43 protein-coding genes, 1 tRNA gene and 1 pseudogene (2 of these 45 running past the window's edge) are annotated in these 57671 nt (G+C 38.4%); 23 read left to right on the top strand and 22 right to left on the bottom strand.

Annotated features, from left to right (window positions below; translation table 11 throughout):
* From LQ201_RS15590 to ade, 10 genes are all read left to right on the top strand, one after another.
* A protein-coding gene (locus LQ201_RS15590) for a beta-ketoacyl-ACP synthase III (protein WP_230144386.1) crosses the window boundary here: on the top strand, positions 1-855 show its 3' portion. The gene continues 144 nt to the left of window position 1, outside the view; 855 of the gene's 999 nt are visible here — the last part of the coding sequence; its start codon lies off the left edge, out of view; the stop codon is at positions 853-855.
* Positions 856-1027: 172 nt separating this feature from the next.
* Positions 1028-1504, top strand: a complete 477-nt coding sequence (gene accB / locus LQ201_RS15585; RefSeq protein WP_230144385.1) for an acetyl-CoA carboxylase biotin carboxyl carrier protein — start codon at positions 1028-1030, stop codon at positions 1502-1504.
* 98 nt (positions 1505-1602) lie between these two features.
* Positions 1603-2943 carry an acetyl-CoA carboxylase biotin carboxylase subunit gene (accC, locus tag LQ201_RS15580; RefSeq protein ID WP_029274147.1) on the top strand — a complete coding sequence of 447 codons (1341 nt, stop codon included), beginning with the start codon at positions 1603-1605 and terminating at the stop codon, positions 2941-2943.
* A gap of 169 nt (positions 2944-3112) precedes the next feature.
* Positions 3113-4300: an LVIVD repeat-containing protein gene (locus LQ201_RS15575; RefSeq protein ID WP_230144384.1), complete on the top strand. Its 1188-nt coding sequence runs from the start codon at positions 3113-3115 to the stop codon at positions 4298-4300.
* Positions 4301-4420: 120 nt separating this feature from the next.
* Positions 4421-5302: a twin-arginine translocase subunit TatC gene (tatC, locus tag LQ201_RS15570; RefSeq protein ID WP_057931792.1), complete on the top strand. Its 882-nt coding sequence runs from the start codon at positions 4421-4423 to the stop codon at positions 5300-5302.
* Positions 5303-5347: 45 nt separating this feature from the next.
* Entirely contained in the window at positions 5348-5785 is a 438-nt protein-coding gene (gene rpiB, locus LQ201_RS15565; RefSeq protein ID WP_230144383.1) for a ribose 5-phosphate isomerase B, read from the top strand.
* 26 nt (positions 5786-5811) lie between these two features.
* The gene (locus LQ201_RS15560) at positions 5812-7446 is read left to right on the top strand and encodes a M28 family peptidase (protein ID WP_230144382.1); all 1635 of its coding nucleotides are present in this window, start codon (positions 5812-5814) and stop codon (positions 7444-7446) included.
* Positions 7447-7599: 153 nt separating this feature from the next.
* Entirely contained in the window at positions 7600-8985 is a 1386-nt protein-coding gene (locus LQ201_RS15555; RefSeq protein ID WP_371823051.1) for a LutB/LldF family L-lactate oxidation iron-sulfur protein, read from the top strand.
* 30 nt (positions 8986-9015) lie between these two features.
* A complete protein-coding gene (locus tag LQ201_RS15550) occupies positions 9016-10992 on the top strand; it encodes a thiamine pyrophosphate-dependent enzyme (protein ID WP_230144380.1) in 1977 nt (658 codons plus the stop codon).
* 93 nt (positions 10993-11085) lie between these two features.
* Positions 11086-12723 (top strand): adenine deaminase, encoded by a 1638-nt coding sequence (gene ade / locus LQ201_RS15545; RefSeq protein WP_230144379.1) that lies wholly within the window; start codon positions 11086-11088, stop codon positions 12721-12723.
* Positions 12724-12873: 150 nt separating this feature from the next.
* Here the strand turns inward: ade and LQ201_RS15540 are convergent, their stop codons facing one another.
* From LQ201_RS15540 to LQ201_RS25685, 3 genes are all read right to left on the bottom strand, one after another.
* Entirely contained in the window at positions 12874-13482 is a 609-nt protein-coding gene (locus tag LQ201_RS15540) for a SprT-like domain-containing protein (protein WP_230144378.1), read from the bottom strand.
* Positions 13483-13585: 103 nt separating this feature from the next.
* Positions 13586-13963, bottom strand: a complete 378-nt coding sequence (locus LQ201_RS15535; RefSeq protein WP_230144377.1) for a GxxExxY protein — start codon at positions 13961-13963, stop codon at positions 13586-13588.
* Between the two features lie 53 nt (positions 13964-14016).
* Positions 14017-16284 carry a helix-turn-helix domain-containing protein gene (locus LQ201_RS25685; protein WP_305800049.1) on the bottom strand — a complete coding sequence of 756 codons (2268 nt, stop codon included), beginning with the start codon at positions 16282-16284 and terminating at the stop codon, positions 14017-14019.
* A gap of 448 nt (positions 16285-16732) precedes the next feature.
* On the opposite strand from LQ201_RS25685, the gene LQ201_RS15515 reads away from it, so the two are divergent.
* The gene (locus LQ201_RS15515; RefSeq protein ID WP_029274134.1) at positions 16733-18316 is read left to right on the top strand and encodes a peptide chain release factor 3; all 1584 of its coding nucleotides are present in this window, start codon (positions 16733-16735) and stop codon (positions 18314-18316) included.
* A 69-nt stretch (positions 18317-18385) separates the two neighbouring features.
* Here LQ201_RS15515 and LQ201_RS15510 read toward each other — a convergent pair whose 3' ends face one another.
* On the bottom strand, positions 18386-19423 hold the full coding sequence (locus tag LQ201_RS15510; protein WP_230144376.1) for a YafY family protein: 1038 nt from the start codon (positions 19421-19423) through the stop codon (positions 18386-18388).
* A 561-nt stretch (positions 19424-19984) separates the two neighbouring features.
* Between LQ201_RS15510 and LQ201_RS15505 the strand changes: the two genes are divergently transcribed.
* From LQ201_RS15505 to LQ201_RS15485, 5 genes are all read left to right on the top strand, one after another.
* Positions 19985-20045 (top strand) — tRNA-OTHER (locus LQ201_RS15505).
* Between the two features lie 359 nt (positions 20046-20404).
* A complete protein-coding gene (locus LQ201_RS15500) occupies positions 20405-21502 on the top strand; it encodes a slipin family protein (protein WP_230144375.1) in 1098 nt (365 codons plus the stop codon).
* A 63-nt stretch (positions 21503-21565) separates the two neighbouring features.
* Positions 21566-22327 carry a nucleotidyltransferase domain-containing protein gene (locus tag LQ201_RS15495; protein WP_230144374.1) on the top strand — a complete coding sequence of 254 codons (762 nt, stop codon included), beginning with the start codon at positions 21566-21568 and terminating at the stop codon, positions 22325-22327.
* The gene (locus tag LQ201_RS15490) at positions 22317-23378 is read left to right on the top strand and encodes a DNA polymerase beta superfamily protein (RefSeq protein ID WP_230144373.1); all 1062 of its coding nucleotides are present in this window, start codon (positions 22317-22319) and stop codon (positions 23376-23378) included. Before LQ201_RS15495 ends, LQ201_RS15490 begins: the two co-directional genes overlap by 11 nt.
* A gap of 11 nt (positions 23379-23389) precedes the next feature.
* Positions 23390-24814 carry an RtcB family protein gene (locus LQ201_RS15485; protein ID WP_230144372.1) on the top strand — a complete coding sequence of 475 codons (1425 nt, stop codon included), beginning with the start codon at positions 23390-23392 and terminating at the stop codon, positions 24812-24814.
* 218 nt (positions 24815-25032) lie between these two features.
* Here the strand turns inward: LQ201_RS15485 and LQ201_RS15480 are convergent, their stop codons facing one another.
* The 11 genes and pseudogenes from LQ201_RS15480 to LQ201_RS15430 form a co-directional block, all read right to left on the bottom strand.
* Entirely contained in the window at positions 25033-26286 is a 1254-nt protein-coding gene (locus LQ201_RS15480) for a pyridoxal phosphate-dependent aminotransferase (protein WP_230144371.1), read from the bottom strand.
* Positions 26287-26314: 28 nt separating this feature from the next.
* Positions 26315-27646: an argininosuccinate lyase gene (argH, locus tag LQ201_RS15475; RefSeq protein ID WP_230144370.1), complete on the bottom strand. Its 1332-nt coding sequence runs from the start codon at positions 27644-27646 to the stop codon at positions 26315-26317.
* Between the two features lie 165 nt (positions 27647-27811).
* Positions 27812-28879: a M20 family metallo-hydrolase gene (locus tag LQ201_RS15470; protein WP_230144369.1), complete on the bottom strand. Its 1068-nt coding sequence runs from the start codon at positions 28877-28879 to the stop codon at positions 27812-27814.
* A gap of 111 nt (positions 28880-28990) precedes the next feature.
* Positions 28991-29803, bottom strand: coding sequence for a pyrroline-5-carboxylate reductase (gene proC, locus LQ201_RS15465; protein WP_230144368.1), 813 nt, complete (start codon positions 29801-29803; stop codon positions 28991-28993).
* 286 nt (positions 29804-30089) lie between these two features.
* Entirely contained in the window at positions 30090-30920 is an 831-nt protein-coding gene (argB, locus tag LQ201_RS15460) for an acetylglutamate kinase (protein ID WP_230144367.1), read from the bottom strand.
* Positions 30921-31024: 104 nt separating this feature from the next.
* Positions 31025-31996 (bottom strand): acetylornithine carbamoyltransferase, encoded by a 972-nt coding sequence (locus tag LQ201_RS15455; protein WP_230144366.1) that lies wholly within the window; start codon positions 31994-31996, stop codon positions 31025-31027.
* A gap of 197 nt (positions 31997-32193) precedes the next feature.
* Positions 32194-33324: an aspartate aminotransferase family protein gene (locus LQ201_RS15450; protein WP_230144365.1), complete on the bottom strand. Its 1131-nt coding sequence runs from the start codon at positions 33322-33324 to the stop codon at positions 32194-32196.
* Positions 33325-33419: 95 nt separating this feature from the next.
* Positions 33420-33776: pseudogene (locus LQ201_RS25680) on the bottom strand (four helix bundle protein).
* Between the two features lie 70 nt (positions 33777-33846).
* Positions 33847-34827, bottom strand: a complete 981-nt coding sequence (gene argC / locus LQ201_RS15440; protein ID WP_230144363.1) for an N-acetyl-gamma-glutamyl-phosphate reductase — start codon at positions 34825-34827, stop codon at positions 33847-33849.
* 93 nt (positions 34828-34920) lie between these two features.
* Complete coding sequence (argG, locus tag LQ201_RS15435; RefSeq protein WP_230144362.1) at positions 34921-36108, bottom strand: argininosuccinate synthase; 1188 nt, start codon at positions 36106-36108, stop codon at positions 34921-34923.
* Between the two features lies 1 nt (position 36109).
* Entirely contained in the window at positions 36110-36808 is a 699-nt protein-coding gene (locus tag LQ201_RS15430; protein ID WP_230144361.1) for a GNAT family N-acetyltransferase, read from the bottom strand.
* Positions 36809-37317: 509 nt separating this feature from the next.
* Here LQ201_RS15430 and LQ201_RS15425 point away from each other — a divergent pair.
* Entirely contained in the window at positions 37318-38091 is a 774-nt protein-coding gene (locus LQ201_RS15425) for a DUF4397 domain-containing protein (protein WP_230144360.1), read from the top strand.
* Positions 38092-38207: 116 nt separating this feature from the next.
* Here the strand turns inward: LQ201_RS15425 and LQ201_RS15420 are convergent, their stop codons facing one another.
* Genes LQ201_RS15420 through LQ201_RS15405 form a run of 4 tightly spaced genes read right to left on the bottom strand, consistent with a single transcriptional unit; the run spans position 38208 to position 44628 of the window.
* On the bottom strand, positions 38208-39191 hold the full coding sequence (locus LQ201_RS15420; RefSeq protein ID WP_230144359.1) for a DUF5007 domain-containing protein: 984 nt from the start codon (positions 39189-39191) through the stop codon (positions 38208-38210).
* An 18-nt stretch (positions 39192-39209) separates the two neighbouring features.
* Positions 39210-39896: a hypothetical protein gene (locus LQ201_RS15415; RefSeq protein ID WP_230144358.1), complete on the bottom strand. Its 687-nt coding sequence runs from the start codon at positions 39894-39896 to the stop codon at positions 39210-39212.
* A 27-nt stretch (positions 39897-39923) separates the two neighbouring features.
* Entirely contained in the window at positions 39924-41438 is a 1515-nt protein-coding gene (locus LQ201_RS15410; protein WP_230144357.1) for a RagB/SusD family nutrient uptake outer membrane protein, read from the bottom strand.
* 10 nt (positions 41439-41448) lie between these two features.
* Positions 41449-44628, bottom strand: coding sequence for a SusC/RagA family TonB-linked outer membrane protein (locus LQ201_RS15405; protein ID WP_230144356.1), 3180 nt, complete (start codon positions 44626-44628; stop codon positions 41449-41451).
* A 457-nt stretch (positions 44629-45085) separates the two neighbouring features.
* On the opposite strand from LQ201_RS15405, the gene LQ201_RS15400 reads away from it, so the two are divergent.
* The 6 genes from LQ201_RS15400 to LQ201_RS15375 all read left to right on the top strand — a co-directional run bounded on the left by LQ201_RS15400 (position 45086) and on the right by LQ201_RS15375 (position 55169).
* Entirely contained in the window at positions 45086-47524 is a 2439-nt protein-coding gene (locus LQ201_RS15400; protein WP_230144355.1) for a TonB-dependent receptor, read from the top strand.
* A 66-nt stretch (positions 47525-47590) separates the two neighbouring features.
* Positions 47591-48301 (top strand): DUF4198 domain-containing protein, encoded by a 711-nt coding sequence (locus LQ201_RS15395; protein WP_230144354.1) that lies wholly within the window; start codon positions 47591-47593, stop codon positions 48299-48301.
* A 77-nt stretch (positions 48302-48378) separates the two neighbouring features.
* Positions 48379-49584: a PepSY domain-containing protein gene (locus LQ201_RS15390; protein WP_230144353.1), complete on the top strand. Its 1206-nt coding sequence runs from the start codon at positions 48379-48381 to the stop codon at positions 49582-49584.
* 23 nt (positions 49585-49607) lie between these two features.
* A complete protein-coding gene (locus LQ201_RS15385) occupies positions 49608-50546 on the top strand; it encodes a DUF6607 family protein (RefSeq protein WP_230144352.1) in 939 nt (312 codons plus the stop codon).
* 388 nt (positions 50547-50934) lie between these two features.
* A complete protein-coding gene (locus LQ201_RS15380) occupies positions 50935-52074 on the top strand; it encodes a M28 family metallopeptidase (protein WP_230144351.1) in 1140 nt (379 codons plus the stop codon).
* A gap of 320 nt (positions 52075-52394) precedes the next feature.
* Positions 52395-55169 carry an outer membrane beta-barrel protein gene (locus LQ201_RS15375; protein ID WP_230144350.1) on the top strand — a complete coding sequence of 925 codons (2775 nt, stop codon included), beginning with the start codon at positions 52395-52397 and terminating at the stop codon, positions 55167-55169.
* A gap of 98 nt (positions 55170-55267) precedes the next feature.
* Here the strand turns inward: LQ201_RS15375 and LQ201_RS15370 are convergent, their stop codons facing one another.
* The 3 genes from LQ201_RS15370 to LQ201_RS15360 all read right to left on the bottom strand — a co-directional run.
* Positions 55268-56272: an LLM class flavin-dependent oxidoreductase gene (locus LQ201_RS15370; protein ID WP_230144349.1), complete on the bottom strand. Its 1005-nt coding sequence runs from the start codon at positions 56270-56272 to the stop codon at positions 55268-55270.
* 70 nt (positions 56273-56342) lie between these two features.
* Positions 56343-57029: a class I SAM-dependent methyltransferase gene (locus LQ201_RS15365; protein ID WP_230144348.1), complete on the bottom strand. Its 687-nt coding sequence runs from the start codon at positions 57027-57029 to the stop codon at positions 56343-56345.
* A gap of 123 nt (positions 57030-57152) precedes the next feature.
* Positions 57153-57671, bottom strand: the final stretch of a protein-coding gene (locus LQ201_RS15360; RefSeq protein ID WP_230144347.1) for an MBL fold metallo-hydrolase RNA specificity domain-containing protein. 882 nt of this gene lie beyond the right edge of the window; only the last 519 of its 1401 coding nucleotides appear in the window; the start codon falls outside the window, past its right edge — the gene reads right to left on this strand; the stop codon is at positions 57153-57155.

Here is a 57671-nt window from a genome sequence, read left to right as displayed (position 1 = left end):
AAGGGAGAAGGTTTAGGTACTTCCGATATGGCTGTTCATGCCGTAAATGGTTTACTTAAAAAGAGGGGAATTGATGCAAAAGAAATTGAACTGATTATCTTTTGCACCACTACTCCAGATTTCACTTTCCCTGCAACAGCAAACGTTTTAGCTGATAAAATCGGTGCTACAAATGCCTGGGGTTACGATTTACAGGCCGCTTGTTCTGGCTTTCTTTTCGGGCTTTCTACCGGTGCATCATTTATCGAGTCAGGAAGACACAAAAAAGTTTTAGTTGTTGGCGGCGATAAAATGTCATCAATCATCAACTACGAAGACCGTACAACCTGTATCATTTTTGGTGATGGTTGCGGTTGTGCTTTATTAGAGCCAAATGAAGAAGGTTTCGGTATTCAGGATTCCATCCTGAGAACAGATGGTTCGGGAAGAGATTTCCTGGGCATGAAAGCAGGTGGTTCGGTTATGCCGGCAACACACGAAACTGTTGACGCAAGACTACATTTTGCACACCAGGAAGGCCCAACAGTATTCAAATTTGCAGTAACCAATATGGCCGATGTTGCTGCCGAAATTATGGAACGCAACAGCTTAACCGCTGATGATGTTGCATGGTTAGTACCTCATCAGGCCAACAAACGCATTATCGATGCCACTGCAAACCGTATGGGTGTTACTACCGATAAAGTAATGATCAACATTGAACGTTACGGAAATACAACCAACGGAACAATTCCTTTATGTTTATGGGAATGGGAAAGCAGACTGAAAAAAGGCGATAACATCGTTTTAGCTGCATTTGGTGGTGGTTTTACCTGGGGTTCGGTATACCTTAAATGGGCTTACGACTCTGAGTAATTGAGTTGGGAGCTTGGAGCTCGGAGTTAATCAGCTGCTTAATTAAGCACATCACCATTAACGATGAGCCATTAAACCATCAACCTTAAGCGGTTGCAAAGAAAAATAAAACAAAAAAAGTATAACTTAGTTAATTCAATAAACACTATTTTTTACATAACTAGCCTAAAAAATGGATATCAAACAAATACAGGAACTGATTAAATTTGTTTCTCGTTCTGGAGTAAATGAAGTTGCTATTGAGCAGGAAAACTTCAAAATCACGATCAAAACAAACCAAGCACCAACAGTTGTGCATGCTACCGTACCACAGGCTCCGATTGTTCAGGCTGCTGCCCCTGTTGCTACAGCTCCTACTGCTCCAAATGCAGCAACACCTGCTGTACCGGCTGCAGAAGACACCTCAAAATACATTACGATTAAATCGCCAATGATCGGTACGTTCTACCGTTCAGCTAGTCCAGACAAGCCAATGTTTGTTAATGTTGGCGATGAAATCAGCACGGGTAAAGTAGTTTGTATTATTGAGGCAATGAAACTTTTCAACGAGATTGAAAGCGAAGTTTCTGGCCGTATCGTTAAAATCCTGGTTGATAATGCATCACCGGTAGAATACGATCAACCGTTATTTTTAGTAGAACCTATTTAGAAGCCGATTTCACAGATTAATTTGATTTCACAGATTTGTGATGATACCGACCAAATCGGTGTAATCCTTAAAATCAGTGCAATCCTAAATTAAAAATTATGTTTAAAAAAATACTAATTGCCAACAGGGGTGAAATCGCTTTGCGTATTATCCGTACCTGTAAGGAAATGGGCATCAAAACGGTTGCTGTTTACTCTACCGCAGATCGCGAAAGTTTACACGTACGTTTTGCTGATGAGGCTGTTTGTATTGGCCCCCCTCCTAGTAAAGATTCATATTTAAATATTCCAAATATTATCTCGGCAGCAGAATTAACCAATGCCGATGCCATACACCCAGGTTATGGTTTCTTATCAGAAAATGCTAAGTTTTCTAACATCTGCCGCGAGTACAACATCAAATTTATTGGTGCAACTCCAGAGCAGATCAATGGCATGGGCGATAAAGCCTCTGCAAAAGAAACCATGAAAATTGCCGGTGTACCAACCATTCCAGGGTCTGAAGGTTTGCTTACCAGCGTTAAAGAAGGTATTGCAATTGCGAATGAAATGGGCTACCCTGTTATTCTAAAAGCAACCGCCGGTGGTGGTGGCCGTGGTATGCGGGTAGTTTGGAAAGATGAAGATTTCGAAAATGCATGGGATAGTGCCCGTCAGGAATCTGGTGCAGCTTTTGGTAACGATGGTTTATATTTAGAAAAATATATCGAAGATCCACGTCACATCGAGATCCAGATTATCGGAGATCAGTTTGGCAAAGCCTGTCACTTATCAGAACGCGATTGTTCTATTCAACGCCGTCACCAGAAATTGGTAGAGGAATCTCCCTCTCCTTTTATGACAGATGAACTCCGTGTAAGAATGGGCGAAGCAGCTATTAAAGGTGCAATGGCCGTAAATTACGAAGGAGCAGGAACAATTGAATTCCTGGTTGATAAACACCGTAACTTCTACTTTATGGAAATGAACACCCGTATCCAGGTAGAGCATCCGGTTACGGAAGAAGTAATCAATTTCGATTTAATCAAAGAACAGATTAAAGTTGCTGCCGGAATTCCAATTTCGGGTAAAAACTACTTCCCTGATATGCACGCAATCGAGTGCCGTATCAATGCAGAAGATCCAGCAAATAACTTCCGTCCATCACCAGGGCGGATCACCAATTTCCACTCTCCGGGTGGCCATGGTGTTCGCGTTGATACGCACGTTTATGCAGGATATTCAATTCCTTCTAACTACGATTCGATGATCGCTAAATTAATCTGTGTGGCACAAACACGCGAAGAGGCAATCTGTACCATGGAGCGGGCTTTAGGCGAATTTGTAATTGAAGGTGTAAAAACAACTATTCCATTCCATCTTCAGTTGATGAAAGATCCAAACTTTAGGGCAGGAAATTTCACTACGAAATTTATGGAAACGTTCGAGTTTTCTGAATAATAAAGCATTTCTATACTTAATATACGAAGAGGCTATTCAAATAATTTGGATAGCCTTTTTTATTGTTTTAGATTTCAGTTACTGTGAGATAAACACCTGACAATTAATATTTACCGAATGGTATAGCGTTTAATTAACCTCATACGTTTAATATTAAAACACTCCAATTATGAAAAAAAGTCTAATTAACGCACTACTCTTCCTACTTGTTTTCGCTGCATTTACAGGATGCAAAAAAGACGAGTATGAAATGATAAAGATTGTAAAAATGATTTCGGTTCAGCAAATGAGGGCTTTACCTGTAGGTATGACAAAAGCTATTCCTGCCAAAAAAACCGGAAAAATATACATTTATAACGATTATCTTTTCATTAATGAACCAAATGAAGGTATTCATATCTACAACAATGCTAATCCGGGTGCTCCCATAAACGTGGGTTTTCTGCAAATTCCGGGAAACGTAGATTTAGCGATCCACAATAATATCCTTTACGCCGACAATTTTATTGATTTGCTGGCTTTTGATATCTCAAACATGAACAACATCAAACAGGTAAAAAGAGTAACCGATGTTTTCAATCAGTTCTATTTGCCAGGTGCGCAAAAGTATCTTTACACCTATAAAGATACCCTGGTAAAGAAACAAACTTACAAAGGGGTAATTAATGATCTCGCTTATTCGAACAACTCTTCTTCTGGGCAAGGTGGCTCGATGGCCAGATTTACCTTAATGAACGACTATTTATATACTGTTGGCACGAATAATTTAAGTCTGTTTGACGTTAAAACTGCATCGAACCCAACTTTTTTAAAGGCTATTCCTTTAGGTTGGGGTGTCGAAACCATCTTTCCATACGAGAATAAATTATTTATAGGTACCAATAGAGGTATGCACATTTTTAGTGCTACCGATCCGGCTAATCCCGTACAACTATCTACTTACAGCCATATTTTTGCCTGCGACCCTGTTGTTGTACAAGGCAAATATGCTTACGTTACCTTACGCACAGGCAATATGTGCATGCAAGCAAGCAATCAGTTGGAAGTTGTAGATATAGAAGATCCCACCAAACCGAAACAGATTGCAGTTTATGCTATGCAAAATCCACACGGTCTAAGCACCAGTGGCGATAATCTGTTTCTCTGTGAAGGCAATTATGGAATAAAGAGCTTCAATATTACCGATAAAACCAAAATAGGCAACAACATGTTGCAGCATTTGAATAATATTAAAAGCTTTGATGTTATTGCAGGCCCTAAATCTTTAATCGTTACAGGAGACGATGGGGTATATCAATTTAATTATAACAACGCCGCAAATTTAAAGCAACTGAGTATAATTAAAGGGCAACGTTAAAAGCTCCTTTTGTAGCATCTTTCTATTTTTGCAGTCATTTCTCATAATAATATAAACTATTTCTATATTTAACACGTAAATACCATTCTATTCAAATAGAATGGTATTTTTGTTTTCAACATGAGCGACACTAAAAAAACTTCACTAACAAAAGCTATCGGACAAAAGAGCACCACATTAGAGGCAGAAATGTCTTTTTTTGATCATCTGGACGTTCTCCGTAAACATTTAATCAGGGCCGTAATTGCCATTGCCGTTTTTACCGGTATTGCTTTTTACTTCAACGAATTCATTTTAGATAAAATCATATTTGGTCCAAAAAAGCCAGATTTCTGGACTTACAGGATGATGTGCAAACTGGTAGAAAAATTCCCTTCACTTGGTGCAGATATGTGCATCACCAAAATTAATGGAGAGATTATCAACACCGAAATGGCCGGTCAGTTTAACCTGCAATTAAATGTTTGTGTAATGTGCGGTATTGTAGTTGGTTTTCCTTATTTATTATGGGAAATCTGGCGTTTTATTAAACCGGCATTACACGAAAATGAGCGTAAATCGGCAAGTGGCTTCGTTTTCTTCGCTTCTGTACTTTTCATTATTGGTATATTTTTTGGCTACTTTGTGGTATGCCCATTATCGGTTAACTTTTTAACAGGTTACACCGTTAGTGCCGAAATTAAAAATACATTCACAGTTGATTCGTATCTATCATCTGTAGCAACTTTAACTTTAGGCACAGGGATTATCTTCGAACTTCCGGTTATTATTTTCGTACTGTCGAAACTTGGATTGATGACACCAAAGCTGATGAGATCGAGCAGAAGGTATGCCGCGGTTATTATCCTAATTATTGCAGCTATTGTTACCCCAACACCTGATATTATGACGATGCTAATTGTAGCCACGCCATTGTTCTTGCTTTATGAGCTCAGCATTTTTGTTTCGGCTTACATAGAAAAAAAGAAGAAAAAGGCTGATGCTGCTTTCTACGCTAACTAACAAAAACATTACGAATAGATTTTATAATTCTCTATAAATTTGACAATGTCTGATACAAAAATTAAAATTGCTATTGGAGCGGATCACGCTGGGTTTGAATACAAAGAAATACTAAAAGGTTTTTTACAGGATTACGAAGTAAAAGATTTTGGTACTTACTCAGAAAATTCTGTTGATTATCCAGATTTCGCCCATCCGGTTGCTGCTGCTGTAGAAAATGGAGAATTTACTTATGGGATTTTACTTTGTGGATCGGCAAATGGTGTAGCCATCACCGCGAACAAACATCAGCACATCAGAGCAGGTTTATGCTGGGAGAATGAAGTTGCTTCTTTAGTCCGCAAACACAATAACGCAAACGTTTTGTGTATACCTGCCAGATTTGTTTCGGAAGAACTGGCTAAAGAGATTACCACAACCTTTTTAACAACTGAATTTGAGGGCGGGCGTCACCAAAACAGGGTTGAAAAGATTTCGTGCTAACAAGAAAATAACTAACTATTATCATAATGAACAAAAAGTTTTTAACCCTTGGTTTAGTATCACTTGTTACCGCAAGTTGCTTTAGCCAGGTAAGGCCCCTTATACCGAATAAGGATGCAATAAAATTCAGCAAGGCCATTAATCCTGAAAATGCCTACAAACACCTTTCTGTATTGGCTTCAGATGAATACGAAGGCCGCGAAACAGGTACAAAAGGCGCTTGGATGGCCGCTGATTATATCCGCGATTATTTCAAATCTTTAGGCTTAAAAGCTCCTGTAAATGGCAGCTATTTCCAAAAAATCGATTTGGTTAACGTTACCTTAAAAGAAAGCCATTTAACGGTTAATGGTCAACCTAAAGAATATCAGAAAGATTATTTAGTATCTCCTAGCTTAATCAGCGATCAAGGTTTTACATTCTCAGCCAACGAACTTGTATTTATTGGTTATGGCTTAAAGAAAGACAACTATAACGATTTTACAGGTACCGATATCAAAGGAAAAGTGGTTATCATGTTTAATGGTGGAGATCCGACCGTAAAACCGGGTACAAGAATTGATAGAGCAGCTTATCGTGCTACGCTTGAAGCGAGGGCAAAGTATTTTGCAGAAAATAATGTGAAAGCGATTATCCTGATCGACCCAGCGGTTGATAGAATAACTGAAAACACCAAGGAAACCCTTAAAAATGGCAAGGTAATGGTGAAAACCAATGCTGCTGTCGAAGCTCAAAAGCAAAACGATATTCCACGTATCTCAATATCTGTTGCTTTGGCAAACGATCTGTTAAAGACCTCGAACACTACTGTGGCTGATCTGCAAAAGAAAATAGTAGATAGTCAGGCTCCAGCCTCGCAGGTATTAAATGTGCCTTTTTCTGCAAGTGCTGCAAAAACAGAAACACCAGTTAGATGCGAGAACGTTCTGGGTTATTTAGAAGGTTCTGATCCGGTACTTAAAAAAGAAGTTTTAATTCTTACAGGTCATTATGACCATATTGGATTGGAAACAGATCCAAATGCAAAAGATAAAGTGAACAATGGAGCAGATGATGACGGATCGGGAACTACGGGCGTTTTATTAATGGCAAAAGCATTTACTGATGCTAAAAAAGCCGGAAAAGGCGCTAAGCGTAGCATCCTTTTCATGACTGTTGTTGGTGAGGAAAAAGGACTTTGGGGTTCTGAATGGTACTCGGAGCATCCTGTTTTCCCTGTCGAAAATACCATTGCTGATCTAAATACCGATATGATTGGCCGTACTGGCGAAGAATATTTAGGTAAAGCAGATTCGGCAAATTACATTTACTCTGTAGGTTCGAGAATGTTGAGTAGTGATTTGGCTAACTTAAGTGAGCGAGTTAACGCAACCTATACCAAAATGAAACTGGATTATAAATATGATGATCCAAAAGATCCTGAGCAGATTTATTACCGTTCAGATCATTATAACTTTGCTAAATTGGGTATTCCGATCATCTTCTATTATGACGGCATGTTACAACAAGACTACCATAAACCTGGTGATGAAGTAAGCAAAATTAACTTCCCACTTTTGGCCAAAAGAGCAAAATTAACCTACTTTACCGCATGGGAATTGGCCAACAGCGCAAAACGCCCGGCAGTAGATATGGATGGAAAAGGAAATCCAAAGAAATAATCATTCAAAATGCTTAGCCTCGACAAAATGTCGGGGCTTTTTTATGCACAATACCTTTTCGCACCTGCATAAATTCCTATCTTTGATGTTATAACGAAGTAGCTAAAAACTAAAATCAGTTAATATTCGTTACCTATTACAAAATAACTATTGATGAATATTGCCGAGGAATTTTTAGAGAAATCTGACGAGAAAGCTTTCGATCTACCGCATCGTAAAACCATAAATTATAATATTGGGAAATACAATGCAGCTGTTGAACGGGGCTTATCAAAATTCGAAAATTTAGAGGCATCCAAAAAAAAGGCACACGTAATCAAATGGCGTGTGATGGAAAACCTTGATAAATTCTTGCCAGAATTCGAATCAAATTTCCAACGCCGCGGCGGTAAGGTAATTTGGGCCAATGATACTGAAGAAGCCCAACAGGAAATCCTCAATATCATTAAAAGAAACAACGGCAAAACGGTTATCAAATCAAAATCGATGACCACCGAGGAAATCCACTTAAACGACTTCCTGGAAAAGAACAACATCGAATCTTTAGAAAGTGATCTGGGCGAATATATTGTTCAGTTGCTTGGGCAGGCTCCGTATCATATTGTTACACCGGCCATGCACCTAAGTGCAACAGATATAGCGCAGTTATTTCACGATAAATTTGGCACACCTATAGATGCCACTCCCCCGCAGCTGGTACAAAAAGCAAGAGAATTACTCCGCGACAAGTACCTAAATGCTGATATTGGCATCAGTGGTGGCAATTTTTTAATTGCCGATACAGGAAGTATTGCCCTAACGGAGAATGAAGGCAATGCACGTTTAAGCACCACTTTCCCTAAAATCCACATTGCCATAGTAGGTATCGAAAAGGTAATTCCCTCTATGGCAGATCTTGATCTGTTCTGGCCTTTACTGGCTTCGCACGGAACGGGACAAAACTTAACGGTTTATAATACCATTTTAAGTGGTCCACGCCAAGCCAATGAAACAGATGGGCCAGAGGAAATGTATGTGATTTTGCTGGACAATGGCCGCACCAATTTATTGGCACAAAAAGACCAGAGACAGGGCTTGTACTGCATCCGTTGTGGTGCATGTTTAAATGCTTGCCCGGTTTATAAAAATATTGGTGGACATACTTATAATACAACCTATAGTGGCCCAATCGGCTCGGTAATCACTCCTCACTTAAAGGGCATGGAAGAGTTTAAACACCTAAGCTATGCTTCCAGTCTTTGCGGCAAATGTTCAGAAGTATGCCCGGTAAAAATCGATATCCATAAAATGCTCTTGCTTAACCGTAGAGATGCCGCCGCAGGGCATGAAAACGGCAAAAAAGAGGAAATTGGCTGGAGCATGTTTAGCAGAATGATGCAAAAGCGCAAATGGATGGATTTTTTTGGCGGAAAGTTTAAAAACTTTATGCTCAAAAGATTTTTCAAAAAGAGCTGGGGCAAATATCGGGAGATGCCTAAAGTTGCCGATAAATCTTTTGCTAAACAATGGGAAGAATTGAAAAAAAATAAGGAGTCTTAAATCAGGACTCATTAGTCAAAATAACCAGATATGCAATTTAACAGAGGTGATAAAGACGACGAGTTCTTACTGAACTTATACAAAAGATTGCTTTACCCTCGGATGGTTGAAGACAAAATGCTCAAACTGTTGCGTCAGGGTAGAATTGGCAAATGGTTCTCGGGCATTGGCCAGGAAGCAATAGCTGTTGGCAGCACCTTAGCCATGCAAAGCGATGAGTACATTTTACCCATGCACCGTAATTTAGGTGTTTTTACCGCTCGCGATATTCCTTTAAAAAAATTAATGGCCCAATGGCAGGGCAAAATTACCGGCTTCACCAAAGGCCGTGATCGCTCTTTCCATTTCGGCACACAAGAATATAAAATAATTGGGATGATATCCCACCTTGGCCCACAAATGGCTCTAGCCGATGGTATTGCTCTGGCCGATGTTTTAGCTAATAAACCGCACGCCACATTAGTTTACACCGGAGAAGGGGCAACCAGTGAAGGCGATTTCCACGAAGCAGTAAATGTTGCTGCAGTTTGGAACCTTCCTGTTATTTTCCTGATCGAAAATAATGGATATGGACTTTCCACCCCAAAATCGGAGCAGTTCAGGTGCAAAAACCTGGTTGATAAGGCCATTGGTTATGGCGTTGAGGGTATTCAGATAGATGGGAACAATATTTTAGAAGTTTATGATACCATCAATCAACTGGCTATGGAAATCCGAAAAGATCCAAGACCGGTTTTGGTAGAATGCCTTACTTTCAGAATGCGTGGACATGAAGAAGCATCAGGTACTAAATACGTTCCGCAAGAATTGTTGGATGAGTGGGGAAAGAAAGATCCTTTGAGTAATTACGAAGCGTATTTAATTGAGCAGGGTGTTTTAACCTCAGATTCAATTATCGACATCAAAATCCAGGTTAAAAGAGATTTAGAGCTGGAAGTTGAAGAAGCTTTTAATGAAGATGAGCCTATCGCTAATGCCGATCAGGAAGAGGCTGATATGTATTTTCCTTACCAGCAAGATGTTGTCCAACCTAGTCAAATTTCTACAGAAAAAAGATATTTAGATGCAATAACCGACGGATTAGACTTGGCCATGCAAAAATACCCCAACCTGGTTTTAATGGGCCAGGATATTGCCGATTATGGTGGGGCTTTTAAAATTACAGATGGTTTTACTGCTAAATATGGCAAAAACAGAGTCCGCAATACCCCTATATGCGAATCGGCCATTGTGGGGGCAGGTTTAGGCTTGTCCATAAATGGCCATAAAGCTGTTGTAGAAATGCAATTTGCAGATTTTGTAACCGTTGGCTTTAATCAGATCGTGAATAACCTGGCCAAAACGCATTACCGTTGGGGCGAAAAGGCCGATGTGGTAGTGCGCATGCCCACGGGTGCCGGAACAGGGGCTGGACCATTCCATTCACAAAGTAATGAAGCATGGTTTACCAAAACACCGGGTTTAAAAATTGTTTATCCAGCTTTCCCTGAAGATGCGAAAGGTTTGCTATTGGCAGCGATTGAAGATCCAAACCCAGTGCTTTATTTCGAACATAAATACCTCTACAGGAGTTTAAGTGCTCGTGTTCCTGATGGCTATTATACTACAGAGATTGGTAAAGCAGTTAGGCTTGTGGAAGGAAGTAAATTCACGATCATTACTTATGGATTGGGTGTGCACTGGGCGTTAGATTACCTGAAGCAATATCCGCAAAGCCATGCCACATTAATCGATCTGCGCACGCTTCAGCCCTGGGATAAAGAAACAGTAAGGGCAGCGGTTAAAGCAACAGGAAGGGTTTTAATTTTGCATGAGGATACCTTAACCAATGGCTTTGGCGCCGAACTATCTGCCTGGATTGGAGAGCACTGTTTCTCTGATCTCGATGCACCTGTAATGCGCTGTGCAAGCTTAGATACGGCAATTCCAATGAGTAAGGTATTGGAGGAAGATTTCTTGGCCAAAGCAAGATTAGCAGAAATGATTGATAAATTATTGAAATATTAAATAGTTTTGCCACGGAGACACAGCAATCACGGAGAACATTAACTATTAATTCCGTGCCAATCCGTGTTTCCGTGGCTAATTTATATAAACAGCATGGGCAATTTTAAAGTCGAAGGAAATATCATCAACATCACAAAGCGGAATATTTTCTTTGGCGAAGTAGCCGTTGAGGGTGGAAAAATAAAATCAATCTCTAAAATTTCTGAACAGAAAGAAGGAGCACATTTTATCTCACCAGGCTTTATCGATAGCCATGTGCATATCGAAAGCAGCATGTTAATTCCAAGTGAATTTGCACGATTGGCGGTTGTTCATGGAACGGTATCAACCATTAGCGATCCACACGAGATTGCCAACGTTTGTGGTATGGAAGGTGTAGAATTTATGATTGAAAATGGCAATACCGTGCCTTTTAAATTCAATTTTGGTGCCCCAAGCTGTGTTCCAGCTACCATTTTTGAGACGGCCGGAGCTGAATTGGATCATGATGACGTAAAATCACTTTTAGAACGTCCTGAAATAAAATACCTCAGCGAAATGATGAATTTCCCAGGCGTACTTTATAAAGATGAAGAGGTTTTAAAAAAGATTTCTGCTGCGCACCATTTGGGTAAACCTGTTGATGGGCATGCCCCGGGCTTACGTGGCGATGCTGTTCAACAATACATCAATGCAGGAATTTCTACCGATCACGAATGTTTTACCGCCGAAGAAGCATTAGATAAATTACAGCGCGGTATGAAAATCCTTATCCGTGAAGGAAGCGCAGCCAAAAATTTTGAGGCACTGATCGATCTATTGAACGATTGGCCGGAAATGATGATGTTCTGCAGCGACGATAAACATCCTGATAGTTTAGTCGAAAACCATATTAATCAGCTCTGTGCAAGGGCAGTAGAAAAAGGGATCAATATATTCAATATACTGCGGGCAGCATGCATCAATCCTATTCTTCACTATAAATTAGATGTTGGCTCACTTCAGATCAATGATGATGCAGATTTTATCGTGCTTGAAGATTTAAAAACATTCAAGGTTAAACAAACCTATATAGATGGGATATTGCTTGCCGAAAATGGAAAAATAGTGGGTAATTGGGTAAAACATGTCGAAGATCGAGAATCGGTAAACCATTTCGATTGCAGTTTGAAAAAGGAAGAAGATTTTATTTATCCATTCACCGGACAAAAAGAAATTCCAGTTATTGAAGCATTGGATGGACAATTGATTACGAATAGAATATCCGCAAAACCGAAAGTTTTAAATCAAAATATCATTAGTGATCCGGAAAACGATGTTTTAAAAATGGTGGTGGTAAACCGTTATCATGATGCCCCTATTGCAATATCCTTCGTTAAAAACTTTGGCTTAAAAGAAGGCGCCATTGCATCAAGTGTTGCACATGATAGTCATAACATTATTGCTGTCGGCGTAGACGATAAAAGTATCTGTGAAGCCGTAAATCTGGTGATTAATGAAACCGGTGGCGTAGTGGCATTGGGAAATGGGGAAAAAGAAGTTTTAGCTTTACCGGTAGCAGGCTTAATGAGTAACCATAACGGTTATCAGGTTGCAGAAAGTTATACTTCAATAGATCAATTTGCGAAAGATTTAGGCTCTACTTTGCTTGCCCCTTTCATGACGCTTTCTTTTATGGCTTTATTGGTAATTCCACACTTAAAACTGAGCGACAAAGGTTTATTTGATGGAGATGAGTTTAAGTTTGTGTAGCTGATTTGTCATTCTGGGCGCAGCGAAGAATCTGTTTACTATTGGCACTTCAAATGGCATTAATCTAAAGTATCTTCAAACGCAAAATGTAATTGCAGAGCTATTTTGCAAAAGATTCTTCATTGCATTCAGGATGACAGCAAATTAATCTTATTCCACTACAAAAACCTCTGCCAAAGGATTAAACAGATATAATCGCTTATCGTCTAAACATATACAGCGGTACCGCTTCCTAATGCGTTCGCCTTTGGTAAAACGCCGGCCATCTTTAATTTTAAAAGTGGTATTAATCGGCAATTGCTCCAAATGCAAAGTCTCGGTTTTATTGCTATCGTATTTTTTTAAGGCTCGCGATAAATGCAGATCAGAACAGCTGGATGCCGCCGGGTTCGACATATAATTATCAATCGCTTTGTGGATATCGGCTGGAAAGATATTCAGTTCAAAAAAGGGAACCATCATCCGCTGAAAGTTCTTCTTCCACTCTGTGCCATGCGGTTTTACTTTATTCTTGAAATCGTTCCAGGTGAGTAAATGCGCGAACTCGTGTACGGTAGTAACCAGAAAGGCGTAATGATTGAGGTTAAAATTCACCGAAATGCGATGCCCTTTGCCCTGATAAGGATGGCGGTAATCGCCCAATTTTGTAAAACGGGTTTTAGAAATCTTAAATTCACATTGAAAATAATCTATCCATTTTGCAATTAGCGGTGCCGCTGGTTCGGGCATGTACTGCGCTAAAACTTTAACCTTTTCCATTTAACCGCAAAGTTCGCAAAGTTTTTCGCAAAGGAAACAAAATATTCATATAGCTTTTAACCACAGAGGGCACTGAGTTTGCACAGAGGAAACAGAGATTATTTTAATATCCATTTACTACCCGCTCAATTCCATCTTTTAATCTTAAAACATTAAAATCCATTAATAACCCGAATCTATATCCACCTAATTTCATATAGGTTAACATTTGTGCAAGATGAATATCATTTAGGGAATCTATACTTTTAAATTCTAAAACCAATCTATTCTCAACCAAGATATCAATTCGATAACCACAATCCAACTTTACATCTTCAAATCGCAGGGGCATTATTTTTTCTTTTTCAACTTGAAAACCTGCCTTATCAATCTTATAAAACAAACATTCCTTGTAAGCACTCTCTAGCAAACCGGGACCCAGGGCTGTATGAACATCTATAGCCAATCCAATAATGGTTCTTGTTAATAAATCTTCTTTCATAACACTTTGTGTTCTCTGTGCCTTACCTCTCTTTTCTCCGTGGTTAAAACATTTTATTCTTCAGATGGAAACAACGATGCCAATACCAGCTTGATCTCCCCGAAAGAATAATCTTTCCCTAAAAACTCCCTTATCGTAGCCATCGATTTTGTTTTCTGGCTTTCCACCGCATCACTGATATTTTTGATTTTATTGGCCTTTACCAGTTTGGTTACATCCAATTGTTGTGTAGAAACATAATAAGCCAAATGCCCCTCAATGGTACCGGCAGAAAAGCCACGCTCTTTTGCAATTTCGTCGATGATTTTGCCCTGCTCATACAGCTCGAAGCTCACTAACTTGGTATCAATCTTTGGCTCTTTTTTCTTTTTCTCTGCTGCAGATTTTACTTTAAGCGTTTCTCCTTTTAGCTGAATGGCTTTTTGGAGTTGGTTGTTTCTTTCGACCGTATTCAACAGTGCATCGGTATCGGCTTTGCTAAACTCTTTCCCAGCAATGAGCGCTTGCAACAATGCTTTGCTTTTATGCATTTTTTTCAATTGCTCGTACACCAAAATTTCGAGTTCTAACAGTTCTGTAACATAGGTTTTAATCTGCTTTTCTTCTTTGATCACTTCGATTTGGATCAGGAAACGGTCTGAAATTTCCTTAACTAAGGGATTAAAATATTTTAAGGCAGCCTCTACCCTTTTCGATATATTAAATAAAGTATGTTCGGTTTGCTGTGCGAACAGGTTTTTGAGCTGATTAACAAATGTATCGGCTGTGGCTGTTATTTTTTGAAAGTCGGTATAAACAGTATCGGTCCAATCTTCGTGCTTTTGCTTGGTCGATTTTTCGCTTTTATCAAAAGTCTGGCGGTGTTCTTTTAAGTAATAGCGGATCAGGTTCAGATCAAATGCGGCAAGCAAATAACTGCGGATAAAAGTATAACTCTCTATACTGATCTGCTCGTTCAGCACTTCGGAAGGTTGTTTTGTTTTAGAGAAGTAATGCACATTTTGATCCTGTTGCAAACCACTATCACGAAGATGAGAAGTTAAAACCAAACCTTTTAATGAGCGTAAACGCGACAAGGCTACATAGGCCTGCCCAGGTGCAAATGCATCACCTACATCAATAATGGCTTTATCAAAGGTTAAACCTTGACTTTTATGCACGGTGATGGCCCAGGCCAGTTTAATGGGGTATTGGATAAACGAACCTGCTACATTTTCTTTGATTTCGTTGGTTGCCTCATCCAGTTTATATTTTACGTTCTCCCATGTATAGGGTGAAATCTGGATCACCACTTTGTCTTCAGGCAGTTCAATTTCAACTATATCCTTTTCAATATGATGCACCACGCCGATCTTACCATTGTAATATCGCTTTTCGGCAGTCATATCATTTTTGATGAACATTACTTGTGCACCAACCTTTAACTCTAAACTTTTATCATTCGGGTAAGCATATTCATTAAATTCACCCTGAATCTTTGCCTCAAAAAAGTAAGATTTAGTTTTCAGCTGTGTTAACCTTTCACGGTTAATGCTATCAGCTTTATTGTTATGGGTAGTTAAAGTAATATAATTTTCGTCTGCAGAGGGCTTAAAATCCTGTTTGAAATGCTGCCTGAGCAGGGCTGTATCTTCTGCGGTGATTTTGTTGTTCCGTAGGTTGTTCAGCAGATCGATAAAAACAGCATCATCCTGACGGTAAATTTTGTCCAGTTCGATATAAACCGGAGGATTATCCTGCAGGGCCAGGGCATCGAAGAAATAAATACTCTTATAAAATTTAGCCATGATGCGCCACTCATCATTTTTTACCACAGGTGGCAGCTGGTGCAGGTCGCCTATAAACAATAACTGTACTCCGCCGAACGGAAGGTTTCTGTTCCTGCGTATATAACGTAAAGCGAAATCTATGGCATCGAGCATATCGGCCCGCAACATACTTACCTCATCGATAACAAGTAACTCCAGTTCCTGCAACATGCGGCGTTTATTGCCTTGCATGTTTAAGTGTTTCACTAGCGTTTTGGGCGTATTGAAGTTAAAATTGATATTTTCATTAATCAAGGCGCCAGCAGCATCAGGAAAAAAAGCCCCAAAAGGAAGTTGGAAAAGCGAATGGATAGTTACCCCGGCTGCATTGATTGCAGCAATACCCGTTGGTGCAACAATTAAGGCTTTTTTGTGCGTAAGCTGGATGAGTTTCCGTAAAAAAGTTGTTTTACCTGTTCCCGCTTTTCCGGTTAAGAAAACGTGTTTTGAGGTATAATTAACAAATTTAGCCGCAATTTCTGCGGGCATAGAAGTTTCTTCTAAAGTGGGCATCGGCAGTAAAATTTTAGTCAACAATAAACGGAGGGATGAATAAAGCTAAACATTTTAGCACAAAATTAAACAATGATTGGTGAGAAAATTTAACTTTAAGCGGATATTTTTGGTCTAAACCTTTATTTAATCGATAATTTCTTAATTATTGAATCAAAAAACCTCAATAGAATTACTGCAGAAGCAACCTAAACCTGACAGCAACGGCAGCCTCCGATTCTTCAATCGGAGCTATAGTGTATGGCAGGACTGCAATAACAAAAGAACCATTGCCCCTGCTTTTCAAAAGCAATAAACACGCAACCTATTTTCAATTAAACAATTAACCTATTCAAACTTTAAGCAAATTCCTTATCTTTGCGGCCTGATGAAACAACAATATTCAAATCTTATCGCTGTTAAATTCCTTTAACAAGGTTTCATCACTCTTTACACCCAAAATTTTATTATGCTTAACCCTGAAATAGAAAAACGTAAAACCTTTGCCATTATTAGCCACCCCGATGCGGGCAAAACCACATTGACAGAAAAATTTCTGCTTTTTGGTGGTGCTATTAATACTGCCGGTGCGGTAAAAAGGAACAAAGCGAACCAGAGTAATACCTCCGATTTTATGGAGATCGAAAAGCAACGTGGTATCTCGGTTGCAACTTCTGTTATGGGATTTGAATATAGCGGTAAACGCATCAATATTCTCGATACACCTGGTCACAAAGATTTTGCGGAAGATACCTACAGAACCTTATCGGCGGTAGATAGTGTTATTTTGGTAGTAGATTGTGTAAAGGGTGTGGAGGAACAGACCGAAAAACTGATGTCGGTTTGCCGCATGCGTAACACCCCGGTAATTATCTTCATCAACAAAATGGACCGTGAAGGTAAAGAGGCTTACGATTTATTGGATGAAATTGAAGAAAAATTAAATATCAGCCTTTGTCCGCTTTCCTGGCCTATTGGTCAGGGACATACGTTTAAAGGTGTTTACAGCATTTATAACAAACATTTAAATTTATTCAATTCAGACAAAACCAAAGTAACCGATTCGGTTGTGGCGGCCAGTGATTTAAATGATCCATCTTTATTGAATTACCTTAAAGAGAACGAAATCAATACACTGAAAGATGATGTTGAATTGGTTGATGGTATCTACGGGAAGATAGATAAGGATTTATATACCGATGGCTTGGTTGCACCAGTATTTTTTGGCAGTGCGATTAATAATTTCGGGATAAAAGAACTCCTGGATACCTTTATTGATATTGCCCCGAGCCCTCGACATAGAGAGGCTGAAGAGCGTGATGTACTGGTTGAAGAGAAAAATTTCAGTGGCTTTGTATTTAAGATCCACGCCAACTTAGATCCAAAACACCGCGACAGGATTGCCTTTTTAAGGATCTGCTCTGGCAAGTTTGAACGTAATAAATTCTATTACCATACCCGCCAGGATAAGAAACTGAAATTCTCCAACCCGATGGACTTTATGGCGAACGAAAAAAGTATTGTTGAAGAGGCGTGGCCAGGTGATGTGGTGGGTTTATACGATAGTGGCAACTTTAAAATTGGCGATACTTTAACCGAAGGCGAAAAGCTGCAGTTTAAAGGTATCCCTAGTTTCTCTCCATCTATTTTTAAAGAGGTTGAAAATATGGATCCAATGCGTACCAAACAATTGGAAAAAGGTATTGAGCAGTTAACCGATGAAGGAGTTGCGCAGTTATTTGTTATGCAGCCTGGAAACAGGAAAGTGATCGGTGCGGTTGGTGAGCTTCAGTTCGAGGTAATCAACTTCAGGTTAGAGCACGAATATGGTGCAAAATGTCGTTTCCGAACCTTGAGTTATACCCGATCGAGCTGGGTAACTTCTACCGACAGAAAGAAACTGGATGAATTTGTAAAACGTAAACAACAGCACATCGGTTTCGATAAAGAAGCCAATCCGGTTTATCTGGCTGATAGTGAATACATGATTAATTTAACCAAACAGGATTATCCTGATATCGATTTCCATAAAACCAGCGAGTTTAAGAGTTAAAATTGAATGACAGGGTGATTGAATGAGAGATTTTATTAGCGGAATTGCCAATATTCTCTCATTCAAAATTCAATTACTAATATCCATTCCCTCTTTAGTTTCGTATTGACTAAAAGTTTGTTCCAAACGCCTTTTAATTTTTGAAATCAACAATCGTGGCGAAAGCACTTTAACACACTCTCCAAAGCCTAAAATTTCGCGCTCCAGTTCATAGTTTAGTACCACATCGATCCTAAAAGTTGTTGTTTTCTCGTTCTTACTTAATACTACCTGCGATTGATGCATCGGTTTCGTTACGACGTAGGGCGCATGATCGTTGGTAAATTCGAGGATTACTTTTTGTGCACGGTCACGTTCGTTTTTCGTTACACCGATCAGATCTTCATAATACCGATCAAAATCTACGCCTTGATAACTTACAAATTCTTCGTTAGGCAATTCCTGAAATTCTACTATCCTATCCAATGCCAAATTTAAGATCCCTGGCCGTTTTTTCGCTTTACAGATCAAAAACCATCTGTTGCGGTATTCTTTTAACAGATACGGATAGTAAATTCCCTGTTGTGATTGTTGTGCCTTGAACGATTTATATTCTATTAATAAAGATCGTTTATTTAAAACCGCCTGATACAAAGGCGGGATACATTCTAAACCTTTAACCAGCTTATTACTCTCCAATTGAATATTATTTCCACTCTGTTTGGTCGATTTGTAGAGGTTATTTTCTAAACGGGCAATCATATCGCTCATTTCGTCGAAATAATTGAAGGCATTGAACTGTTTCAGTACACCTACAATTTCTTTCATTTTATCTACATCAGCGTTATTGATTGGTGCTTTGGTAATGCTAAAACCAGAATCTTCGTAGGCATAAAAACGTTTATCCTTCACCACAATCGGCGCATTATAGCCAAGCTTATCACTCCGCATGAGCTGGATATCAGCCTGAATGGTCCGTTTGCTTACCCCGGTGGTAATCCCTTCAAGCTCGTACAGGGTTGCCGATACCTTTTCGATAAGATCTTCTAGTGTCCATTTACGGTAACGGTTCTTCAAGCAATCGTCGATGGTTTTATACCGGATGAGCGCCAATTTATTTACTGCCATTTTTAATCAATTTGAGTACGAAGCTAAAAATCTGATCGAAAAGCTTAACTAAATATAGCAAAGCATTTATCATCTACGCAATACAACTGCGTAATTAGAGGATAAAAGAAAAAATATAATGGAAAAATTAAATTTATCAATCTAATTATCAACAAATTAGTTCTTTTATACAAAAATAAATTTTACTACGCAAATCTGCCGCGTAGTGGTGGTGGCATCTTTGTAATGTCGCCAGTCGATAAAGTTCTTTGATAAATGTTAATAACAACAATCTGATTGACAGAAACAGTTTACTGTTCTAAATGATATGCGCTCTCGTTTATGAAGCCCCTGTTCGGGATACGCCGGACAGGGTTACATTAGTAGTGGTTATCATAATCAGATTGATATAAGGAAATCCCGAAAGGGATGGCGATACTAAATAAAACTTATCCAATGTTGTGGGTTTCGGAATAGCCCCAAAGTATTCGGGCAAATTGCTTAGAATATGCTGATAAGAATTATGATAGATTGTCTAAAACACGTTGTGTGCCGTGGGTTCGAATCCCACTTCCGATATACCGGAATAGCTCAGGGGTTAGAGTACCAACCAAAATGCAGGTTCGAATCCTGCTTCCAACCATCACTTGGAATAGCAAAATGGTAATGCAATGGAATTAGGATCCATCTAAAGAAGGGCAACTTTTCAAATCGCTCAAAAGAACAGCATTGCAAAACCGCATTCGGCTTTAAGATTTTTGATGAATCTGAACGCAATTTGCCTTTTGCTTTGAAAGTAAAAACGATGAAAGAGCTGATTTAAAAATCAAATCTCGCCGAAAAATTTATTTAAATCCTCGGATTTACCTACTTGCTAAAGCTTGATTTCATTCTTAAAAACATCAAGATTCAATTTGCTTCCGCAAGAAAAAAATGAATGTGCTTTTGCAATGCTTTGTAAAACAAAAATTAAATAATTATAAATCTTAACATCAAAAAAACATGAAAAGAGTAACAATTAACACCAATTATGTTGGATTGGTGTTTAAAAAAGGAAAATTAAAAAACGTTTTAACAGCTGGAACTTACTGGTTAGGTTTCGGTGAAGACATGACTTTGTATGATATGGCAAAAGAGTACTATTACACAGTTGCCGAATTGGATATCTTATTGGAAAACACAGATTTTGTGAATTTGATTCACTTGGTAAGTGTTGCCGATAATGAATTGGCCTTGGTTTATCAAAACAAAAATTTCAAGAACGTTTTAACGGCTGGCAGACACGCCATCTGGAAAGGTTTGTCTGCATATGACTTTATTAAAGTAGATATCAGTAACATCAAAATTGATGAAACCATTGATAAAAACTTATTGGAGAAAGCACCATTATTGAATTATATCAGGGCTTATAAAGTAGAATCTTTTGAAAAAGCTTTATTGTTTATTGATGGTAAATTTGAAAACGTATTGGAAGCAGGAAACTATGTTTACTGGAAAAACAGTACTACCGTTCAAGTTTTGAAAACCGATATGAGACAATTGAATATGGAGATTATCGGACAAGAAATCTTAACAAAGGATAAAGCGCAACTGAGGGTAAATTTCAGCATTCAATATAAAGTTGATGACATCGTCAAGGCCTTATTGGAGAACAAAGAATTTGAAAAACAATTGTACATCACCATGCAATTGGCATTAAGAGAATGTATTGGCTTAATGACTTTTGACGAATTGATGGAAAGCAAAGAAAAAATTGCTGAAATGGTAATGACCATCACCTTGGATAAGGTTGAAAACTTGGGTGTAAAATTAACCAACTGTGGTGTTAAAGACATCGTTTTACCTGGCGACGTTAAAGAAATTATGAACCAGGTTTTAGTGGCCGAAAAAAGAGCCCAAGCCAATATCATTACCCGGAGAGAAGAAACGGCCTCGACCAGAAGTTTGTTGAATACAGCCAAATTGATGGAAGACAACGCTATGTTGTATAAGTTGAAAGAGATGGAGTATGTAGAGAAAATCGCAGAAAAAATCAACAACATCAGCTTATCGGGTAGTGGACAAATTGTAGATCAATTGAAACAAATCTTCGTAAAATAAATTAAATTTAGAAACTCCTCGGTTAGGTGAGTATTACCTGCCGGGGATTGAACAAGGAATAAAATGAAAACTACAATAATAAACAGACTTGCAGAAATAGAAAGATCAAATGATATCAAAATATTATTTGCATGTGAATCAGGTAGCAGGGGATGGGAATTTCCATCACCGGATAGTGATTTCGATGTCCGCTTTATTTATGTACGCCCGCTCAACTTTTATCTTTCGGTTCAGGATAAGGATGATCAATTGGGCTTTCCTATTAATGATGAACTGGATATTTACGGATGGGATATAAAGAAAGTACTTAAACTGATCCGGAAATCGAACACCACTCCTTTCGAATGGTTACAATCTCCTATCGTTTATGGAGAAAAGGATCATTTCAGGGAAGAATTATGGAGATTATGCCAATCTTATTTTTACAGGAAGACCAATATCAACCATTATTTAGGAATAGCACACAGTGCGCTAGAAACCGTAGTAAACAGTGACGAAATTAAAATAAAAAAACTTTTTTATGTACTTCGCCCCCTACTTTCGGCTAAATGGTGCCTGGAAAAAAATACGATAGCACCAATGACCATTGGACCACTTTTGAACTTAATGCCAGAACACCTTCAAAAGTTGGTGAAAGACCTGATTACACTAAAGTCAACCGCTGCAGAAGGATATATTATTAAAATACATCCTGAGCTAAGTAACTATATTGATGAGGAATTTAAAAACTGTACTGAAGGCGCTAAAGATTTACCAAAAGAAAGTTTTGATTCAGAAATGCTCGACGTCCTTTTTAGAAAAACAATAAACCGTTATGACGATTAAAGATTTAAAGGACAAAAACCTATTATTATTCGAATGTTTAAGCGGTAGTAAAGCCTATGGATTAGCCACTCCACAATCTGACACTGATATAAAAGGAATATATTATATGCCAAAAGAAATGTTTTTTGGCTTGAAATATATTCCTCAAATCAGTAACGAAAGCAACGATGAAGTATATTATGAAATTGGCCGTTTTATTGAATTACTGATTAAGAACAACCCAAATATTGTAGAAATCTTGGCAACACCGGAAGAATGTATCTTATACAAACATCCGATAACGGAGAAGCTAAATATTGACATGATTTTATCCAAGTTATGTAAGGATACTTTTGGCGGCTATGCTTTAACCCAGATTAGAAAAGCAAAGGGATTAAACAAAAAGATATTAAACCCAATGCCTAAAACCCGGAAAACGGTATTAGACTTTTGTTTCATCACAGTAAACCATTCATCTGTAAAAGCGAAAACCTGGCTTACAAAAAATACTATTTCGAAAGCTGATTGTGGATTGTCGAAAATTCCAAATGCTAAAGATCTGTATGCTTTGTTTCATGATGCGGAGAAGAAATTGAATTATAAGGGGATTGCAAATAAGGAAGCGGCAAATGAGGTTTCGGTCTCGTCAATACCTGCAGGAGAAAAAGAAATCGCCTATTTGTTTTTCAATAACGATAGCTATTCATCTTATTGCAAGGAGTATAATGAATATTGGGAATGGGTAGAAAAACGAAATGAAGACAGATACTGTTTAAATAAAAGCCATGGCAAAGATTACGATGCCAAAAACATGATGCATACCATTAGGCTTTTGCAAGTAGCGCTTGAGATTGTACGCGATGGAGAACTAAATGTAAAAAGACAAAATCGGGAGGAGTTGCTTTTAATTAAAAGAGGAGAACTTGATTACGATGAAGTATTAAAAATGGCAGAAAAACTAATGCTGCTAGTAGAACAAGAAACAACAAAAAGTAAGCTTCAGGAAAAACCAGATGCTCAACTAATTGAATCGTTACTTATTGAGATGAGAGCAGAACTTTATGCCAATTAAAAGATTAAACAATGAACAACAACATAACAGGGAAAGACCTTATAGAAATAGGTTATTCCGAAGGAAAAATAGTAGGGATGGCTTTAGATATCCTGAAAGAAAATTTTGCGGATATTGAAGAAAAAGAATTACTCGCCTTATTTAAAAAAGTAAAAGATTATCCGGAAAGTTTTTTGGATGACAAGGTATTAAATGTATTGGCAACTGCTGTGATCGAGGAAGCCAATCCAAAATCAGATGGGACCATTGAACTGATCAGCAATGCTAAAGATTATTCAATTTTCGGTGCCGATTATATAGAAGAAGGTGCCAGGAATCAAATGGATATCGCCATGAAACTGCCTGTTTCGGTAGCTGGGGCATTAATGCCCGATGCCCACCAAGGCTATGGTTTACCAATTGGTGGTGTATTAGCGACTAGAAATGCAATTATCCCTTATGGTGTAGGTGTAGATATCGGTTGTAGAATGGCTTTAAGTATTTTCGATATTCCAGAGAAACATTATTTCGGGAAAGATGCCATGTATAAACGCGAATTAATTGCTTTCACTAAATTTGGTGCGGGTCAGAATTTTAAAGGTAATGAAAGGGCTGATCATGACGTTTTAGAAAATGACGCATTTAATGCTACTCCTTTTCTTAAAAATTTACACGGAAAGGCTTGGGCACAACTGGGTACTTCGGGTGGTGGGAATCACTTTGTAGAATGGGGGATAATTGATTTTGCCGAACGCGATGAGATTTTAAATATCGATAAAGGCCGTTACGTAGCATTATTGACCCATTCGGGTTCCCGTGGCTTTGGCGCAACCATTGCAGGTCATTACACCAAACTGGCCAAAGACATCTGTAAGCTCCCTAAAGAGGCTGCAAACCTGGCTTATTTGGATCTAAATTCTGCCGAAGGGCAAGAGTATTGGATTGCCATGAACTTAGCAGGCGATTATGCTTCAGCCTGTCACGAGGTGATTCATAAAAGATTAACCAAGGCGATTGGCGCTAAAGTTTTAGCCAAGGTAGAAAACCACCATAATTTCGCATGGAAAGAAATGCTTGATGGAGAAGAAGTAATTGTCCACCGAAAAGGTGCTACACCGGCAGGTAAAGGTGTGATGGGGATTATTCCAGGAAGTATGACCGCTCCAGGATTTTTGGTTAGGGGAAAAGGTGAAATGAGCGCGATCAATTCAGCTTCGCATGGTGCCGGACGTCAAATGAGCCGAACCAAAGCAATTCAATCGATTACCAAATCGGATATGAAAGCGATTTTGAAAGATCATAATGTTACCTTAATTGGTGCAGGTTTAGATGAAGCGCCAATGGCCTATAAAGACATTAACAAAGTGATGGCAGCACAAACTGAACTGGTTGATGTAGTGGCCAAGTTTGAACCAAAAATGGTGAGAATGGCTGATGATGGAAGTAGGGAGGACTAGTTGGGAGTTTTTAGTTTGGGGTCTTGAGTCCAAAGGTCCCTAGTCTGAAGTCAGAAATACAATCCTATAAAAAATCGTCATCTCGACTGGAGCGCAGCGAAATGGAGAGATCTATAATAGATTTCTCGACTGCACTGCACTCCAGTCGAAATGACGATCAAATCCATAAAAAAGCCTCTTCAAAATTAACTGAAGAGGCTTTCTTTATACTTATAATCTTATTTCAACTTACTCAAAGCGGTTTTAATCCTTGGCAACATATCTTTAATATCCTGCAAGGTACAAGCACCAACCGAAGCCCTGAACCAAGGCATGCTATCTTCATTTCCAAAAGCAGAGAACGGAACCAAAGCTGCTCCAGCTTCTTTGATCAGGTAAAAATTCACATCCGCACTGTCTTTTAAAAGCTGACCATCTTCAGTAGTTTTCCCGATATAATCGATTTTGATTGTTAAATAAATTGCACCCATTGGCTCAACAGCATCAACATTAAACCCTTCGTTCTTTAGCTCATTAAAACCATTATAAAGTGCATTTAAGCTATCTTGAATCTGGCCTTTAAAACTGGTTAAGAAAGTATCAACCTGTGCTTTATCGTTAAAATAATTAGACATGGCCACTTGCTCGGCTTTTGGCGCCCAGGCACCCATATGACCGACCAAAGCTTTCATTCTATTGATAATATCTTCCGGACCAAAACCCCAACCTACACGTACACCAGTTGCCGCCAAACATTTCGAACTACCATCAACAAAAACCGTAAACGGACGCATTGCAGGGCGCAAAGAAACTGGGTTTACATGCTCTTTTCCGAAGGTTAAAAGCGAATAAATCTGATCATACATCATGTATAACGGTTTTTCATCAGCTGCACGAGATGCATTTTCCTCTAAAACAGCATCACAGATTTCAGCTAAGGAATCGGCATCGAACATGGTTCCTGTCGGGTTTAATGGCGAACACAGCGCCAATAAGGTTGCCCCTTTTAAATGTGGTTTTAATTGCGCTGCCGTTGGCATAAAATTATGCGCAGCATCGGTTTCTACCGCAATTGTTTTTGCCGAAGTTAAGTGAGAATAGTGGTTGTTGTTCCAAGATGGTGCAGGGAAAACCACAGTATCTCCAGGATCGATCAAAGCCAGGTAAGTAGCATAAATTAAAGGGCGTGAACCACCAGAAACTAAAATGCTGTTGGTGTTGTATTCTAACCCAAATCTATCCTTTAACAATTCCGAAACTGTTTCGCGCAAAGGCAAAACACCATCAGCAGGCGGATAATTGGTTTGGTTGGCATTGTACGCTTCTACAATGCCAGCTTTTAATTCAGTTGGGATTGGGTAAATGTTTGCGTCAAAATCGCCTATGGTTAAATTAGCGATCGAAGCACCTTTACGCTTCATTTCGTTAACTTCATTACCGATTTTTATAATTTCTGAGCCGATCAATGAACTGGCCAATACTGAAACTTTCATATATTATTATTTATTATCGCCTTTATAATTAGCGAATTAAATCTTCTATTGCTTTATTCACTTTTCCGAAACCAAATTGAGACAGCACACCCTGCATTGCTGCAGAAACCTGTTCGTTACAAAGGTTGCCAATGCTTCCCTCATGCGTATGATGTATTTGGCCAGATGGTGCAAAACTACCATTTTCTATCTGTTCGCCAACAATTTTATAAGCCTCTCTAAATGGAACACCTTGGAGCGCCAGATCATTCACTACTTCAACGCTAAACAGGTAATCGTATTTTTTATCCTTTAAAATATCATCCTTTATCGTGATGTTCTGGAACATAAAAGTAGCGATCTCCAAACATTCGTTTAAAGAAGTAATTGCTGGAAAAAGATTTTCTTTCAGCAATTGTAAATCGCGGTGATAACCTGATGGTAAATTGGTAATCATCATGGCAATTTCATTCGGCAAAGCCTGAATTTTATTGCAACGCGAACGGATCAACTCAAAAACATCAGGGTTTTTCTTGTGCGGCATAATACTCGAACCTGTGGTAAGCTCTGCCGGAAAACTGATGAATCCAAAATTCTGATTAATGAATAAACACACATCCATCGCCATTTTAGCTAAGGTTGCTGCAACTGCACTCATTGCCTGTGCTAAAATCCTTTCCGTTTTACCTCTGCCCATCTGCGCATAAACTACATTGTAGTTTAAACTTTCAAAACCTAGCAAATTGGTTGTTAAAGTCCTGTTTAAAGGGAATGAAGAACCATAACCAGCAGCTGACCCTAGTGGATTCTTATTACAGATTTTCCAGGCAGCCAACATCAGTTCCATATCATCTGCCAGGCTTTCGGCATAAGCACCAAACCACAAACCAAAAGACGATGGCATGGCAATCTGCAAATGCGTATAACCCGGCATCAATTTATCTTTGTGTGTATTGCTCAGCTCAATTAGCTTATTAAACAAGGTTGAGGTTTGGCCAACCATATCTTCGATACAAGCCCTAAAGAACAGTTTCAAATCAACCAGCACCTGATCGTTACGCGAACGCCCACTATGGATTTTCTTGCCTGCTTCGCCAATACGTTGTGTAAGCAACCACTCTACCTGTGAGTGCACATCTTCTACACTGTCTTCGATGGTGAAATTTCCAGCTTCAATTTCAGCATAAATATTTTTCAACTCTTGTTGAACCGTTTTCAGTTCTTCAGCTGTTAGCAAATTAATGCTTTCTAACATCTGTGTATGCGCCAAAGAGCCCAATACATCAAACTTTGCCATTTGCAGATCCAGTTCACGATCTTTACCAACCGTAAAACGCTCTACAAACTGATTTACATCTATATTTTTTTGCCAAATCTTCATTTTAAATTTATTTAACCGCAAAGGGCGCTAAGTTTTCCGCAAAGCACACAAGGCTATTCTATCATTTTACCACAGTACGCAGCGTTTTTCACAGCAAACACAAGGTTTGTAAAGTGTATGAAAGCATCTAAATTGGGCATCCAAGCCACCATCAACCTTAAACCCTCAACCTTCTATAACCGGTTTAAGCATATTTACATACCCCGCTACCCCCTCTGCTACTTCTCGCACATACAAAAACTCATCAGCCATATGCGAGCGACCAGAAAATCCTGGGCCACATTTTACTGATGGGATATCTAACAATGCCTGATCGGAAGTAGTAGGCGAACCATAAGTAGTTTTTCCAAGGGCAACACCAGCTTGAACAACCGGATGGTTTTTATCAATCGATGATGGTTTTAAGCGGATAGACCGTGGGGTAACATCACAATCAACATTTGCCCTGATAATCTCTAAAACCTCTTCATTAGTGTAAGCATCGGTTACACGAACATCAACCGTAAAATTACAATTTGCAGGTACAACATTGTGCTGCGAACCTGCGTTGATAATCGTAACGGTCATTTTTAATGGCCCGAAAACCTCCGAAACTTTTGGAAACTGATAGTTTCTAAACCATTCGATATCTTTTAATGCTTTGTAAATCGCATTCTCTCCCTCTTCACGTGCCGCATGACCGGCTTTACCATGCGATACACAATCTAACACTAACAAACCGCGCTCGGCAATGGCTAAATTCATTTCTGTAGGCTCGCCTACGATACCAAACTCCAGTTCTCCCAAATCGGGAAGAACCAGTTCTAATCCATTATTACCAGAAATTTCTTCCTCGGCAGTCGCTGCCAAACAGATATTGTATTTTAAATTTTCCTGCTCATAATAATACAAAAAGGTTCCGATTAGCGATACTAAACAACCACCAGCATCATTACTGCCCAAACCAAACAGTTTATCACCTTCAATTGCGGCATCATAAGGGTCGCGGGTGTAACCAGAATTAGGCTTAACCGTATCGTGATGTGAATTTAAAAGCAATGTTGGCTTAGCAGGATCAAAATGTTTGTTGTAAGCCCAAACGTTATTCATTTTACGCTGCGTCTCAACGCCTCTCTCCTCTAAAAACTGCGCAATTAAATTCGCCGTCCGATCTTCTTCTTTACTAAAAGACTGGATGCGGATCAACTGTCGCAATAAATCCAGGCTTTCTTTTTGTATATTTTCTAATAACATAGTATCAAGTAATTAGTATCAAGTATTAAGACTAAACCCGTCTTTAAACTTTCTACCTTTTATTTTGGCTTTCAGTTTTATGTTTGCAATTAAGACCTTATGCCCTAAACTCTAACCCTCTTTAGTATACAGATTCCCAGCTTTTAAAGCCGAAAGTTTAATACCTTTTATCAATGATGAGCTAAAACCGTTATGTTCCATTTCATTTAAACCTGCTATGGTACAACCTTTCGGCGAAGTTACCTTATCTATTTCTGATTCTGGGTGTGTTCCATGTAATAAAAGCAAATCAGCCGCTCCTTTAGCCGTTTGAACAGCCATTTTTAAAGCTTCATCCGCATGAAAACCGATTTCTACCCCACCTTGCGACGCAGCCCTGATTGCCCTTAAAAAGAACGCAATCCCGCAGGCACAAAGCGCTGTTGCCGAAGTCATTAAATCTTCATTAATTTTCACAACAGAACCAACCGTTTCGAACATTTTGGTTACACTTGCAATATTTGCTGCTGATGCATTATCGCTGGCCATGCAAGTCATCGATTGACCAATAGCAATTGCTGTGTTAGGCATTACCCTGATTACCTCAACAGCATCACCTAATTTTTCCCTTACCGCAGCACAGCTCACGCCAGAAATTACCGAAATAACCAAATGTTTGGCCGGAACAATTGAAGTTTGAATTTCATCTAAAACCGTATTTAATTGTTGCGGCAGAACAGCCAAAATCACAACATCAGCATCAACTACAGCTTGTTTATTGTTATTGCTTACCTTAAAACCGGCTTCGGCGAATGATTTTAAATGATCAATATTTCTACGGGTAAGCGTAATGTCGCCTGCTTGAGCAAAATCGGCCTTTACTAAACCTTTCGCTAAAGATAAACCGATATTTCCGCTACCAATTATGGCTATTTTTTTTGTCATGATTATTAATTTTCCTGCGGGTTCGTTACAGATTAATTGATTATACAGATTTAAATTTACTTTTGAAAAGCAATTTCAGTAATTCTATTGATGTTCAGTCCTGCTATTCGTTGCAAGTCCCGATGAAAAATCGGGAGCTTTTCACTACTATCAGGTTTAGATGGCAAAGTCAGCAATTAATCGGTTTCTTTTCCATACCAGGGCAAAACTTTTTACCACTAAAGCGCAAGGGCACTAAATTAGATTAATAATCCTTTGTGTTCTTCGTGCCTTGGTGGTTAAAAACCTACTTTAACATCTTAGTTCCAAAGGTTCCTTCTTCAAGCTCACCAAGTTCATCGGCCTTACCAATATAAACTGCAGAAACTCCTTTTTTAATCGCTTCAAAGGCATTATGCAGTTTAGGGATCATTCCACCTTGCACAGTTCCATCGGCTTTTAAACCTTCAAACTCATCAGCTTTGATTTCTCTTACCACAGAAGCATCATCATTAACGTTCCTAAGTACTCCTTTTTTCTCAAAGCAATATACCAAACGGGTTTCATATAAGCTTGACATAGCCACCGCAACAGAAGAGGCTATGGTATCAGCATTGGTATTTAGAAGCTGAGTATCACCATCGTGTGTAATGGCACATAAAACCGGAACAAAGCCAGCATTTAATAAAGCGCCTAAAGTACTTGCTGAAACAGAATTTTCATCTAAATCGCCCACAAAGCCGTAATCAATAACTGCACCTGCCATAGGGCCCGCCTCTGCACCATAAGTTTTGGTACTAACAGGCCTTTTTTTCGCTTTAATGATATTACCATCTGCACCGGTTAAACCAATCGCATTACTTCCTTTGGCCTGTAGTTGGGCAACCATATTTTTATTGATCAGTCCGGCGTAAACCATAGTTACAATACGCAGCGTCTCAATATCGGTAATTCTTCTACCCTCAACCATTTTGGCCTCAATGCCCAATGATTCGCCCAGTTCAGTTGCAATTTTACCCCCGCCGTGCACCAGGATTTTATCTCCTGGCAATGCAGTAAAATCCAATAAAAACTGGTGTAGGTTTTCGGAATTATCGATTACGTTTCCACCGATTTTTATGATAGTGAGTTGTTTCATAATTTATTCTTACCGTGGTTCGTGTCTCCACGAACCACATTAATTGTTTTGTTTCGCCATATTAATAATTTCGGTTCGTGAGGACACGAACCGAGGCATATGATTTACAATTCCTCCAACATCGCTTTAATTACTGCCTGCGCCGCCCATAAACGGTTTCCGGCTTCGTGAATAACCAATGAATTTGGTCCATCCAAAATCTCCGATGATAATTCCAGATCGCGGCGTACAGGCAAGCAATGCATCACTTTAGCATCGTTTGTGAATTTTAATTTCTCATTATTCATCATCCAGCCATCAGGATAAGTTAACACTTTTCCATACTCTTTATAACTACTCCAGTTCTTCACATACACATAATCAGCACCGGCCAAAGCTTCTTCTAAATTATACTGAATATCGGCATCAGGCGTAAAATCTTCCGAAAGCTCGTAGCCCTCTGGTTGCGCTATGGTAAAATCGATCATTCCTTCAGCCTGAGCCTTGCACATCCACTCTGCAAAAGAATTTGGTACTGCCTGGGGCAAAGCCTTTACATGAGGCGCCCAAGCCAAAACTACCTTTGGTTTGCGCCCATCAGGTTTCTTTGTCCAGGTTTCGTGAATGGTAATTATATCGGCAAAGCTTTGTAAAGGATGACGTGTTGCACTCTCCAAACTCACTACAGGTACAGCACAATATTTCACAAATTTATTGAAGAAATCTTCGCTATAATCTTCTTCACGGTTATTCAGTTTTGGAAAAGAACGCAAGCCTAAAATATCGCAATATTGGCCCATCACCGCAGCAGCTTCGCGGATATGTTCAACCGTTGAGCCATTCATTACTACACCATCCTGTGTTTCTAAAGCCCAACCTTCTTTATCCAGATTCATCACCATTACGTTCATACCTAAGTTTAAGGCCGCTTTTTGCGTACTTAACCGGGTACGTAAACTTGGATTCATAAAAACTAAACCTAAGGTTTTGTTCTTACCTAAATCTTGGTGCGCATAAGGATTCGCCTTTAACGCTAGCGCATCATTTACAAACTGTTTGATGCTTGGAACATCGTGTACGGAAGTGAAAAGTTTCATATTAAGGTATAAGGTTTAAGGTGTAGGGTTTAAGGTTTTTCCTTTCCACCTGCTCTTAAAAATTTCAATAAACAAGCTTGCATTAATTTTATTCATTGTCGTCATTGCGAGGCGCGGAGCAATCTTACTATTATGGGCAGGTTCCCTTTTTACCGCTTTAGGATTGCTTCGTTCTCACAATAACAAATGACTCTATATTATTTAACCAATTTACCAAAAGCTGCTAAAAACTCATCAGCATGTGCTTTCGTTAAATTTAAGGCTGGCAACAAACGGATCACATTCGGTTTTGCCTCACCAGTAAAAATATGATGTGTAAACAATAATTCTTTTTTAACATGCGCCAGTTCTGCAGGTAGCTCAATACCGATCATTAATCCACGTCCACGTACTTCTACCACCTGCTCAAATTTCTTCAATTCGGTAATTAAGTAACCTCCCACTTCCTCAGCATTTTTCATCAGGTTTTCCTGTTGCATCACTTCTAAAACAGCTAAAGCTGCAGCACAAGCTAAATGGTTGCCACCGAAAGTTGTACCTAACTCTCCATGCCAAGGTTTAAATTTGGGCGCTATAGAGATTCCCGCTACCGGAAAGCCATTACCCATTCCTTTTGCCATTGTATAAACATCTGCTTCAACCCCGGCGTAATCGTGCGAGTAAAACGATCCTGTACGTCCGTAACCGCATTGTACACTATCTGCAATATAAACCGCATTATATTCATCGCAAAGTGAACGGATTTTTTGCAAGAAACTTTTCGAAGCTTCTTTAATGCCACCTACACCTTGAATACCTTCAATAATAACAGCCGAAATTTCATTGCCCTGTGCTTTAAAAGTTTCTTCTAAAGCAACCTCATTATTGAAAGGCAAAAAGATTACATTTTCGGTCTGATTAACCGGTGCTACAATTTTAGGATTATCGGTTACGGCAACAACCAAAGATGTACGTCCGTGGAAAGCGCCTGTAAAAGCAATTACCTTTTTTCTTCCATTGTAAAATGAAGCCAATTTTAAAGCATTTTCATTTGCCTCAGCTCCAGAATTACATAAAAAGAGTTGAAAGTCTTTTTTACCAGAAACGGTTCCCAATAATTCTGCAAGCTGAACCTGCAAAGGAATTTTCACCGAGTTAGAGTAAAAACCAACTTTATTTAATTGATCGGTTAAGCGGTTTACATAATGTGGGTTGGTATGCCCGATTGAAATTACAGCATGACCGCCATATAAATCTAAATATTGCTGATCATTAGCATCCCAAACATTACTGCCTGCCGCTTTTGTTATTTCTATATCGTTAAGTGGGTAAACGTCGAATAAGTTCATTTTTTAATAAGGTTAAAGACTAAAGACCAAAGACCAAAGCTTCCTGTCACATTTCATATAGCAGTAAGCCAAAACTCAATAGCATTTAATCTCGGTTATTGTCGAAGGTGTTTAATTAAGCCAATTAACATTGCTTTAACCTCACCTGCCATTTTATAAATTTCTAAATATTTGCTTTCTTCAAGATAATCTAAATCTTTTGCAAGAAAACAAGCATATTCCATTTCTTAGACAGAGCCTAAAGCATTATCAAGAAAGTGGGCAAAATCTTTTTCAGTCCGCCGCCCTGCTCCCTCAACAATATTTAGTGGAACAGAATATGCAGCCCTTTTAACCTGACTTTGCAAATCGTATTTCTCATGAGGAGGAAAAGCAGGTAAAATAACTTTATACACATGTAAAACCATTAGATGTGATTTTTTCCAAACGTCTAATTTTTGATAGTCTCTCATTTGATGTTTTAGTTATTCCTCATGCTACCTTCGCTTTAGACTTTAGTCTTTCAGCTTTGGTCTCTTCTACCTAAAAGTTGGCTGCTTTTAACTTAAGTCCTGCTGTTTCATCCAAGCCGAACATTAAATTCATATTCTGAACCGCTTGTCCGCTGGCACCTTTTAACAGGTTATCAATAATACTGATGATAAATAATTTACCACCGTGTTTTTCTATATGTACCAATGCCTTGTTGGTGTTCACAACCTGTTTTAGATCGATGTTTTTCCGGCTTACATGCGTAAAAGGATGAGCACTATAATATGCTTCGTAAATATTTTGCGCCTCTTCTAAACTCAAATCACTTTCCAGGTACATGGCAGCTAAAATACCTCTTGTAAATGCACCACGCTGTGGGATAAAACTTAAAGTTTCAGAAAGTGATGGTTGCAACTGCAACAAACTCTCGCTAATCTCGTTCAAATGCTGGTGTTCAAATGCCTTATATATGGAAAGATTGTTGTTTCTCCAGCTGAAGTGCGAAGTGGTAGCTAAACTCTGTCCTGCACCGGTTGATCCCGTAGTTGCATTAATATGAACTTCATTCTTGATCAAACCTTTCGATGCCAAAGGCAATAAGCCTAATTGAATACAAGTTGCAAAACAACCAGGGTTTGCAATATTTTTAGCGATTTTAATTTTATCGCGGTTTAGTTCGGGTAATCCATAAACAAAGTCTTTGGTCGAAAAGTTAGCATTTGCATGCAACCTGAAATCCTGCGACAAATCGATAATTTTAATGTTATCGCTAATTGGATTAGCAGCTAAAAACTTCTTCGCATCGCCATGGCCAACACAAAGGAAAAGCACGTCAATATCCTGTGGAATATCGCTTACAAACTTTAGATCTGTATCGCCTATTAAATCAGTGTGTACATCAGAAATTAAGTTCCCGGCATTGCTTGTACTGTTTACAAAAGCAATTTCAACATTTGGGTGGTTAACCAAAATACGCAACATTTCACCCCCAGTGTAACCCGCACCGCCAATTATTCCTGCTTTAATTTTCATATTTAAAAAGGTTTAGGGTTTGAGGCCTAAGGTTTAAGGTTTAAATGCTAATGCAGCTTCAAACCTTAAACCCTCTACCTTCTACCTTTGAGGCTATGCCTCGTTATTTACTTTATGCCAGATCATTACCTGATTACCAAATATTTTAGAGAAACCTTTAACGTCTTCTCCGCTCCAGGCATTATTCATTTCACCATAACTGCCAAATTTATTGCTCATTAAATCATGGTTTGATTCAATTCCGATAACCTGGAAACGGTATGGTAACAACTCTACAAATACTTTACCGCTCACAAATTTTTGCGTATCGGTTAAAAAAGCCTCAATATTCCGCATAATTGGATCGTGGAACTGACCTTCGTGCAACCAATTGCCATAGAAAGACGATAGTTGTTCTTTCCAGCTTAACTGCCATTTGGTTAAGGTGTGTTTTTCTAGCGTATGGTGTGCTTTGATGATGATAATGGGGCCAGCTGCCTCAAAACCTACGCGACCTTTAATACCAATAATGGTATCACCAACGTGGATATCTCTACCGATGCCAAAAGGCTGAGCGATTGCCTGTAATTTTTGGATTGCCCTAACAGGTGCTAATTTTTCACCATCAATAGCAACAAGTTCACCTTTTTCGAAGGTTAACTCTACCCTACGCGATTCTGTTTCCGAAACCTGGGTTGGCCAGGCGCTTTCTGGTAAGGTTTCGTGAGAAGTTAAAGTTTCCTTTCCTCCTACCGAAGTTCCCCATAAACCTTTATTGATTGAGTATCTTGCTTTTTCTGCACTATATTCTACACCATGTTGTGCTAAATATTCTATTTCCGCCTCGCGGGATAATTTTAAATCTCTAATCGGAGTAATGATTTCAACCTCTGGAATAAGGATATTAAAGATCATATCGAAACGTACCTGATCGTTACCTGCACCGGTACTTCCATGGGCTACGTAATCTGCACCAATTTTTTTCACGTAGTTGGCAATAGCTGTTGCCTGACTAACACGCTCTGCACTTACCGATAATGGATAAGTAGCATTTTTTAATACGTTACCAAAAACCAGGTACTTAATGCATCCTTCATAGTAACTTTCAGTTTCATCTACAACAGCATGCGATTTTACGCCTAAAGCATATGCTCTTTTCTCAATTTCCTGCAACTCTTCATCAGAAAAACCACCAGTATTTACAATTACTGAATGAACTTCTAATCCACGATCTTGTGCCAGGTAAATACAACAAAATGAGGTATCTAAGCCTCCGCTAAATGCTAAAACAACTTTTTTCATGCTATTTAAATAAAAAGGTAAATAAAAATAAAAGGGCTTTTAAGCCATTTTTTGGCTTAGGTTTAACAACTAAACGCTGTTTAATGCGCATAAAGCGCTCGTATAATTTGGGTTTCTTTTGCAGTTCTTCGGCAAATTGCTTGGCTACCTCATGTTTCTTCTCCGCCGGATCGTAAAGCATAGCTGTACACATGCAGTTTTTGCGTTCCTTCATTTTTAAAATTTCGAAGTTTACGCAACTTTGGCAGCCTTTCCAAAACTCTTCATCCTGAGTAAGTTCGCTGTAGGTTACAGGTTCGTAGCCTAAATCTGAATTGATTTTCATTACGGCCAAACCTGTTGTTAAACCAAATATTTTTGCCTTTGGGTACAACTTTCTCGATAAACCGAAAATTTCATTTTTGATGGCTTTTGCTAATCCCGCTTTGCGGTATTTAGGACTTACCACTAAACCACTATTGGCCACAAACTGTCCGTGGCTCCAGGTTTCTATATAGCAAAATCCTGCCCAAGAGCCATCATTATGGAAAGCAATAACCGATTTGCCTTCTTGCATTTTATTAGAAATATATTCCGGCGAACGCTTAGCAATCCCTGTTCCACGAGCTTTTGCCGATTCTGCCATTTCGGTTACTATTTCTTCTGCAAATACACGATGTTCAGGAAGTGCGACCTGCACTATAAATTCGTTAATATCCATTCGTTTTCTAACGAAAAATTATAAGTATTCTTGTTAATTGGGTTTTTAGAGAGGATCAATTCCTCGTTACGTTTAGTATAGGTACTAAATACGTGGAGTGAAATTTTGCCGGCTTGTGGGATAATAAAACACGGGCTGAAAATGATTAATAAACATACCTTTTCCAGACACATTTTGTGCTGTGGAAACAGAAAGTTTATATAAAATTTGTTTAATCATTTCTTGCGTATTAAAACGGCTTTAACTCTATTGAGGTGCAAAGGTTTAAATAAAAATCGAGTTACACAATAATATCATCATTTTTTTATGTTAAGCTTTCGATTTTATTGAACTAATCTGACTTAAACAAGTATTGAGGCCACTTATAAATTTATAAAAAATTCGAGTATCGTGCATTTCAGTTATAGATTCTTTTGCCAATTTTAACATTGTTAAAAAAACGCAACAAACTTTAACATCTGCTTAACATCATTTAACATCCCGTAATACGGTTTAAACTCAATATTTGTATGTCTGTAGCGAATGCGATCTGGCTATCGTTTTATGGATACTCCTTAAATATTAAATCAAATTTTAACCGTATGAAGAATTTTACGCCATTTCATTTCAAATCGATCCCTTTATTTGTTCTAATTGCTTTTACCGCATTAACTTCATGTAAAAAAACCGAAACTGCAGATCCCAACATATCTTATTTAAGGGTAATCAATGCATCACCTTCTTTGGCTACCTACAATGCTTACTTTAATGGCAGCATGGTTAATTCGGCAGCTTTACCATTTGGAGGCTCTGCTGCTTATCTTTCTTATGCCGCAGGCGCTTACAGTTTAAAATTTACGACGGCCAGTAGCACAGAGAGTTTGCTAACCAAAACCGTTACTTTAAATGCAAGTACTTATTACTCTTCTTATTTAATTAATAAGCCTGCTGCACTAGACGTTTATACCATTGGCGATGATCTTTCTATTCCATCAACAGATAAAGCTTACATCCGCTTTATCAATTTATCACCTGATGCACCGGCTTTAGACTTGGCCAAAACGAGCGCAACGACCATGCTGGTTACCAATAAAGCCTATAAAAGTGCGAGTGGTTTTATTGCTGTAGATGCAGGAACTTACACCTTGGATGCGAAAGAAACTTCATCGGGAACAATCAAAGCGACTTCTGCCAGCACCAGCTTTACAGCGGGTTATCACTATGACATTATTTGTGGTGGTTTGGTAACACCTGCAAATGAAACCGAACGCCCTTTAAGTTTACAGGTTATATTGATCAAATAAAAAAGGCTTTTGTGTTTGCCCCTCATAAAAAACGGCAATTTTCGATATGAAAATTGCCGTTTTTTGATTGTATTGAAAATGAATATATCTTCCTATTAAGGAAATGGTATTATTTTCTATTTTTTGGTTACGTCAGTAAATTTCACCTGTATAACATAAGTTCCTTCAAGCTTTAATTGCCACGACCATCTTGGATTTACGGAGAAGGTACCAAGTGATGCAGGAAAACCATCTACCGTTACAAACTGACTTGGAATTCTATAGTACATCAAAAAGCCCCAATCGGTAGTTGGTGTAACGTATTTGGTAAGTGGGAAAGGCGCTACTTCAAAATCGCAGATCATGGCTGTATCAGTTTTGATCACCGGGTTAAACTTTGCGTAGTTTTCAAAAACTGGCCGATCACCTCTTTGTATGATTTCACCAGCTTTAGGGTTAAAAACCTTTCCGTTTTTATCCACCATTTTTAAAATAGCCCTTGCGCCCTGGTTAGAAATTTTTGTACAGGTAATGATCGGATTTTTCATTGGGGTTGCTACACCGGTAACATCATGAAAAGCATTCGAAACGTTATCGGTAATAACAAACAAATCATCTTTTTCCGGATCTACCACATTTATGGTAGCCAATTTTGGAAAAAGTTTTGTACCTGTAACATTCGTCATTTCTACATCAAAAACATATCTACCCAAGGGCAAATTAGCTGATGCCCTGTTAAACGTTAACTGACCACTGTTCTCATTAAAGTACATGGGCAACCTTTTTACCAGTTCTCTTTTCTTATTCAGCAATTCAACGGTTACATCAGTTTCAGGATCAAAACTTGTTCCCTCCTTAAATACCAGAATTTCATATTCTTTAGAAAACTCTGCCGGTGCCGGAGAGCCATCTTCTTTTCTTAAGTTTACCAATTTATAGGTATATGGCGGCGTAGACCCATCGGCATTGATTCTGTCAGACTGGAAGAGTATTAATCCTCTTTTGGCATAGATATCGTTGTCTTTATATCGAATGCCGTTACTTAAAAAACCCTTTTCGATTTTTGTGCAGGCATACATACTTAATAAAAATAGTATGCCCAAAATATATTTTATCTTCATAATTGAAATATTTATGGCTTAATTACCTAGCGATTGTCCGTTAAAAAACAAGCGGTGATTTCCGTTTAAAACATGGATAATTCCGGTTCTGGTGATAATACCAGAAGTTTGCACGTCTACCCCTTTGTCTTTCTGATCATCCGGTATGGCATTCAAATCAGGCTCTTTATCATCTCGCGTACCAATCACCTTGGTATAGGTAACGTAATCTACGTAATTTAAATACTGTGAGTATTCGAAAGAACGCCGAAATTTTATTAAATACTGAACATTTGGAATTGCACCTAATAAACTATTGTAAAGTTTACCTCCCAAGGTAATCTGATCCCTGTTTATCTTGCCTGTAAACAGATAGGTTTTTAATGAATCGCTAAGCTCCTGAGATGGAAGATCCTTAATTCCGAAATCAAAATTTTCATTCCCGGTCTGAAGACTCTTCTGGTATTTTTTAGCTTTTACATAATCGGCAATGCCATAGTTCGTGGTCGCAAACAAAGTGATATCTCCATTTACGGCATCTTTTAAACCAGCCTTATCAATCACTTTAACCAAGGAATCAAAATTTCTGTTGGATTTTAAATAATCATAAGTGGTCATATCCACATAGGCATTGCTCGGCCCCCCATCTCGCTTATAGTCGTCTTTTTTACATGCCGATAAGGCTAATAAAAAAATAGCTATGTATATTAGAATATTATTTTTCATATCTTTTAATCTAAGAATCAACTTATTTTACACTTTACCCAACCAGTATGTGGTTTGCTTTAACAATGGATTATTCCTGAATAAAGCAGGGTCTACCGGCCAATAATAGCCCTCTTTTCTAAATCGCTCTACCGGGAGCCACTCTACCACATTGCTATACTTCCTGGTTCTTAACAAATCGTAAAACAGGTGCCCTTCTAAAAACATTTCTTTCGAACGTTCTGTAATGTATTCGTCCATCACTTCATCTCTAGATAAAACAGCATCTACCAGTACCGGATTAGGGTCATTCCTTTTCCTGAAGGTATTGATAATGTTAATAGCAGTAGGGACATCTCCTTTATATAGCGCAATTTCTGCTTTTAGTAACATCATATCAGCTAATCTGAATATGATAATGTTATTGCTTAAATAGGGATTTAACTTTTGACCAGGATTCCTGTAAATTACATTGCTATATTTTATACACATCGGCTTATCAGGCAAGGTTACATCAAATCCTTTTTTATACCTGATATCGGTATCTGTGTAAAAATTATTGAAATAACTCGGTACTACGTAGTATCTAGGGTTATTACCGTAGCCTTTAACATAAGTTTCATTAAGGAAATTACCGCCAACAGAACTATTTGAACCCTCCAAGGTATTTTCACTCACGTTGATCTCAAAAATACCTTCTGTAGAACGGCCTATAAAGGTATTTTTATAATTTGCAGTATCAGTTAATGCATAACCTCCACGACTAATTAAAGTATTAATCGTAGTATCCGCACTATTTACATCAACCAGATTAGGTGCATCTGTAGCCACATTGGACATCGTTGCTCTCCACAAATATAAATGTGCTAAGAGCGCATAGGTTGAGCCCTTGTTTGCGGTTACTTTAGCATCACCACTATTGGCATACGTCCAGCCCAACAAATTAATAGCTTTGTGACAATCATCCTCAATAAGCTTCATCACTTCTGCTTTTGGTGTTCTTGGAAGCTGGGGTGCATTAAGCGGATCTTCGTATGCTTGGGTAACTACTGGTACATCACCCCAAACCCTTACCATCATAAAATAACTCAAAGCCCTTAAAAAATAAGCCTGTCCTAAAGTATTGTTTTTAAATTCGGTTGGGTCATCCTCCGTAGATAACTGGGAATTGGTCATCGCACCTACCTTCGACAATATTAGATTAGACATCGCTATGCTTTTGTAATAAAGCGTATAATTTGCCAAAGAGTTTAAGTTATACTGAAAGGTAAAATCACCGTTTTGTATTCCTTCAAGCCCATCACCCGTATATTGTATGGTAAAATAATTTTTGGCAATGGCATCACCATACATGTAATACCGGTTGCTTTTATCGGTAATGGCATTGCGGAGTAAGGCGTAATTACCTGCCATGGCACTTCTCACGTCTTTAGAATTTTTCCAAAATGTTTGTTCGTAAGGTGCATCCTTCGGTTCTTCGTAAAGTAATTTTTTACAGGCACTTGTGGTTACTATAATGAGGATAGTAATTAATATGCTGAGTTTTTTAATTATATTTTTCATGTTAATGCTATTAAAATTGAACTTGAAGACCTAAGGTGTATTTTTTTGGAATCGGATACCCATTTCCATTATACTCTCCATAACCATTTACAGCTTCTGCATCTGGCAGTTTTTTTGATTGTTGGAACATGTGTACATTATCCATCATAGCAAACACTTTAAACTGGCTTAAGCCCCATTTGCTTAAAGTTTTTGCGCCCAAATCGTATCCAAGGGTAATATTTTTTATCCTTAAATAACCACCTTTTTCTAAGAAAAATGTTTGTGCCCCAGTATAATAATAACGATAAGTACCTAAATCGTATTTAGCATATTCCGCATTATCGCCTGGGTTTCTCCAAATATTCAATCTGTCTAGATCAGGAGTAGAGAAGCTTGCAAAATTAGCTACAGCGTTACCATCCTGCGAATTGGCAAAACGATCTGAATCAAATAGATTCAATACATCTCTTTTGAAGGTGAAGTTTGCAAAAATACTAAGTGAGAAATTCTTATAGTTAAAGGTGTTGGTCCAGCCTCCTGTAAAGCGAGGGTTTGGATCGCCGATCGGCATTTTATCTGGGTTAATTCCATCATTAAAAATATCAACAAAGTAATCACCATCTAAATCGGCCAGATAGAAATCTCCTTCGTTAAATGTTCCATTACTATTTCTATAACGCTCGCCGGTAAATGGGTTTTGTGGAATATTTCCAGTTCGTGAGAATACACCTTTTGTTTGATACAGATAAAAAGCATTAATAGGGCTACCAACCGATAAAATATGTGTTTTATCAAACCGATCGCCACTTAAAATAATATCCCTGCCACCATTTGGTAAACTCATGATCTGATTTTTGTTGTAAGAAATATTGAATGAAGTATTCCATCTAACCACTTTACTGATCGGAGTTGCATTAAAAGTTAACTCCATACCCGAATTACGTACTGAAAAGGCATTGGTATAGGCAACATCGTAACCAGAAGTAGCAGGTAGATCTACGTTGAATAATTTATCCTTCACTTCTTTGTTATATACATCAAATGTTAAGGCATATTTTCCATTTTGGATTTCGATATCCGTACCAATATTCCATTGGGTAGATTTTTCCCAGCTCAGGTCTTTTTGCGCTACCCCATTTCTAAAATTTGGTGTAATAACCGTAACACCGTTATAGGAAGTAGAACCACCATTGCCGGAAAAACCACCATTATTAACCAGGTAATTGTTATATTGTACGTAAGAATTATTTAAATCTTCATTACCGGTAGCACCATAACTTCCCCTAATTTTAACTAATGTAAAAGGGTTATTAGTGATGTTTTTCATGAAATTTTCTTCAGATAATATCCAGCCCAGTGATATGGAAGGAAAAACCCCATACTTATTATTTTCACCAAAACCTGATGAACCATCGGTTCTAATCGTTCCAGATAACAGATATTTTTCTGCATAGTCATAGTTAAACCTTCCATAATAAGCAATTAATCCATGTGCTTTGTACTGAGAGAAGGCAAAGATGTTGGCTTGCTGAAATCCCGTTACCACTTGAATGTTATCAGATGCACCACCATAGCCTCCCGCTTGTGTATTTTGATACTGGTTATATTCAATATCCTGGCCCACTACCGCACTGAAATTGTGTTTACCAAGCTTACCGTTATAATTTAAGTAGTTAGAAGTTCTCAGGTTCACATTAGTAGAAGAAAAACTAGTCGCACTATTTCCAGAACCATTGTTTAGCAAGCTACTCAGACTGGCATCCCGACGTGCATTATCAGCCTTATAAGATGATTGAGAATTCAATGTAAAGTTTTTACTAAACTCATAAGATAAATTCAGGTTTATACTAAACTGATTACTGATATTCTTGTCCAGGTTCTCACTACTAGGGTTCACAAAAAAGTCGAGCTTTTCTGGCGATAAGTTGATCAGCGAAGAAGGTAAATTGCCAGACCCTATTTTTGTAGGCTTGGAAGGATCGTTAGGATCCTCGTTGCCCCTTGCACGATCAGCTCTCGAATAAAAAAATTGTGGATTGATCATCAACTTTTTATTTAATGCTCTCGAGGTTAAGTTAAGTCTACCACTATAGCGTTTAAAACCAGTTCCTTTTACAACGCCTTCTTCATTATAATAGCCGCCACTAAAACGGTAAGTCATGCCATTGTCTGAACCACCGCTTAAACTGAGATTGTTATCGTTAATTCTACCTACCTGATAAAACAGATCCTGCCAATCGGTATTTCCGTTGAAAGCTGGATTTAAACTATCGGTAAGTATATATGGCAGTTGTCTTCTCTGGTCGTAATTGAGCTGACGCTGCAGTACTTCCATTTTTTGCCTGCGTTCTGTACTACCAATGGTTGCTTCGCGTAAATTTGGGCGCTGTACGAGCCCAAAATAGGTACTTAGGTTGACCTTAGTATCACCACTAACGCCTTTTTTGGTGGTAATTAGGATTACCCCGTTTGCTGCACGAGAACCATAAATGGCTGCAGCAGAGGCATCTTTTAACACATCAATAGACTCAATGTCATTAGGGTTGATACCGGCTAGATAGTTGGTACCCGTACCTGTACCAGGTGGCACAAAATCGTCAGAAGATTGAGGCACCCCATCTACCACATATAATGGCGATCTGATCACATTAAACTGATCGTAACTACTACTTGCTGTAGAGTTACCACGTACCGAAACAGTAGGTGCTACCCCTGGCTGACCTGTAAAGTTTTGAACATTTACACCGGCAAGCCTACCCTGCAATAGTTGATCGAAGCTTGCAGCCGGTAAATTTGCCAGCTCTTTACCTGAAATACTGGAAATAGAAGCCGTAGATTTTTTCCTGGTTATTTTCTGATAACCAATAAGTACCACCTCATCCAGCGTCTTATTGTCATCTTGCAGGGAAAAGTTTATGGTACCGCTTGCCGTAATTGTTTTTTCAACGGTAACGAAACCAACTATCCTGGCAACCAGCACAGCTTTATCGCTCTGTACAGCGATTACGAACTTACCTTCGCTGTTGGTGGAAGTACCATTTTTTGTCCCTTTTTCTAAGATAGACACCCCGGGGATGGGTTTGTCATTCTGATCTAAAACGGTTCCTTTAATTGTTTTCTGCGCAAAAGCGAGCCAGGGAATGAGTAAATAAAAGAATGTTGCCGTCAAAAATTTCACATAGCAATGTCTTGTAGAAGTTTTTTCCATTGATGATTAGTTAGTTTGGTTTGATTACAAACTAAAAGTATCAACATTTTTACTTCGATTTTAATTTATTTTTAATCAAAAGGAACCATATTTTAACCTAAAAATTGACCTAAATGCCACATTTTGTTTTACAAAAACCGACATTTGTAATTGATAATGCACCAATAGCTGCTCAAAACAGCGTATTTTGCCAAATTGCCTCATGTTTCTTGATCATAGCCCAATTAAATTCGAAAAAAACCTCCCAGAAGTTTAGTTGAAAAAATTTCTATAAACTTAGATTTTAGCGCAACTAAAACGTTAAAGTTATTTACCCCCTTCATTCCCAATCTGTATTAAAAATACAAATTTACAGGCATCAATCACTGCTATTTAGAATAATTCAAAATAATTTGGATAATAAGATTTTCTGCCGTTATTTTGCAGTAGTTTAGAATTAATCCAAATAAATATTATCATGCTTAAAATCAGACTTTTCTGTATAACGTTTTTTTTAACTTTTACCAGTCTACTCTCCTTTGCGCAACAGTTTTCGACCATAAGCGGCACAGTTACCACTTCTGATGGTAAACCTGCCGCTTACATTTCGGTTGGTTTAAAAGGAAAAGGCTTGGGGAATGTAACCAACGAAAAAGGTATTTTCGAAATCCAGAGAGTTAAACCAGGATCTTATACCTTAAGGGTATCGGCTGTTGGTATCCAAAACATAGAAAAACCAATAGTTATTACTGTTGGAGAGCATAAAACTGTTGATTTTGTAATCAATCAAAATTCAAATCAGCTTAATGAAGTAAATATTAACCAGGGCGTAAATAAGTATATCGCTAAGAAAAGTGAATTCGTTTCAAAAATGCCCCTAAATAATTTGGAAAACCCTCAGGTATATACCACGATTACGAAAGAAACAATGGCCGATCAGCTTGTATTTTCGGTTGATGATGCTGCCCGCAATGCGACAGGCGTTCAAAAAATGTGGGAATCAACTTCGCGCGGTGGCGATGGTGGTGCTTATTACGCATCAAGAGGCTTTATTGTACAGGCTAAACTCAGAAATGGAATTGCTGGTAACGTAACCGGCCGCAACGATGCAGCTAACTTAGAAAATGTAGAGTTTATTAAAGGCCCATCTGCTACCTTATTCGGTAGTACATTAACCTCATATGGTGGCTTAATCAACCGCATCACCAAAAAACCTTTCGAAGGAATGGGAGGCGCGGTAAGCTTTTCGACAGGCAGCTACGATTTTAACCGGGTTAGTACCGATTTCAATTTTCCTGTTGATAAAGATAACCACATTTATGCCCGCTTAAATACTTCTTACAATTACAAAGGTTCTTTCCAGGAGAATGTTTACGACAAAGGTTTCTTCATTGCGCCTAGCCTGTCGTATAAAGTAAACGATAAATTAGACTTTGTTTTTGATGCCGAAATTGCCAACGGTACAAGCACCCTAAAACCATTCGTTTTCTTCTATTTCCCTGTAAAAGACCTTGGTTTTGATCGTGCGGATCAATCTGGAATAGCTTACGACAAATCCTTCACCGCTGATGCGATGAAGCAAAAATACAATAGCTCAAACTTTTTCGGGCAGGCCAATTATAAGTTTAACGAAAACTGGTCGTCTCACACCAGCTTTTCAAGCAACTATAGTTTCTCTAACGGCCGTGGTACGTATTTGTTCTTAGTTCCAAACAACTATCCTCCACTGGGCAACCCAACGGCTGCACCAGGTGCCGATTTAATATCAAGAGCAGATCAATCAACTGATAACAGTAAGGTTTTTACTTACGAGGTACAACAAAATTTCAATGGCACTTTTAACTTAGGTTCGGTAAAAAACAGAATGGTTTTAGGCTTGGATTATTTACGACAAAACTCCGACCAGTTATTTTATTCGATCGATACTTTTGATCTGACCAATAAAGATGGAAGCGGTGCTAACTACAATAACTTCACCGAACATAATTTAGCGGCATTTTATGCAGCACTTCCTAGTGTTCCTAAATATCCGTATAACTTCAAAACCAATACATACAGTGCTTATGTTTCTGATGTGATTAATTTAACAGATAGGTTAATCGCCTTAGCTGCATTGAGAGTAGACAGGTTTGACAATAAAGGTAATTCCGATCGTGCAGGCTCGGCACCAAAAGGTGCGTACAAACAAACTGTTTTTTCGCCAAAATTTGGCTTGGTATTTCAGCCTATTAAAGATCAGCTATCATTATTTACCAATTACCAGAACGGCTTTAACAACTTAAACGGTATAGATTATCAAGGTAATGCTTTTAAACCAGAGCAAGCAAACCAAATTGAAGGTGGCATTAAAACAAACCTATTTAATGGCAAGTTAACAGGATCTGTATCTTACTATTACATTAAAGTTAAAGATATTGTTAGGGGTTATAACGGAGATCCATCAAATCCAAATGCACAAATCCAGGATGGTAATAAAACCAGCAAAGGTATAGAAGCCGAAATTATTGCAAACCCGGTTAACGGTTTAAATATTATTGCAGGTTTCGCTTATAACGATAACCATTTAGAAAATGCATCGCCAGATGTAGAAGGCAGAAGAGATGCTTATTCGGCAGCGCCTTATTCAGCAAATTTATGGATCAGTTATAAATTCGCTACAGGATCACTTAAAGGTTTTGGATTAGGTGCCGGCGGTAATTATGCCAGCGACAATAAAATTGTAAACAGCGTTAGCCAGGGCGTATTTATATTACCTGCTTACGAGGTTTTTAACGCATCAGTATTTTATGATCATCATAGATTTAGACTTGGTGTTAAAGCAGACAATTTTACCAATCAAAAATACTGGACAGGTTACAGCACCATGAACCCTCAGGACCTGAGAACCTTCACTGGAAGTGTTACTTACAAATTTTAATTAAATCAATCGGGAGCAATTGGATCAGATCAATTTCTCCTGGTTTTAAAACCCAACCCAGAAAACATGAAAACTAAAATCTCATTATTATTTTTCGTTCTAATCTTTAGCATTTCGAGCGCATTTGCGCATGCTTTATGGATAGAAACGGCCTCAACAGGCAAAAAAGGACAAGCACAGGAGGTAAAAGTCTTCTTCGGAGAATACGAGAGTAACGAACCAGATTCTGCAGCAAAATGGTTTAGCAACTTAAAAGAATTTAAGCTGGCTTTAATTGCTCCAGATGGAACAACCAGGGTTTTACCAACTACTGCTGATGTACGTTTCTTCAAAGCCAGTTTCACACCGGATCAAGAAGGCACCTATAAACTTTCTGTGGTACATGAAGTTGCGGCGGTTTATGAAAAAGCTAAAATTGAATATTATGCTTTTGCAGATGTTGCCGTAGGGAACGCAAAAATAAACACCAGTTTTCCGGCAGCTGCGGCATTAACCATCAGACCAGATAAACATGCTTTAACCGTTGGAGAAACTTCAGTTCATCAGGTAATTTATAACGCAGTGCCTTTTGCAAAACAAAAGTTAACCGTTGTAAATACTGATCGAAAAGCACAACCTACTGAAACAGATGTGGAAGGAAAATTCACTTTCAAACCAGAGAAAAAAGGAAATTATTTTCTGGAAGCTTTTACTGAAGATAAAACGCCAGGAAAATTAAATGGAAAAGACTACGATAAAGTTTGGCATTTGGTAACTTATACTACTGAAGTTAAATAGTCGAATTTTTATAAAAATTTAAAGCCAATTAGTCTTAAAAAAGGCTAATTGGTTCTTTTATTCATACAGCTTTGCTAATGGCACTAACAGAAACATCAACCAAATCAAAAAACAAGAAATCGCGTTTAAGGCGGATAAGCGACTGGCTGCACTTATGGCTGGGCATCGCATCTGGTTTAATCGTACTGATGTTGGGCATTACAGGTTGTATTTATGTTTTTCAAAAAGAAATTACCGAACTCATTCGCCGCAAGGAGATTTTTGTAGAGGTTCCATCAAATCCTAAAACCCTACCCTTAAGTGTACTAAAGGCCAATGCCGAAAAAGCACTGGGGAATAAAAAGAAAATCACCTTTGTTTCTGCTTATAAAGCACCAGGAAGGGCATGGGAACTTGGCGTTTATAAACCTGGCGACCCTAAGGCATTCTGGTATTTCGATTCTATCGATTATTATGATGTTGTGCTGATTAACCCTTATACTGGAAAAGTAACTTTAGTTGCCGATTATAAATATGAGTTTTTTGGTGTAGTTAAAATGATCCATTGGAGTTTGTTGATCAATCATCCCATTGGCCAGCAGATTATCGGATGGTCTACCTTCATTTTTGTATTTCTCCTCATTTCTGGAATGGTGATGTGGTGGCCTAAAAACCTCAAAAAATCAAACTTCGATAAGAGCTTTAAAGTAAAATGGAAGGCCAAGTTTAAACGCATTAATTACGACATGCACAATGTGCTGGGTTTTTATGCAATGCTGATCTGCCTAATGCTGGCCTTAACCGGTCTGGTTTGGGCATTTCAATGGTTCCAAACCACGGTTTACGTAGTAGCCTCGGGAAGTACCACAGCGCCAAAAACGGTAGAAGTTAAATCAGATTCGACCAAAACCATTACTGCAATTCCTTTCGATATTGCTTTTGAGCAAGCCAGAAAAATATTTAAAAATGAAGATCGCATTGCCATGTCGCCTGCCAATGGCGGTTCGGCAACCATTTACGCCACAGGATACCGGGGCAAAGAAACGTTTTGGAATTACGACGTACTTCAGTTCGATCAGTACTCGGGCAAGTTATTGCACAGAGCAAACCAGTCTGAGAAAAATGCGGGAGAAACGTTAATCGGTATGAATTACGATATCCACGTAGGGGCTATTTTAGGATTAACCGGAAAAATAATGGCCTTTTTTGCCAGTTTAATTGCAGCAAGCTTACCCATAACCGGATTCATTATCTGGTGGGGAAAAGGAAAAAAGAAAAAAAATACCGCAGTGGCGGAAAGCTAAACACACCCTAATTAATAATAAAAATGAAATTTTTAAACCTAATTTTAGTATTAACCGGTTTGATTACCCTTAATACTGATGCGCAAACAAAAGTTGACTCTCCGGAAGAAAAACTAGAAAAGGATAGAAAAGCAATAAAGTCATTGGCTGGTTTTTATGAAGTGAACTTCAACTATGGTGAAGTTACCGCTCCAGATCCAAACTACAAGTTCAGTAAGCCTTATGAAAGTCATGGCAACGAATGGGCAGAGATTATTATTGATGAACCTAAAAGAATTGTAATTCAACACATGTTGGCCATTAATGATACCACTGTTATTAAACACTGGCGCCAGGATTGGACGTATGAAGACACCAATATTATGCTTTATACCGAAGGTAATGCATGGAAAAAAGGCAATTTAACGCCAGCTGATGTAAAAGGAAAATGGACGCAAAAAGTTTATCAGGTTGATGATAGTCCACGTTACCAGGGTTATGGAACATGGAGCCATGTTGGTGGTCACGATTCTTGGTCGAGCGAAACCGATTCTCCACTACCAAGAAGAGAATCTACTGTGCGTAAAGATTACAATGTATTAAACCGTGGCAGCAGAATTACCATTACTAAAAATGGTTGGACGTTTGAGCAGGACAATAAAAAAATAGTGCGTTCTGCCGATGGCGATAAACTTTTAGCTGTTGAAAAAGGTTATGAGGAGTTTACGAAAATAGACCCTAAAACTTTCGCATATGCACAAAAATGGTGGGCAAGCCAACACACCTACTGGGCAGATGTTCGTGGTGTTTGGGCTGACATTATTGGTTCGCAAAGTACCTTTAAGGTTCAGACAATGGCAAATGGCAAATTGCTTTACGAAACACTTTTTAACCTGGGTGATCAATCTATTAAAGAAAAATGGACAGCAAGCCAGAACAAAGAAAAAATTAAAACAGCTTTAAAGCCTTATTTGGTAAAGTAAAATAATTGTTTACATAGTGAATGGTTGATGGTTAATGGCAATGGCTTGTTAACTGTCGACCATTTTTTGTTAAACGATGTCGCATAACTTGGGTGTATCGATAATATTATTATGAAATCAAAGTCTGGCGCACTTCGGTTGGTAAAGTCCTGCTATCGCTGCAAGTCCTCACTCGTGCCTCGTTCCGGGCTTTACGCTTTATCAGGTTTATTTAACTTGGGTCTGTAGTTCTTTGGATTATAGACCAAACGTAATGTTAGTCGAGATTTGCAATTTCGGCCAGATGAATTGTGGATTTGTAATCCGCCTAAGAGATTAAAAATCCTTAACTCCAAGATCGGGATTACAAATCCCGATCAACAACTACATTATTTTACTAAATTTCGGGATGAAAAAATTTGGCTTCATCATCTTCCTGTTTTTAGCAATCAATACTTTTGCGCAAGATTCTACCTATACCAGAAATGTAGTAAATACCCTTACTTCAAAAGAATTTTGGGGCAGAGGTTATACCAAAGACGGGATGAAAAAATCTGCGGATTACCTAGCAGAAGCTTATCAAAAAATCGGTTTGTTGCCAATGGGTCAATCTTATAAGCAGACATTTAATTTCCCTGTAAATACATTTCCAGGAAAAATGATGGTGGCAATAAATGGTCAAAAACTTATCCCTGGTAAAGATTTCATTGTAAACAATGAGAGCCCCAGCGTTAAACAAAAGGAAAATTTAACCGAGGTGGATAGTCTTAATTATCAGGCTTCTCCATCGTTAAAGGTTTTATTAAAAGACAAATTAACCTGGTCTGTAGCTACAGAAGTTGGTGATATAACAACGATCCAGCTTAACAAAAAGAATTTTACAGCAACACCAAAAGAAATTAATGTTGATATTGAAAACAAATTTATTCCGAACTTTGAGGCAGCTAACATTTGCGGTTTAGTTAAGGGTACTAAATTTCCTGATTCCATTTTAATCATTACAGCGCATTACGATCATTTGGGTGGAATGGGTGCTGACACTTATTTCCCCGGCGCAAATGACAATGCCGCTGGCGTAGCTACATTATTAAGTTTGGCAAAATATTATGCCGCCAATCCCCAGCCCTACTCAATTGGTTTTATCTGTTTCGCAGGCGAAGAAGCCGGGCTGTTGGGATCGAGGTTTTTTGTAGAAAACCCTTTAATTCCTTTAAGCAAGATTAAATTCCTAATCAACTTAGATTTGGTTGGAACCGGTGAAGCCGGCATGACTGTAGTTAATGCATCCGTTTATCCTAAAGCATTTGCGCTGCTAAACGCAATCAATAACCAAAATCATTACATCTCGAAAATAAACTCCAGAGGTAAAGCAGCCAACAGCGATCACTATTTCTTTACCGAAAAAGGCGTTCCGGCATTCTTCATCTATACCCAGGGTGGTCCGTCTGCCTACCACGATATATTCGATAAACCTGAAACATTGCCGCTTACCGAGTATAAAGATCTGTTTAAATTAATTGTTGGTTTTAATCAAAAACTGATGGAATAACATTGTTTAGACGAAAGCTTTAAGTCGCCATTACAAACTTTTAATTATGAACACTGAGCCGTTGAAATCCCTTTTTTCTCCAGCTCCTCTTTTTAGCATTATGTAATTTTTTCGTTTAGTATTTGCAAAAATACTTTTAGGCAACTACTTTTACCTAAAAGATTAGTTGTTTTAATTTGGTTCAACGTTTAGTCAGCCTGTACGCCTTATAACGAACCAAGCCAGATTTTTAGTCTATCACATTTTTTATACCGTTCATCACATTTATCTGTACCGTAAAAACATAGCGCCTAATTTTAGCTTGCTTATTTAAAATATACATGAAGAAACTCTTACTTTCAATCGCCTTTACCTTAGCTATTTTTAATTTATTTGCACAAAAAAACGGAAGCATTACCGGAATTTTAGCCGATAGTGCCAATCACAAAACCACCTTAAATTACTCAACGGTTTCAGTATATAAAGTTGGCGATAGCATATTGAGCACTTATAAATTATCGGATGACAAAGGCGTTTTTAAAATCAATGGCTTAACCATAGGCGTAAGATACCGTTTAGTGGTAACCGCATGGCAGTATGGAACATATCGGAAAGAGGTTGAACTAACTGCAGCCAATCCCACCTTAAATTTGGGCACTCTCTATCTTTCCGTTAAAGCAAACGACCTAAACGAGGTTGTAATTTCGGGAGAAAGGCCACCTGTAATTGTACGTAAAGATACTATTGAATTCAATGCAGAATCCTTTAAAACCCTCCCATCAGCGGTGGTAGAAGATCTGTTAAAAAAGCTTCCAGGCGTTGCTATTGCAGCCGATGGCGCTATACAGGTTAACGGTAAAACAGTTAGTAAAATTTTAGTAGACGGAAAAGAGTTTTTTGGTGGCGACCAGCAGATTGCGACTAAAAATCTACCAGCTAATATTATAGATAAGGTGCAGGTGGTTGATGATAAACAAGCCAAAAGACGTGATCCGGATTTAACGGCAGCAGAAATCCCACAGATTATCAATTTAAAATTGAAAAAAGCCATTAAAAAAGGAGCTTTTGGCAAACTGTATGCTGGTGGAGGTTTAAAAGACCTGTATCAGGCCGGCGGATTAATGAATTTCTTTAGAGATACTACACAGGTAAGTATATTGGCTTATGGCAACAACATCAATCAGCCAGGCTTTAACCCCAATGATGTGCAACGGATAGGTGGATTTAGCAGAAGCGGTGTAAACTCCATGATGATGACCTCAGGAGGTTATTTTGAGTTCAACGGTATTAATTTTGGCGGAAGTTATAATGGCGTTCAGGCTTCATCGGGTGGTGGTTTTAATTTTAACACTTTAACCAAAAAAGGGATCAAAATTAATACCCAATATTTCTTCGGCCGATCGGATAACCTTCTGGAGAAACTTACCAATACCAACCAAACATTAGGTACTGACAGATTGATTACCAACGCCAGTGAAAATACCAATTCTCTTATTCTAAAACACAATATTGGTGGAAAATTAGATTGGCAAATCGACTCTTTAACACAACTGACCATAGAGCCGGCAATTGTGCTCAGCTCCAACAATTCGGTGAGTAAGGTTTCCTCAAGCAACAATAATGCGAATAATCAGCTCATTAATACCCTCAAAAATTTGAATGACCTCAATACTTCGAGCAACAAATATCAGTTGAGGGCCGATTTTAGTAAGGATTTTAAAAAGGCAGGAAGATCTTTCAATATCGGAGCCGATATTTCTGCAACCCCCAACCCAATTATCAATTACAACAGGAGTAGTAGTATTTTTTACCTTACGCCATCTACTTCAGAAGTTGATCAGTTAAGGAATAATACCATTGATAATTTCAGGTCTTACTTCTATGGCAATTATACCGAACCAATTAGCAAAAAACTGAATTTTAAAGCAGATGTAAGCGGAAACATCATCAATAACGAAAATGCATTAAGCACTTTTTACCGCAATCCGGCTAACCAGCTGTACGATATTGTTGTGCCAGATTTATCGCAAACTGTTAAACAGGCCGGTTTTAAAACCAATACAAACATCAGTCTGGGATACAAAGTAACCAAAGATCTTTACCTTCAACCGGGATTGGTACACAACTACATTTCGTTAAACAACCGCTTTACCAATACCGTTGATATTAATCAGCGTTATAATTTTATATGGCCAACCTTCCAATTAAAATATAAAATATTCCGCTTTAATTATTCTGCCCGTTTTACAGAGCCTGATGTAAGTTATCTTCAGCCTGTGGCCAACAATACCAATGCATTTTACATCAGAAATGGAAACCCAAATTTATTACCTGCCCGTATGCAGAATTTAAGCATGAATATGTATAAATATGACCCTAAGAGCATGATTAATTATAATTTATACGGTTATGGCAGTTTCACAAAAAATGGCGTTGTTAACACTATCACCATAAATAACGGAGTTCAAACGATTAATCCCGTTAACAAAAATGGCATCTATAATTTTAGCGGAGGGGCCAATATTTCGAAAGATTTCAAAAAAGATAAAACAAGTTTAAAAGTAGGTTTAGGCTTCTGGGCCAATTTTGATCATAGTCCCGTTATTGTGAATAATATTGAGAGCGATGCAAATGTGTTTTATGTAGGGCCTAATGGGAGTATCAGGTTAAACCTAAACGATAAGGTAGAAATTAACCAGTCGTATTCGGTAAACCTTAATCGCAGTAGGTACGAGGATAGCTATTACACTAACATTAGCTACAATACCCATCAAAGCACATCCGAACTGATTATCCGTTATCCCAAAAAACTGGTTTTCGAAACCAGTTATGCTTTAACCATCAATGATCAAAAAATCGCCGGATATAACAATAACATCAAATTCTGGAATGCCGCTCTTACTTACCTTTTCATGAAAAACGACAGGGCGCAATTAAAATTCTCGGTGAATGATATTTTGCAGAGCAATGTCCGTAGGAACATCCAGATTACGGGCAACAGCGTTATCGATACACAGAGTAATAACCTGGGTAGATATGGCATGCTTACCCTTACTTATAATATCCAAAACTTCGGCCAAAAAGTTGGCGGCAGACAAACGTTTTTTAATTTTTAATCCCGTGGTCTGTGTCTTCACAGACCACAGTAAAAACTCTTGGCTTGAAACCCTTCATAATTGTCTGTGGAGACACAGACCATGGAAATGATTTATCATTACAAAAACATTTCCGCAAGCAACTCGTAAGATTTTATCCGATCTTCAAAATGCTCGGTAATGGTAACTGCCATCAGTTCATTAACATCATAATCGGCAGCCAATTTGGTAAGCCGCTCTTTAATCACCGCAGGGGTACCGTAAATCATTCGTGGCTTATTTGCGTTAATCCGTTCCTGCTCTGCAGCGTTATAGCTGATATCCTTAATATCGTTCCAACCTACAGCACTTAAACCTCCACCCTTTTCTAGCTGGAGAAAACGGTAAGCCATTAAAGCCTCCTGTTGTTTTACCTTTTCTTCATCTTCTGAGCAGAAAACAAAAAGCGCCACGTTTTCAACGGGTTTTGCCAAATCAACCGAAGGCTTAAAATGTTCCCTGTAGTATCGAACAGCCTGTGGCCCTCCATGCGGATTAATAAAATGCGCAAAAGAAAAGCCCATTCCAAAGTGGGCCGAAAATAAGGCACTTTGCCCGCTGCTGCTCAAAAGCCATTGTTGCGGAACAGTTTCAGCAATGGGAATGGCTTTTATTTTGGCCTGGATACCCCCATCAGAGGTATCATGCAAGTAATGTTGCAGCTCACGCAGTTGTTCTACAAAATCCTGCTCACTCCAATTGTTTGATGGATTAAGCATCGAAGCCGTAATGCGGTCGGTACCTGGTGCGCGGCCCATGCCCAGATCAATCCGGCTGGGATGCATCACCTCCAGCAAACGAAAACTTTCTGCAACCTTTAACGCACTATGGTTAGGCAGCATAATACCGCCAGAACCTAACCTTAAAGTTTTGGTATGATTGGCCAAATGGGCAATTAAGATTTCGGGCGTTGAACCCGCTAAACTGGTGGTATTGTGATGTTCTGAAACCCAGAAACGGTGATATCCCAATCTTTCGGTTTCTTGTGCTAGTATAGTGGTTTCCTCAATGGCACGACGGGCGGTAACACCCTTGCGAACCGGCGATTGATCTAACACACTTAGTTTAATTTTCGTATTGCTCATATTCGTATCCAACAAATTTATGAGCCTGCTTATTTAAAACGTGAGTTCGAAAAGCTTTATGACTTTTAGATTATTGCGCCAAAGTCAATTTGACCAAATACTGATCTTCGCCATCGTCAAAAATCAATTCAGCATTCCATCCTGTCTCTTTAGCAATCTGTTTAATGGTTTCTTCATCTATATAAATCCAATTAAACCAATTGCCTTTTTCGCCCTTATATTCATATTGATAAGATACCTCGCCATAGTATTGGTTTTGCGGTTTCGGCATATCTTCGTATAAATACGCAATATCAGAAGAATCGAAAATTACCTGTCCATCGGGATTGATGAGTTCTTTTAGCTTGATCAGAAAATTCTTAAAACCAGGCAAAGTTCCGGTTAAACCGATGCCGTTCATGAGCATGATAATCGTATCGAATTTTTCCTGATAGGTAAAAACATCTTGTATGAATGCTTTTTTCACACCACGGTCTTTCATAATATCAACAGCTGCTTCGGAAATATCAATAGCTGTTACATCGATATTAAAAGCCTGTAAAAGTAAAGCATGACTGCCAACACCGGCACCAATATCCAATACTTTCCCACTGCACATATGTAATGCCTGAAGTTCTAATACGGGCATATCTTCATCATCACGAAAGAAGAATTCTAAAGGCATTTCTTCTGGCTCGCCATACGAATTGTGTAACCAAAGCGGATCGGCCTCGCCGGTTCTATAAATATCTGTTAACGCTTTACCAAAAACATCCATGTGGACAAAGATAGGGAGGAAAGCTGAAAGACTAAAGCTTAAAGAAAATGAGGAATCAAAAAACCAGATTACAAATCTGGAGAATAAAGGTCCGGATTACAAATCCAGACCTGCACCTCAAAATTATTCAATCTCAAATACCTGATGATATTCGGGAATAGCCACATGTTTAAAACCTGCATCTTTCAATCTGCTGGCAAAATGCTGCTGTACTTCATATTCTCCATGTACCAAAAACAGCTGTTTTACTTTAGCCGGATCCTGACCTGATAAAAAACGCAGTAAATCTTCATAATCGCCATGTGCGCTCATCGATTTTATCGATCGCACTTCGGCTTTAACTTCATATTCATCACGGAAAATTTCAACTACTTTTTGTCCGGAAATTAATTTACCGCCAAGCGAGTTAGGTTCACAATAGCCCACCATTAAAATGGTGTTTTTCTGATTATTAATATTGTTCCTGATGTGATGCTTAACCCGACCAGCCTCTGCCATACCCGACGCCGAAATAATTACACATGGCCTGGGATCAGCATTTAAAGCTTTCGATTCTTCTACACTTTCGATAAAACGCAGTCCTTTAAAACCAAATATATCATGATCTACCTTTAAAATCTCTTTAACCCCATTATTATAAAC

It is taken from the genome of Pedobacter sp. Bi126, from assembly GCF_918698245.1.
In the GTDB taxonomy this organism is placed as follows: domain Bacteria; phylum Bacteroidota; class Bacteroidia; order Sphingobacteriales; family Sphingobacteriaceae; genus Pedobacter.
This window is presented reverse-complemented; position numbering and strand designations above follow the sequence as displayed.

Bases quoted from the DNA above. Each gene is read 5' to 3' on its own strand.
- argB (WP_230144367.1), bottom strand. From the start codon at position 30,920: ATGAAACAACTCACTATCATAAAAATCGGTGGAAACGTAATCGATAAT.
- LQ201_RS15500 (WP_230144375.1), top strand. From the start codon at position 20,405: ATGAAAAGAGTAACAATTAACACCAATTATGTTGGATTGGTGTTTAAA.
- LQ201_RS15375 (WP_230144350.1), top strand. From the start codon at position 52,395: ATGAAGAAACTCTTACTTTCAATCGCCTTTACCTTAGCTATTTTTAAT.
- tatC (WP_057931792.1), top strand. From the start codon at position 4,421: ATGAGCGACACTAAAAAAACTTCACTAACAAAAGCTATCGGACAAAAG.
- LQ201_RS15390 (WP_230144353.1), top strand. From the start codon at position 48,379: ATGGCACTAACAGAAACATCAACCAAATCAAAAAACAAGAAATCGCGT.
- LQ201_RS15490 (WP_230144373.1), top strand. From the start codon at position 22,317: ATGACGATTAAAGATTTAAAGGACAAAAACCTATTATTATTCGAATGT.
- LQ201_RS15450 (WP_230144365.1), bottom strand. From the start codon at position 33,324: ATGAACTTATTCGACGTTTACCCACTTAACGATATAGAAATAACAAAA.
- LQ201_RS15425 (WP_230144360.1), top strand. From the start codon at position 37,318: ATGTCTGTAGCGAATGCGATCTGGCTATCGTTTTATGGATACTCCTTA.
- LQ201_RS15385 (WP_230144352.1), top strand. From the start codon at position 49,608: ATGAAATTTTTAAACCTAATTTTAGTATTAACCGGTTTGATTACCCTT.
- LQ201_RS15410 (WP_230144357.1), bottom strand. From the start codon at position 41,438: ATGAAAAATATAATTAAAAAACTCAGCATATTAATTACTATCCTCATT.
- argC (WP_230144363.1), bottom strand. From the start codon at position 34,827: ATGAAAATTAAAGCAGGAATAATTGGCGGTGCGGGTTACACTGGGGGT.
- LQ201_RS15365 (WP_230144348.1), bottom strand. From the start codon at position 57,029: ATGGATGTTTTTGGTAAAGCGTTAACAGATATTTATAGAACCGGCGAG.
- accB (WP_230144385.1), top strand. From the start codon at position 1,028: ATGGATATCAAACAAATACAGGAACTGATTAAATTTGTTTCTCGTTCT.
- LQ201_RS15575 (WP_230144384.1), top strand. From the start codon at position 3,113: ATGAAAAAAAGTCTAATTAACGCACTACTCTTCCTACTTGTTTTCGCT.
- LQ201_RS15535 (WP_230144377.1), bottom strand. From the start codon at position 13,963: ATGAAAGAAGATTTATTAACAAGAACCATTATTGGATTGGCTATAGAT.
- LQ201_RS25685 (WP_305800049.1), bottom strand. From the start codon at position 16,284: ATGCCCACTTTAGAAGAAACTTCTATGCCCGCAGAAATTGCGGCTAAA.
- LQ201_RS15420 (WP_230144359.1), bottom strand. From the start codon at position 39,191: ATGAAGATAAAATATATTTTGGGCATACTATTTTTATTAAGTATGTAT.
- LQ201_RS15430 (WP_230144361.1), bottom strand. From the start codon at position 36,808: ATGGATATTAACGAATTTATAGTGCAGGTCGCACTTCCTGAACATCGT.
- argH (WP_230144370.1), bottom strand. From the start codon at position 27,646: ATGAAGATTTGGCAAAAAAATATAGATGTAAATCAGTTTGTAGAGCGT.
- LQ201_RS15480 (WP_230144371.1), bottom strand. From the start codon at position 26,286: ATGAAAGTTTCAGTATTGGCCAGTTCATTGATCGGCTCAGAAATTATA.
- LQ201_RS15560 (WP_230144382.1), top strand. From the start codon at position 5,812: ATGAACAAAAAGTTTTTAACCCTTGGTTTAGTATCACTTGTTACCGCA.
- LQ201_RS15485 (WP_230144372.1), top strand. From the start codon at position 23,390: ATGAACAACAACATAACAGGGAAAGACCTTATAGAAATAGGTTATTCC.
- LQ201_RS15555 (WP_371823051.1), top strand. From the start codon at position 7,600: ATGAATATTGCCGAGGAATTTTTAGAGAAATCTGACGAGAAAGCTTTC.
- argG (WP_230144362.1), bottom strand. From the start codon at position 36,108: ATGAAAAAAGTTGTTTTAGCATTTAGCGGAGGCTTAGATACCTCATTT.
- LQ201_RS15470 (WP_230144369.1), bottom strand. From the start codon at position 28,879: ATGTTATTAGAAAATATACAAAAAGAAAGCCTGGATTTATTGCGACAG.
- LQ201_RS15370 (WP_230144349.1), bottom strand. From the start codon at position 56,272: ATGAGCAATACGAAAATTAAACTAAGTGTGTTAGATCAATCGCCGGTT.
- LQ201_RS15495 (WP_230144374.1), top strand. From the start codon at position 21,566: ATGAAAACTACAATAATAAACAGACTTGCAGAAATAGAAAGATCAAAT.
- LQ201_RS15405 (WP_230144356.1), bottom strand. From the start codon at position 44,628: ATGGAAAAAACTTCTACAAGACATTGCTATGTGAAATTTTTGACGGCA.
- LQ201_RS15515 (WP_029274134.1), top strand. From the start codon at position 16,733: ATGCTTAACCCTGAAATAGAAAAACGTAAAACCTTTGCCATTATTAGC.
- LQ201_RS15510 (WP_230144376.1), bottom strand. From the start codon at position 19,423: ATGGCAGTAAATAAATTGGCGCTCATCCGGTATAAAACCATCGACGAT.
- LQ201_RS15395 (WP_230144354.1), top strand. From the start codon at position 47,591: ATGAAAACTAAAATCTCATTATTATTTTTCGTTCTAATCTTTAGCATT.
- LQ201_RS15455 (WP_230144366.1), bottom strand. From the start codon at position 31,996: ATGAAACTTTTCACTTCCGTACACGATGTTCCAAGCATCAAACAGTTT.
- accC (WP_029274147.1), top strand. From the start codon at position 1,603: ATGTTTAAAAAAATACTAATTGCCAACAGGGGTGAAATCGCTTTGCGT.
- rpiB (WP_230144383.1), top strand. From the start codon at position 5,348: ATGTCTGATACAAAAATTAAAATTGCTATTGGAGCGGATCACGCTGGG.
- ade (WP_230144379.1), top strand. From the start codon at position 11,086: ATGGGCAATTTTAAAGTCGAAGGAAATATCATCAACATCACAAAGCGG.
- LQ201_RS15400 (WP_230144355.1), top strand. From the start codon at position 45,086: ATGCTTAAAATCAGACTTTTCTGTATAACGTTTTTTTTAACTTTTACC.
- LQ201_RS15415 (WP_230144358.1), bottom strand. From the start codon at position 39,896: ATGAAAAATAATATTCTAATATACATAGCTATTTTTTTATTAGCCTTA.
- proC (WP_230144368.1), bottom strand. From the start codon at position 29,803: ATGACAAAAAAAATAGCCATAATTGGTAGCGGAAATATCGGTTTATCT.
- LQ201_RS15550 (WP_230144380.1), top strand. From the start codon at position 9,016: ATGCAATTTAACAGAGGTGATAAAGACGACGAGTTCTTACTGAACTTA.
- LQ201_RS15380 (WP_230144351.1), top strand. From the start codon at position 50,935: ATGAAAAAATTTGGCTTCATCATCTTCCTGTTTTTAGCAATCAATACT.
- LQ201_RS15540 (WP_230144378.1), bottom strand. From the start codon at position 13,482: ATGGAAAAGGTTAAAGTTTTAGCGCAGTACATGCCCGAACCAGCGGCA.